This is a genomic window from Pseudomonas sp. DF11, from assembly GCF_058148565.1.
Genome location: NZ_JBYVYN010000001.1, coordinates 1266258 through 1322049, shown reverse-complemented (window position 1 = coordinate 1322049; position 55792 = coordinate 1266258). Strand labels below are relative to the sequence as shown.

At 60.8% G+C, this 55792-nt stretch carries 56 protein-coding genes, 1 tRNA gene and 1 pseudogene (1 of these 58 running past the window's edge); 36 read left to right on the top strand and 22 right to left on the bottom strand.

Annotation, left to right across the window (positions count from 1 at the left end; translation table 11 throughout):
• The 3 genes in view from glcE to AC30D9_RS05585 are tightly spaced (at most 57 nt apart) and all read right to left on the bottom strand, a layout consistent with a single transcriptional unit that may run on beyond the window.
• On the bottom strand, window positions 1–580 hold the 5' portion of the coding sequence (gene glcE / locus AC30D9_RS05595; protein WP_490143614.1) for a glycolate oxidase subunit GlcE. It extends 479 nt beyond the left edge of the window; only the first 580 of its 1059 coding nucleotides appear in the window; its start codon is at window positions 578–580; its stop codon lies beyond the left edge, outside the window.
• The gene (glcD, locus tag AC30D9_RS05590) at window positions 580–2079 is read right to left on the bottom strand and encodes a glycolate oxidase subunit GlcD (protein WP_490143613.1); all 1500 of its coding nucleotides are present in this window, start codon (window positions 2077–2079) and stop codon (window positions 580–582) included. Before glcD ends, glcE begins: the two co-directional genes overlap by 1 nt.
• 57 nt (window positions 2080–2136) lie before the next feature.
• A complete protein-coding gene (locus AC30D9_RS05585; protein WP_490143612.1) occupies window positions 2137–3066 on the bottom strand; it encodes an alpha/beta fold hydrolase in 930 nt (309 codons plus the stop codon).
• A gap of 370 nt (window positions 3067–3436) precedes the next feature.
• Here AC30D9_RS05585 and AC30D9_RS05580 point away from each other — a divergent pair, with 370 nt between their 5' ends.
• The gene (locus AC30D9_RS05580) at window positions 3437–4675 is read left to right on the top strand and encodes a M20/M25/M40 family metallo-hydrolase (protein ID WP_490143611.1); all 1239 of its coding nucleotides are present in this window, start codon (window positions 3437–3439) and stop codon (window positions 4673–4675) included.
• 100 nt (window positions 4676–4775) lie between these two features.
• On the opposite strand, the gene AC30D9_RS05575 is transcribed toward AC30D9_RS05580, so the two are convergent.
• The 3 genes from AC30D9_RS05575 to AC30D9_RS05565 form a co-directional block, all read right to left on the bottom strand.
• Window positions 4776–5117, bottom strand: coding sequence for a DUF6124 family protein (locus AC30D9_RS05575; protein WP_490143610.1), 342 nt, complete (start codon window positions 5115–5117; stop codon window positions 4776–4778).
• A 514-nt stretch (window positions 5118–5631) separates the two neighbouring features.
• The gene (locus tag AC30D9_RS05570) at window positions 5632–6957 is read right to left on the bottom strand and encodes a substrate-binding domain-containing protein (RefSeq protein ID WP_490143739.1); all 1326 of its coding nucleotides are present in this window, start codon (window positions 6955–6957) and stop codon (window positions 5632–5634) included.
• A gap of 101 nt (window positions 6958–7058) precedes the next feature.
• The gene (locus tag AC30D9_RS05565) at window positions 7059–7952 is read right to left on the bottom strand and encodes a LysR family transcriptional regulator (RefSeq protein WP_490143609.1); all 894 of its coding nucleotides are present in this window, start codon (window positions 7950–7952) and stop codon (window positions 7059–7061) included.
• 114 nt (window positions 7953–8066) lie between these two features.
• Here AC30D9_RS05565 and AC30D9_RS05560 point away from each other — a divergent pair, with 114 nt between their 5' ends.
• Window positions 8067–9080 (top strand): polysaccharide deacetylase family protein, encoded by a 1014-nt coding sequence (locus tag AC30D9_RS05560; RefSeq protein ID WP_134925044.1) that lies wholly within the window; start codon window positions 8067–8069, stop codon window positions 9078–9080.
• A 66-nt stretch (window positions 9081–9146) separates the two neighbouring features.
• Entirely contained in the window at window positions 9147–9698 is a 552-nt protein-coding gene (locus AC30D9_RS05555) for an ester cyclase (protein ID WP_490143608.1), read from the top strand.
• Window positions 9699–9737: 39 nt separating this feature from the next.
• Here AC30D9_RS05555 and xthA read toward each other — a convergent pair whose 3' ends face one another.
• The gene (gene xthA / locus AC30D9_RS05550; RefSeq protein ID WP_109754667.1) at window positions 9738–10550 is read right to left on the bottom strand and encodes an exodeoxyribonuclease III; all 813 of its coding nucleotides are present in this window, start codon (window positions 10548–10550) and stop codon (window positions 9738–9740) included.
• A 177-nt stretch (window positions 10551–10727) separates the two neighbouring features.
• Between xthA and AC30D9_RS05545 the strand changes: the two genes are divergently transcribed.
• From AC30D9_RS05545 to AC30D9_RS05515, 7 genes are all read left to right on the top strand, one after another.
• A complete protein-coding gene (locus AC30D9_RS05545; protein ID WP_109754668.1) occupies window positions 10728–11372 on the top strand; it encodes a GNAT family N-acetyltransferase in 645 nt (214 codons plus the stop codon).
• 65 nt (window positions 11373–11437) lie between these two features.
• A complete protein-coding gene (locus AC30D9_RS05540; protein ID WP_209022163.1) occupies window positions 11438–13165 on the top strand; it encodes an autotransporter assembly complex protein TamA in 1728 nt (575 codons plus the stop codon).
• Window positions 13162–16836: a translocation/assembly module TamB domain-containing protein gene (locus tag AC30D9_RS05535; RefSeq protein WP_490143607.1), complete on the top strand. Its 3675-nt coding sequence runs from the start codon at window positions 13162–13164 to the stop codon at window positions 16834–16836. The genes AC30D9_RS05540 and AC30D9_RS05535 overlap by 4 nt, the downstream gene beginning before the upstream one ends.
• A gap of 233 nt (window positions 16837–17069) precedes the next feature.
• Window positions 17070–17543, top strand: a complete 474-nt coding sequence (locus AC30D9_RS05530; RefSeq protein ID WP_134925039.1) for a MarR family winged helix-turn-helix transcriptional regulator — start codon at window positions 17070–17072, stop codon at window positions 17541–17543.
• Window positions 17540–19009 (top strand): efflux transporter outer membrane subunit, encoded by a 1470-nt coding sequence (locus AC30D9_RS05525; RefSeq protein WP_490143606.1) that lies wholly within the window; start codon window positions 17540–17542, stop codon window positions 19007–19009. Before AC30D9_RS05530 ends, AC30D9_RS05525 begins: the two co-directional genes overlap by 4 nt.
• A 15-nt stretch (window positions 19010–19024) precedes the next feature.
• Window positions 19025–20221, top strand: coding sequence for an HlyD/EmrA/EmrK family protein (locus AC30D9_RS05520; protein WP_134925037.1), 1197 nt, complete (start codon window positions 19025–19027; stop codon window positions 20219–20221).
• A 196-nt stretch (window positions 20222–20417) separates the two neighbouring features.
• The gene (locus AC30D9_RS05515) at window positions 20418–21947 is read left to right on the top strand and encodes a DHA2 family efflux MFS transporter permease subunit (RefSeq protein ID WP_490143605.1); all 1530 of its coding nucleotides are present in this window, start codon (window positions 20418–20420) and stop codon (window positions 21945–21947) included.
• Window positions 21948–22105: 158 nt separating this feature from the next.
• On the opposite strand, the gene AC30D9_RS05510 is transcribed toward AC30D9_RS05515, so the two are convergent.
• Both AC30D9_RS05510 and AC30D9_RS05505 read right to left on the bottom strand, forming a co-directional pair.
• A complete protein-coding gene (locus AC30D9_RS05510) occupies window positions 22106–22855 on the bottom strand; it encodes a UDP-2,3-diacylglucosamine diphosphatase (protein WP_109754676.1) in 750 nt (249 codons plus the stop codon).
• Entirely contained in the window at window positions 22852–23355 is a 504-nt protein-coding gene (locus AC30D9_RS05505; protein WP_490143738.1) for a peptidylprolyl isomerase, read from the bottom strand. Before AC30D9_RS05505 ends, AC30D9_RS05510 begins: the two co-directional genes overlap by 4 nt.
• Window positions 23356–23604: 249 nt before the next feature.
• Between AC30D9_RS05505 and AC30D9_RS05500 the strand changes: the two genes are divergently transcribed.
• The 3 genes from AC30D9_RS05500 to AC30D9_RS05490 all read left to right on the top strand — a co-directional run bounded on the left by AC30D9_RS05500 (window position 23605) and on the right by AC30D9_RS05490 (window position 27355).
• Complete coding sequence (locus AC30D9_RS05500) at window positions 23605–25302, top strand: glutamine--tRNA ligase/YqeY domain fusion protein (RefSeq protein ID WP_490143604.1); 1698 nt, start codon at window positions 23605–23607, stop codon at window positions 25300–25302.
• A 21-nt stretch (window positions 25303–25323) separates the two neighbouring features.
• Window positions 25324–26706, top strand: coding sequence for a cysteine--tRNA ligase (gene cysS, locus AC30D9_RS05495; protein WP_134925032.1), 1383 nt, complete (start codon window positions 25324–25326; stop codon window positions 26704–26706).
• Between the two features lie 193 nt (window positions 26707–26899).
• A complete protein-coding gene (locus AC30D9_RS05490) occupies window positions 26900–27355 on the top strand; it encodes a DUF2214 family protein (protein ID WP_134925031.1) in 456 nt (151 codons plus the stop codon).
• Window positions 27356–27539: 184 nt separating this feature from the next.
• Here the strand turns inward: AC30D9_RS05490 and csrA are convergent, their stop codons facing one another.
• Complete coding sequence (csrA, locus tag AC30D9_RS05485) at window positions 27540–27734, bottom strand: carbon storage regulator CsrA (protein WP_003179932.1); 195 nt, start codon at window positions 27732–27734, stop codon at window positions 27540–27542.
• A 247-nt stretch (window positions 27735–27981) separates the two neighbouring features.
• Between csrA and AC30D9_RS05480 the strand changes: the two genes are divergently transcribed.
• Window positions 27982–28347 (top strand): SPOR domain-containing protein, encoded by a 366-nt coding sequence (locus tag AC30D9_RS05480; RefSeq protein WP_134925030.1) that lies wholly within the window; start codon window positions 27982–27984, stop codon window positions 28345–28347.
• A 155-nt stretch (window positions 28348–28502) separates the two neighbouring features.
• Here AC30D9_RS05480 and AC30D9_RS05475 read toward each other — a convergent pair whose 3' ends face one another.
• Both AC30D9_RS05475 and AC30D9_RS05470 read right to left on the bottom strand, forming a co-directional pair.
• Window positions 28503–29192: an endonuclease gene (locus AC30D9_RS05475; RefSeq protein WP_134925029.1), complete on the bottom strand. Its 690-nt coding sequence runs from the start codon at window positions 29190–29192 to the stop codon at window positions 28503–28505.
• Window positions 29193–29197: 5 nt separating this feature from the next.
• Window positions 29198–29446 carry a DUF1654 domain-containing protein gene (locus tag AC30D9_RS05470; protein ID WP_030142119.1) on the bottom strand — a complete coding sequence of 83 codons (249 nt, stop codon included), beginning with the start codon at window positions 29444–29446 and terminating at the stop codon, window positions 29198–29200.
• Window positions 29447–29871: 425 nt separating this feature from the next.
• On the opposite strand from AC30D9_RS05470, the gene AC30D9_RS05465 reads away from it, so the two are divergent.
• The 7 genes from AC30D9_RS05465 to AC30D9_RS05435 are packed head-to-tail and all read left to right on the top strand — an operon-like array spanning window position 29872 to window position 36834.
• Window positions 29872–30831, top strand: a complete 960-nt coding sequence (locus AC30D9_RS05465) for a sugar ABC transporter substrate-binding protein (RefSeq protein WP_134925027.1) — start codon at window positions 29872–29874, stop codon at window positions 30829–30831.
• Window positions 30832–30886: 55 nt separating this feature from the next.
• The gene (locus AC30D9_RS05460) at window positions 30887–32440 is read left to right on the top strand and encodes a sugar ABC transporter ATP-binding protein (protein WP_490143603.1); all 1554 of its coding nucleotides are present in this window, start codon (window positions 30887–30889) and stop codon (window positions 32438–32440) included.
• Entirely contained in the window at window positions 32437–33414 is a 978-nt protein-coding gene (locus AC30D9_RS05455; protein ID WP_490143602.1) for an ABC transporter permease, read from the top strand. Before AC30D9_RS05460 ends, AC30D9_RS05455 begins: the two co-directional genes overlap by 4 nt.
• A gap of 3 nt (window positions 33415–33417) precedes the next feature.
• Window positions 33418–34437 carry a LacI family DNA-binding transcriptional regulator gene (locus AC30D9_RS05450; protein WP_134925024.1) on the top strand — a complete coding sequence of 340 codons (1020 nt, stop codon included), beginning with the start codon at window positions 33418–33420 and terminating at the stop codon, window positions 34435–34437.
• A gap of 23 nt (window positions 34438–34460) precedes the next feature.
• Window positions 34461–35375 carry a ribokinase gene (gene rbsK, locus AC30D9_RS05445; RefSeq protein WP_490143601.1) on the top strand — a complete coding sequence of 305 codons (915 nt, stop codon included), beginning with the start codon at window positions 34461–34463 and terminating at the stop codon, window positions 35373–35375.
• Window positions 35372–35776: a D-ribose pyranase gene (gene rbsD, locus AC30D9_RS05440; RefSeq protein WP_307571740.1), complete on the top strand. Its 405-nt coding sequence runs from the start codon at window positions 35372–35374 to the stop codon at window positions 35774–35776. Before rbsK ends, rbsD begins: the two co-directional genes overlap by 4 nt.
• Window positions 35777–35805: 29 nt before the next feature.
• A complete protein-coding gene (locus tag AC30D9_RS05435; protein ID WP_134925021.1) occupies window positions 35806–36834 on the top strand; it encodes a nucleoside hydrolase in 1029 nt (342 codons plus the stop codon).
• Between the two features lie 48 nt (window positions 36835–36882).
• Here AC30D9_RS05435 and AC30D9_RS05430 read toward each other — a convergent pair whose 3' ends face one another.
• Window positions 36883–37080: a hypothetical protein gene (locus tag AC30D9_RS05430; protein WP_134925020.1), complete on the bottom strand. Its 198-nt coding sequence runs from the start codon at window positions 37078–37080 to the stop codon at window positions 36883–36885.
• Between the two features lie 130 nt (window positions 37081–37210).
• Between AC30D9_RS05430 and AC30D9_RS05425 the strand changes: the two genes are divergently transcribed.
• Together AC30D9_RS05425 and AC30D9_RS05420 are read left to right on the top strand one after the other, a co-directional pair.
• A complete protein-coding gene (locus AC30D9_RS05425; RefSeq protein ID WP_490143600.1) occupies window positions 37211–37516 on the top strand; it encodes a hypothetical protein in 306 nt (101 codons plus the stop codon).
• Between the two features lie 164 nt (window positions 37517–37680).
• Window positions 37681–37992, top strand: coding sequence for an I78 family peptidase inhibitor (locus tag AC30D9_RS05420; RefSeq protein ID WP_307571742.1), 312 nt, complete (start codon window positions 37681–37683; stop codon window positions 37990–37992).
• Window positions 37993–38060: 68 nt separating this feature from the next.
• Here AC30D9_RS05420 and AC30D9_RS05415 read toward each other — a convergent pair whose 3' ends face one another.
• Both AC30D9_RS05415 and AC30D9_RS05410 read right to left on the bottom strand, forming a co-directional pair.
• The gene (locus tag AC30D9_RS05415) at window positions 38061–38273 is read right to left on the bottom strand and encodes a cold-shock protein (protein WP_003179963.1); all 213 of its coding nucleotides are present in this window, start codon (window positions 38271–38273) and stop codon (window positions 38061–38063) included.
• Between the two features lie 288 nt (window positions 38274–38561).
• Window positions 38562–38864: a hypothetical protein gene (locus AC30D9_RS05410; protein ID WP_129394684.1), complete on the bottom strand. Its 303-nt coding sequence runs from the start codon at window positions 38862–38864 to the stop codon at window positions 38562–38564.
• 375 nt (window positions 38865–39239) lie between these two features.
• On the opposite strand from AC30D9_RS05410, the gene thrS reads away from it, so the two are divergent.
• The 10 genes from thrS to AC30D9_RS05360 all read left to right on the top strand — a co-directional run bounded on the left by thrS (window position 39240) and on the right by AC30D9_RS05360 (window position 47193).
• Window positions 39240–41162 (top strand): threonine--tRNA ligase, encoded by a 1923-nt coding sequence (gene thrS, locus AC30D9_RS05405; RefSeq protein WP_109754696.1) that lies wholly within the window; start codon window positions 39240–39242, stop codon window positions 41160–41162.
• Window positions 41162–41713 carry a translation initiation factor IF-3 gene (infC, locus tag AC30D9_RS05400; protein ID WP_169432615.1) on the top strand — a complete coding sequence of 184 codons (552 nt, stop codon included), beginning with the start codon at window positions 41162–41164 and terminating at the stop codon, window positions 41711–41713. The genes thrS and infC overlap by 1 nt, the downstream gene beginning before the upstream one ends.
• Window positions 41714–41773: 60 nt before the next feature.
• Window positions 41774–41968: a 50S ribosomal protein L35 gene (rpmI, locus tag AC30D9_RS05395; protein WP_002553160.1), complete on the top strand. Its 195-nt coding sequence runs from the start codon at window positions 41774–41776 to the stop codon at window positions 41966–41968.
• 30 nt (window positions 41969–41998) lie between these two features.
• Window positions 41999–42355, top strand: coding sequence for a 50S ribosomal protein L20 (gene rplT / locus AC30D9_RS05390; RefSeq protein ID WP_002553161.1), 357 nt, complete (start codon window positions 41999–42001; stop codon window positions 42353–42355).
• A gap of 109 nt (window positions 42356–42464) precedes the next feature.
• Entirely contained in the window at window positions 42465–43481 is a 1017-nt protein-coding gene (gene pheS, locus AC30D9_RS05385; protein WP_490143599.1) for a phenylalanine--tRNA ligase subunit alpha, read from the top strand.
• Between the two features lie 35 nt (window positions 43482–43516).
• Window positions 43517–45895: a phenylalanine--tRNA ligase subunit beta gene (pheT, locus tag AC30D9_RS05380; protein ID WP_307571745.1), complete on the top strand. Its 2379-nt coding sequence runs from the start codon at window positions 43517–43519 to the stop codon at window positions 45893–45895.
• A 3-nt stretch (window positions 45896–45898) separates the two neighbouring features.
• Window positions 45899–46201: an integration host factor subunit alpha gene (gene ihfA / locus AC30D9_RS05375; RefSeq protein WP_002553164.1), complete on the top strand. Its 303-nt coding sequence runs from the start codon at window positions 45899–45901 to the stop codon at window positions 46199–46201.
• Window positions 46182–46538, top strand: coding sequence for a MerR family transcriptional regulator (locus AC30D9_RS05370; RefSeq protein WP_003179985.1), 357 nt, complete (start codon window positions 46182–46184; stop codon window positions 46536–46538). The genes ihfA and AC30D9_RS05370 overlap by 20 nt, the downstream gene beginning before the upstream one ends.
• Window positions 46539–46629: 91 nt before the next feature.
• Window positions 46630–46706: transfer RNA gene (locus tag AC30D9_RS05365), tRNA-Pro, on the top strand.
• Window positions 46707–46953: 247 nt separating this feature from the next.
• Window positions 46954–47193, top strand: a complete 240-nt coding sequence (locus AC30D9_RS05360; protein WP_109754712.1) for a YceK/YidQ family lipoprotein — start codon at window positions 46954–46956, stop codon at window positions 47191–47193.
• Between the two features lie 32 nt (window positions 47194–47225).
• On the opposite strand, the gene AC30D9_RS05355 is transcribed toward AC30D9_RS05360, so the two are convergent.
• From AC30D9_RS05355 to AC30D9_RS05340, 4 genes are all read right to left on the bottom strand, one after another.
• Complete coding sequence (locus AC30D9_RS05355) at window positions 47226–49244, bottom strand: DKNYY domain-containing protein (RefSeq protein WP_490143598.1); 2019 nt, start codon at window positions 49242–49244, stop codon at window positions 47226–47228.
• Between the two features lie 103 nt (window positions 49245–49347).
• A complete protein-coding gene (locus tag AC30D9_RS05350) occupies window positions 49348–49434 on the bottom strand; it encodes a small membrane protein YohP (RefSeq protein ID WP_442087941.1) in 87 nt (28 codons plus the stop codon).
• 81 nt (window positions 49435–49515) lie between these two features.
• Window positions 49516–49779, bottom strand: a complete 264-nt coding sequence (locus tag AC30D9_RS05345) for a hypothetical protein (RefSeq protein ID WP_134925000.1) — start codon at window positions 49777–49779, stop codon at window positions 49516–49518.
• A 321-nt stretch (window positions 49780–50100) separates the two neighbouring features.
• Complete coding sequence (locus tag AC30D9_RS05340; RefSeq protein WP_134924999.1) at window positions 50101–50721, bottom strand: TetR/AcrR family transcriptional regulator; 621 nt, start codon at window positions 50719–50721, stop codon at window positions 50101–50103.
• A gap of 163 nt (window positions 50722–50884) precedes the next feature.
• Here AC30D9_RS05340 and AC30D9_RS05335 point away from each other — a divergent pair, with 163 nt between their 5' ends.
• Complete coding sequence (locus tag AC30D9_RS05335) at window positions 50885–51325, top strand: hotdog fold domain-containing protein (RefSeq protein ID WP_490143597.1); 441 nt, start codon at window positions 50885–50887, stop codon at window positions 51323–51325.
• Window positions 51326–51431: 106 nt separating this feature from the next.
• Window positions 51432–51842, top strand: coding sequence for a PhnD/SsuA/transferrin family substrate-binding protein (locus AC30D9_RS05330; RefSeq protein ID WP_490143737.1), 411 nt, complete (start codon window positions 51432–51434; stop codon window positions 51840–51842).
• 36 nt (window positions 51843–51878) lie between these two features.
• On the opposite strand, the gene AC30D9_RS05325 is transcribed toward AC30D9_RS05330, so the two are convergent.
• The gene (locus AC30D9_RS05325) at window positions 51879–52646 is read right to left on the bottom strand and encodes a methyl-accepting chemotaxis protein (protein ID WP_432421869.1); all 768 of its coding nucleotides are present in this window, start codon (window positions 52644–52646) and stop codon (window positions 51879–51881) included.
• A gap of 93 nt (window positions 52647–52739) precedes the next feature.
• Window positions 52740–53822 (bottom strand): annotated as a pseudogene (locus AC30D9_RS05320) (HAMP domain-containing protein); the annotation flags it as partial.
• Between the two features lie 293 nt (window positions 53823–54115).
• Here AC30D9_RS05320 and AC30D9_RS05315 point away from each other — a divergent pair.
• Window positions 54116–55159: a GlxA family transcriptional regulator gene (locus AC30D9_RS05315; RefSeq protein WP_307571759.1), complete on the top strand. Its 1044-nt coding sequence runs from the start codon at window positions 54116–54118 to the stop codon at window positions 55157–55159.
• Window positions 55160–55247: 88 nt separating this feature from the next.
• Here the strand turns inward: AC30D9_RS05315 and AC30D9_RS05310 are convergent, their stop codons facing one another.
• Window positions 55248–55649, bottom strand: coding sequence for a hypothetical protein (locus tag AC30D9_RS05310; RefSeq protein ID WP_307571760.1), 402 nt, complete (start codon window positions 55647–55649; stop codon window positions 55248–55250).
• Between the last annotated feature and the right edge of the window lie 143 nt (window positions 55650–55792).

Sequence of the window (55792 nt, the reverse complement as noted above, 5' to 3'; positions counted from 1 at the left end):
TCGCCAACGCCTCGGTGCTGTCCAGTTCCAGGCGAATGCTCAGGCTGTGACGGGGCTTGGGCAGGACCTTCAAGGAGACTTCGGTGATGACCCCCAGGCAGCCGAAACTGCCGGCCAACAGACGCGAGAGGTCGTAGCCGGCGACGTTCTTCATCACCTCGCCGCCAAAACGTAGCAAGGTGCCGTGGCCGCTGATCAGGCGCGTGCCCAGGACGAAATCGCGCACCGAACCGGCCCATGGTCGACGTGGCCCTGACAGCCCGGCAGCGACCATGCCGCCGACCGTGGCGTCGTCGCCGAACGCCGGCGGTTCGCAGGGCAGCCGCTGTCCGGCGGCGTCGAGGGCGGCGAGCAGTTCCCGCAATGGGGTGCCGGCACGGGCGGTGACCACCAACTCGGTCGGGTCGTAGTGGACGATGCCTCGATGCACGCGGGTATCCAGCACTTCGCCGGCCACTTCGCGGCCCAGGAAGGCCTTGCTGTTCGAACCCTGGATGCGCAGTGGCGTGGTATTGGCCCGTGCGCGATTGACCTGTTCGAGCAGCAGGTCGCTGGCGTCCTGGTCGGTTTCGCGGCTCATCAGAAACGCTCCAGTTCAGGAAATGGCAACTGCCCGCCATGGATATGCATGGCACCGAACTCGGCGCAGCGGTGCAGGGTGGGAATGTTCTTGCCGGGGTTGAGCAGGCCTTGGGGATCGAATGCCGCTTTTACCGCATGGAACAGCTTCAGTTCGTCGCTGTTGAACTGCGTGCACATCTGATTGATTTTTTCCCGGCCGACGCCGTGCTCGCCGGTGATGCTGCCGCCCACCTGGACACACAGCTCGAGGATTTTCCCGCCCAGGGTTTCGGCGCGCTCCAGTTCGCCGGGCTGGTTGGCATCGAACAGGATCAGTGGGTGCATGTTGCCGTCACCGGCATGAAAGACATTGGCTACCCGCAGGCCATGCTCGGCGCCGAGACTGGCGATGCGCTGCAGTACCTCGGGCAAGGCCCGACGCGGGATGGTGCCGTCCATGCAGTAATAGTCCGGCGCCAGGCGACCGACCGCCGGGAAGGCGTTCTTGCGCCCGGCCCAGAACCGCAGCCGCTCGGCCTCGTCCCGCGCCTGGCGGACCTCGGTGGCGCCGGCCTGTTGCAGCACCTGGCGGACTTGTTCGCAATCGTCATGGACATCGGCCTCGACCCCGTCCAGTTCGCACAGCAGGATCGCTTCGGCGTCCACCGGGTAACCGGCGTGGATGAAGTCCTCGGCGGCGCGGATCGCCAGGTTGTCCATCATTTCCAGGCCGCCGGGGATGATGCCGGCGGCGATGATGTCGGCCACTGCCCGACCGGCCTTGTCCACCGAATCGAAACTGGCCAGCAGCACCTTGGCGACCTGGGGCCGGGGCAACAGCTTGACCGTCACTTCAGTGATTACCCCAAGCAAGCCTTCGGAGCCGGTGAACAGTGCCAGCAGGTCCAGGCCCGGTGAATCCAGGGCTTCGCTGCCCAGGGTCAGGCGTTCGCCTTCGATGGTGAGGATCTCCAACTGCAACAGGTTGTGCACCGTCAGGCCGTACTTGAGGCAGTGCACGCCACCGGCGTTTTCCGCGACATTGCCACCGATGGAACAGGCGATCTGCGACGAAGGATCCGGCGCGTAGTACAGCCCGAACGGCGCCGCCGCCTGGGAGATCGCCAGGTTGCGTACACCCGGCTGAAGCCTTGCGGTGCGGGCGTCGGGGTCGATGTGCAGGATCTGGTTGAACCGCGCCATCACCAGCAACACGCCGCTTGCTAGGGGCAGGGCGCCGCCGGACAGACCGGTCCCGGCGCCCCGGGCGACCACCGGGACGTTCTGCCCATGGCAGAGCTTGAGCAGCGCTTGCACCTGCCCGACGCGCCGGGGCAACACCACCAGCATCGGCGTGGTGCGATAGGCCGACAAGCCGTCGCATTCGTAGGGCTTGAGGTCTTCCTCTCGGTGCAGGACGTCCAGGTCTGGAATCTGCGCCTGCAGGGCTTGAAGCAGGGCTTGCTTGTCCACCTTCGGCAAGGGACCGTCGAGGTGTTCGTCGTAGAGGATGTTCATGAAAATAGATACCTCTGAGTCAACTCGCTCCCACATGGGGCTTTTTTTACACCGCCGTCATTGCCCCAAACCCTTGAGAAAATCCCGGTACAGCGCCGCGGTTTTCCCCGGTCGTTCGACCATGGGCATATGACCGATGCCGTCCCAGATCTCCACCCGCAGGTCGGCGATACCCTTGCTCCACACCGGCACGCTGCTCACGTCGATCAGCCGGTCCTTGCGGCCCCAGAGCAGCAAGGATGGCGCGCGGATGTCGGCCAGGCGCGGCTCCATCGGCGGGCTGGCGCGAAAGTCGACGAAGATCTCCGCCAGTTCATCGCGGCGCTGTTCGTAACGTTCGGCCAACGCCGCCAGCACCACGCTGGGTACCCAGGGCGGGGAGGCCATGGTCATGGCGTAGAATGGCGCGAAATCATCCCGCGAGTCGACGAGGAACGGGTTATGCCCGGCGGCCAGGTGGCGTTCCATGTCGCTGGCCTGGGGAGCGGTGACGCCGGCCGGATCGATCAGCGCCAGGGTCAGTACGCGCTCGGGCGAAGTGGCCGCCAGCCAGGCGGCGAGATAACCGCCCATGGAGTTGCCGATCACATGGACCTTGTCCAGGCCGCAGGCGTCGAGCAACTCGATCACCCGTCGGGCCTGGGTCGGGATGTCATAGCCGCCGCCGGCCTTGAAGCCGGTTTCGCCATGGCCGGCCAGGTCGGGTACCACCACCCGGTAGTCGCCGACAAAATGCCGGGCAAAGCGCAGCCATAGATTCTTGTCGGCGCTGTAGCCATGCAGCATCAGGATGCTGCCGGACGCTTCATATGGCCCGCCTTGCCAGGTCGACACGGTCATCTCACTGATGGGGACGGTGATCTTGTGCAACCGGTAGAGGCGTGCCTCCAGCGCCGTGCCCATGTCGTACAGCACATGACCGATGCCTGGATACGTCAACCAGCTCCAGGCGATGAACACGGCAAGGACTACCCACAACACCAGCATGTTTCGCCCTCCATGGGTCAGGACAGAATGTGTTAAGTGAAGCTGAAACCCGGGCATATCGCGATGACAGGGCCGCTTTTGCTTTGCTACCAGCCATGACAGCCGCCTGATGAGTCATATATAGCCAAAATCCGCGGCAGGGCGGGGCATTTGAAGGAGAATAAATACCCCGTCATTCAGGGATGTCTATTGGGTGTTGCCCTGATAGGCGCCGGGCAATCCCGCCGACCTGGGAAGCTCGCGGTGCAGAGGCCTCCATGCAAGCCATTACGGCCACGGGGCTGAGATGGCCACTTGCTGCCTAGAGCCTTGGTTCGTTGTCGGGTAGGGTGCCTGTGGCACTCTTTCGATACGGAACAAGGATGAAATCATGACGATGACCGCTCTTCGCACTCGCCTGGCCGTCAGTCTCGGCCTGAGCCTGGCCCTTGGCGCCTTCGCCCCCATGGCTGTTGCGCAGCCCCACCAGCAGATCCTGACCGACGCCGAACAATACAAGGGCGAAGCCCTGAAACTGTTGGAGCGGCTGGTGAATATCGACTCCGGCTCCGGGTATGTACCGGGGTTGACCCAGGTCGGTGACATTGCCATCGACGAATTGAAGAAGCTGGGCGCCACCATCGAGAAGGTGCCGAATTCGGACGGTACCCAGCACATCCTGGCGACCCTCAAGGGCACCGGCAAGGCGAAGATCCTGTTGATGGCCCACATGGACACGGTGTTCAAGGAAGGCTCGGCCGCCGAGCGTCCGTTCCACATCAAGGACGGTCGCGCCTATGGGCCGGGGGTGATGGACGACAAGGGCGGCATCGTCGCCGGCATCTACGCGTTGAAGATCCTCAAGAACCTCGATTTCAAGAATTACGCGCAGATCACCTTCCTGCTGGATGCCAGCGAAGAAACCGGCTCGGACGTGGCTACCGACCTGATCAAGAAAACCGCCAAGGCCCACGACGTGACCCTCAACCTGGAACCGGGTCGCCCGGCTGATGGCCTGGTGGTGTGGCGCAAGGGCAGTGCCACGGCGCTGGTGGAGGTCAAGGGCAAGGCGTCCCACGCCGGTGTCGCGCCGGAACAGGGGCGTAATGCGGCGATGGAAGCCGCGCATCAGATCCTGCAACTGGGCAAGCTCGGCGACGCGGAAAAGAAAACCACCATCAACTTCACCGTGCTCCAGGCTGGCGACCGGACCAACGTGATCCCCGACCGGGCCAGCGCCAAGGCCGACGTGCGGGCGGCGGTGCCGGAGGAGTTCGACCGCATCGAGAAAGACCTGGCGCGGGTGTCGCAGGACAAACTGATCGCCGACACCGAAGTCACCACCAGCCTCAAGCGCGGCCTGCCGCCGATGCCACAGACGGCGGAGTCGGATCGATTGATGGCCATGGCCCAAGGGATCTATGGCGAACTGGGGCGCAAACTGACTGAAGAAGGCAGCGGCGGCGCGGCGGATGCCAGCCTGTCGGCCGGGGTGGGTACGCCGACGCTGGATGGTTTTGGCATCGTTGGCGGCAACATCCATACGCCGGAGGAGTACGCGGAAGTCGAGAGCGTGGTGCCGCGGATTTACCTGTTGTCGCGGATGATCATGGAGTTGGCGGGGCGCTAATAGTCAACCTGGCACAAACCGTCGGGGCAAAGGCAAACCTGTTGTGGGAGCAAGCTTTGCTCCCACAGGCCTCTAGTGTGCTCCAGAGGCGGTGAGTCGGTTAGCGCGGGTCGACGTTATCCAGCGCCCGGTTCGCCAGCAATCCGCTCAGTTCGATCAACTGCTGGATGCCCAGGGCAATGTGGCGCCTCGGGCCTTCCAGGTCGAAGGCCAGATTGCTGACCATGGCATTGGCCGAGGCCAGGTTTTCGCTGAGATTGGCGAGCAGGGATTCGGTGTCGACGCCGTTGACGACCGTGAAGAGTTGGCTTGGATCAGGCTCGGGTTTGTCGGGTTTGGGCTTGAGGTAGTAGTCGAGGGCGCGGTCAGCGGCTTCGTCGAATTCTTTTGAGTTGTGGGTCGTTGGATCGGTGTCCGGCGGGTTGGGTGTTGCTTTGAACATAGTTGAAGCTCCGATGCATTTGAAAAGGAGCCATCACCTGCTCGCTACCAAACGAATTGGGTGGTGGCCATACGAAGGTTGGTAGACCGGGCATCGGAGCCGGCGCCTCCGAAGAGACCCTGCGCATGGCCACCAAAAAGCGAAGTGCATGACTGCACTTGCAGGGGGTGACGCTATGCACCGACAACCCGGGCTACCAAACCCGATCGCTGATTCGTCAGCGACCGGAAAACGATAGAGCCGGGCCTCCAGGCGCACAAGCCGGCGGATTCTGGCGTAGTTGTAGGCAATGGCGCAAGGCGACTTGGCTTGCTCCTACATCGAAGTTAGCGGGATAAACAACAAGCTATTGTGGCGAGGGGATTTATCCCCGCTGGGCTGCGAAGCAGCCCTAAAATCTGACAGTGAGGTATCTCAGATAGATTGCGTAGCGCCTTTGGGGGCTGCTTCGCAGCTCAACGGAGATAAATCCCCTCGCCACAAAAAGCGGGTTCGTCTTTTGATGGCGGCGTTGCTAGTAAACCCAAACCTCCACCCGCCGATTCCTGATCCGCCCTTCATCTTCGTTATTGGCCGCCACCGGCATCAGCGCGCCGAAGCCGCGTACTTCGCGCAAGGTCACGCCGTACTTGACCAGTTCACGTCGCACCGCCATGGCCCGCAGTTTGGACAAGAGATCCGCCCGCGCCGGGTCGTCCTTGGCGTCACCGAAACCCACCAGCGTCACGCGCCGTTCGGTCTTGCCGTGCTTCTGGATGTAGTCGAGCACTCGGCCCAGGTCTTGATGGGCCTTGTTGTCGAGGTTGGCGCTGCCTTCTTCGAAGCGAAAATTCACGCTCAGGCGTTGGGCATGGCGGCTCAGGGCCTGGTAACCCTCGGGCATCAGTGCATTGGGGGTGACGGCCATGGCCTGGACGGTCTGGGCGATGAACCCATTGGCCGCGACGATGGCCTGGCCCTGGTCGCTTTGGGTGAACTCGACCAGCGCCGTGGCCCACGGGTTGGTTTCCCGGGGCGGCAGGTAGAAGAACAGCCGGCGGGACAAGGGATAGTCTTCGGTGGCGATCAGGTGGTTCAACGGCAACATGGGTTGCGAGTCGCCGTCGACAATCGCCAGCGCCTTGGCCTGGCGTATGTAGGGCAAACCGATGAAACCGATGCCTTGCGGGTCCTGGCTGACCGCGTCGGACAACTGTTCACTGGATTCGAAGCGCCGCGCTGAAGGATCCAGCCGTTTTCCCTGGCGGCTGAGCACCAGTTCCTTGAAGGTATCGTAGGTGCCGGATTGTTCATCGCGGGCATACAGATGAATCGCCCCGCCAGTACCGCCCACTGCCTCCCAGGTTTTCGCCTCGCCACTGAATATTCGCGCCAGTTGCACGATATCGAGCTGACGTAGCGGGTTCTGGGGATGAAGGATGATCGCCAGGCCATCGATGGCGATGACTTGCTCGGCGGCAGGACTTTTCAGATCGCCGAGGGACGCGAGTTCCTTCAGCTCGTTGTCCTTGATCGGGCGGGACGAGGCGGCCAGGTCGGCGCTGGCCTGCTTGAGGGCAGCGAACCCGGTGCTGGAGCCGTGGGCGGCAATGTCGATCTCGACCCGCCGGCCATCGGTGGTCTGGCCGACGATCCGCTGTTCGTTGTCCCGACCGGTGATTTCGCTGCTGACCCTGCGCAGTCCCTGTTCCTCCATCAAACCCCTGACCAGCGCCGGCCCCAGGGCCGCACCGATGGTATTGGAGCCCTGGAGGCGCAGGGCCGGGCCGGACGCAGGAAGGGGCAGGCCAGGCGCGGGCTCACGTTCGGCGCAGAACGCCAACGGCAGCCACAACGCCATTATCCAGACCACGCACAGCCGCATGCCGCCACCTTCAGATCCCAGGGAAGTGCCGGGAGAATAAGTCAGGCAGATGACTGAACGATGACAGGGTGGTTGCGCTAGGCCTCGCTCGCCGCCACCCCGGCCACCAGGCATTCGATCAAGGCGCGCACGCGCCGGGGCTGGACGCGGGCGGTCGGGTAGACGATCTGCAGCAGCGTGTTGCCGGCGGTGAAGTCCGGGAGCAATTCCACCAGCCGTCCGCTCTTGAGATCATCGCGTACGTCCCAGATCGACTTGAGGCTGATGCCATGTCCCTCCAGGCACCATTGCCGCACCAGCCCGCCGTCGTTGGCGATTCGCCGGCCCTGGACCATCACCCGATGCACCTCGCCGTCCCGGCTGAATGTCCATTCCCGCGCGGTGTTGATCCCCAGGCGCATCACCAGGCATTCGTGCCGGGTCAGTTCGCTGGGATGCGTTGGCGTGCCGTGCCGCGCCAGGTAAGCGGGGGCGGCACAGACCACGCGACGATTCTCTCCCAACGGCCTGGCCCGCAGTGAGCTATCGGCCAGGGCACCGTAGCGAATGGCGAAATCGAACCCCTGGCTGACCAGGTCCACGTAGCCATCGCCCAGGTTCAGATCGAGGCTGACGTCGGGATGCTCGTCGAGAAAGCGCGACAGGATCGGCTCGATGTACTGGCGGCCCAGGTCTTGCGGGGCACTCAGGCGAATCGGCCCGCTGAGGGTCTGGGTGCCGGTGCGGATGCTGCTGTGCAACTCGCCGGCCTCGGCCAGCAAGCGCCGGGCGCCTTCGACCAGAAGCCTGCCTTCGTCGGTCAGGCTGATCGCCCGCGTGGTGCGATTGAGCAGGCTGGCACCGTAATAGGTTTCCAGGAGGGCGAGCCGCTCCGAGACCGAGGCCGGGGACAACCCTGCCTCTCGACCGGCAGCAGACAAGCCACCTTTTTCAACGATCAGCAGAAAGAGCTCGAGGTTCTTCAGGAACATTATTCGGTAGTTCCGAAATATATTTTCGTAAGTTGATCAATTATCAGGAAAACGCGCAAAGCATACCTTAGCGCCTCAGACGATCACACCGCAGCGTTTTCCAGGAGTTCTGCCATGGCCATCCCCGAAGCAGCCGATGTCACTCACAATCCCGAACGCAGGACTTTCCTGGCCCAGGCAAGTGCTGGCGCGGCGCTGTTGGCCGTAGGCGATCTGCTGACGACGGGCTCGGCGCAGGCTGGCGTCTCGACAAAAGCCGCCGGCGTTTCCAAGGGGGGCTTCTGGCCGGGCGACACGCGCTTGGTCATTTCGATTTCCATGCAATTCGAAGCGGGCGGACAGCCGCCCAAAGGCACTGACAGTCCTTTTCCCGCAGTCGACTTCCCGGACAGCGTGCCGACCGATCCGGCAACCAATACCTGGTTTGCCTACGGTTATCGGGAAGGCATCCCACGCTTGCTGAATTTGTGGGACCGCCATGGCGTCAAGGTCACCTCCCACATGATCGGCGAAGCGGTGCGGCGCCACCCGGCCCTGGCGCGGGAGATCGTCGCTCGCGGTCACGAGGCGGCCGGGCACGGGCCGCGCTGGAGTTCGCAATTTGCAATGAGTCGGGACGATGAACGCACGTTCCTGCGCCAGGCCGCGCAGATGGTCCAGGAGGTCACCGGGCAGCCAGTCACCGGCTACAACTGCAACTGGCTGCGCCGGGGACCCAATACCCTGGGGTTGTTGCAAGAGTTGGGCTACCTCTATCACATCGATGACGTCAGCCGCGATGAACCCTTCATCGAAGCGGTCAACGGCAAGGATTTCGTCGTGGTCCCCTACACGTTGCGCAACAACGACATCGTGCTGATCGAAGGCCGGCATTACTCGCCCCAGGCTTTCCTGGAGCAAGTGAAGCTCGATTTCGACCAGCTCTACGAAGAAGCCGGCACGCGGCGACGAATGATGTCCATCAGTGCCCACGACCGCATCAGCGGCACGCCACAAATGGTGCGGGTCTGGGATGAGTTCCTGCGTTATGCCAAAAGCCATCCGGGCGTGGCGTTCATGCGCAAGGACGACATTGCCCGCTACACCCTTGCCAGCCCGCTGTCCTTGCGGGAGTCCGAAACCCTCTGAAACCTGTTCCATAACCCCGGGCCGCACGGTGTTGTCCGGCCCTTGATCGACCCGAAGGAATCCACTATGTCGTTCTCATCCCTTGCCATGCCCGGCGGCCTGCGCCTGGCCGGTTTTTTCCTGGGCCTGGGCCTGTCGCTGGGGGCTTCGGCCGCCACCGATGCGCTCGTGCAACCTCAAAGCCTGATTGTCGACCGCAGCCTGTCCGAGCAGCAGGCGACATCGATGATTTTGGCGGCGCGGCGCTATGACACGTTCTGGCACACCGGCGACGAAGCGTTGGCTCGCGAAGCCTTGGCGCCGAGTTTCATCGACAAGACCCCTCCGACCGGGCGTAAGCAGGGCCCGGAAGGCCCGTTGCTGGCGTCGCGGGCTTTCCGCACTGCCGTGCCGGATCTCAGCTGCGTCGTGGAGCAGATGCTGGTGGTGGGGGATCGGGTGGTGGTGCACCTGCGCTTTCGCGGGCATTTCACCGGGACCTTCGACCAGCTCAAGGGCCAGGGCCAACCGGTGGAGTTCATTGCGACGGATATCTACCAGGTCGACCAGGGCAAGATCGTCGCCAACTGGCACATCGAGGACAACCTGACCCTGTTCAAGCAACTGGGTACGCTGTGACAGGACGGCTCGCCATTGCGGCGAGCCGTTTCTTGCCGGTCAGCTCAACTGCAGCCAGATCGGCGCGTGGTCCGACGGTTTTTCCATGCCCCGCAGCTCATAGTCCACCCCGGCGTCCTTGACCCGTGGCAGCAGGCCGTGGGAGGTGAGGATCAGGTCGATGCGCAGGCCGCGCTTGGGCTCGTCTTCAAAGCCGCGGCTGCGGTAGTCGAACCAGCTGAAGCGGTCGGTGACGTCCGGGTTGAGGTGGCGGAAGCTGTCCACCAGGCCCCAGTTCTTCAGGCGGGCCATCCATTCGCGTTCTTCCGGCAGGAAGCTGCACTTGCCGGTCTTCAGCCAGCGCTTCATGTTGTCCGGGCCGATGCCGATGTCGCAGTCTTCCGGGGAAATGTTCACGTCACCCATCACCACCAGCGGCTGATCGTTGCTGAAGCGGCTTTCCAGCAGTTGCTGCAAATCGCTGTAGAAACGCTCCTTGGCCGGGAATTTGGTCGGGTGGTCGCGGCTTTCACCTTGTGGGAAATAGCCGTTCATGATGGTCACCGGCACGCCGTTGGCATCGGCGAAGGTGCCCCAGATGAAGCGCCGCTGGGCGTCCTCGTCGTCGCCCTCGAAGCCTTTGTACAAACTCAGCGGCGCCTGGCGGGAGAGCAGGGCGACGCCGTAGTGGCCTTTTTGTCCATGGTAATGCACGTGGTAACCCAGGGCCTGGATTTCGGCCAGGGGGAATTGTTCGTCGTGAACCTTGGTTTCCTGCAGCCCGATCACGTCCGGCTGGTGCTTCTCGATCAGCGCCGCCAGCTGATGGGGACGGGCGCGCAGCCCGTTGATGTTGAAGGAGACGATCTTCATGGTCGGCTGTCCTGGCAAAACTGCGATGCTAGCTGACATGTGGGAAGGGAGCCAGCGTGGCAGTAGGACAAATGCGCTGCTAATGTCCTGTGGGTGTAGGAACGATCGCAACCCAATCGGGTTCGTACTCAATAAGAGCTGGGCCTCACCGAGCCTCGCCCCAGGAGATCCAACGTCATGCCTGAAACCGCCATCGCCGACGTCCATATGCTCGACAGTGGTTATTCCCGCGAGGCCCGTTCGTTGCTGTACCAGGCCTATCGCCATGAACCGACCTTCAGCTACCTGTTCGAATCCGAGCGGCCCGGTTATGAACAGCGGGTCCGGGCCACGGTGCGTGAGCTGGTCAAGCAGCATTTTCTCCAGGACCTGCCGGCCATCGGCTTGCTGGTCAACGACCGCCTGATCGGCATTGCCCTGATCGCCCCGCCGCAGCGACGCCTGGGCATCACCGAAAGTTGGGCCTGGCGTCTGCGCATGGTCTTGAGCACCGGTTTTCGCTGCACCCGGCGCTACCTGGAATACCACGCGGCGGTGTTGGCCTGCCTGCCTTCGGATGCGGTACATGTGTTGCCGCTGCTGGGGGTGCACCCACAGTTCCAGGGCAAGCATTTCGGCGAACAGTTGCTCGAAGCGGTCCACAACTGGTGTGCGGTGGACGAGCATTCCCAAGGCGTGGTGCTGGACACCGGCAACCCGCGTTACCTTGAGTTCTATAAACGCCAGGGTTACGAGGAAATCGGCGAGGTTGCGGTAGGACCGATCCGCGAGCATGTGTTCTTTCACGCCAACCCGCAGGTCCTGCAAAGCGCAACGGCATAGTCGGCCGAACTTTTGCGAAATGTCCGGCTCTATCAGGCACCTACGCTCGTGATAGCATCCGCGCCATGAACCTCCCAGGAAGAATGACCGGTGGCGCGCTCTTGCTGTCCCTCAGCTGCGCGGCACTGGCAAACAGTGAGTTGGAAGTACGAGTCCAGCCGTCCAACGATGAACTCAAGGCCAACGTAGAAGGTTACATCGGTGGCTTGGGAGATCGTGACGAGGAGGCCTTGCTGCGCTTCAGTCGCGGCGCCGAGGAGCAGGCGCGCAAGGCCGCCCAGGCGCTGGGCTACTACCAGCCGCAGATCGACAGTGAGGTCAAGGGCGGCAAGGACCCACGCCTGGTGCTGACCATCGATCCGGGCGAGCCGGTGCACCTGCGTAACGTCACCGTGCGCATCGATGGCCCGGCGGCGTCGCTCAAGGCTTTTCGTGTGCCCGGCAACGCCGCGCTGAAACCCGGCGCGGTGCTCAACCATGGTCGCTATGAAGATGCCAAGCGAGTGATCCAGAACCAGGCCTCGCGCTATGGCTTTTTCAGCGGACGCTTTACCCGGCAGAAACTCCTGGTGGACCCCCAGGCAGGCATCGCCGACATCGAACTGGTCTACGACAGCGGCCCGCGCTATGCCTTGGGCCCGGTGCGCTTCGAGGGCGACACGCCGTTCGACGAAGACCTGCTGCAGCGCATGGTGCCGTTCAAGGCCGGCACGGCGTACGACTCCGAACTTATCGCAGAGCTCAACCAGGCGCTGCAATCGAGCGGCTATTTCGAAGGCGTGCGCGTGGATGCCGCGCCCACCGCCGCCACCGATAACGTGATCCCGGTAGCGGTCAAGCTCGACACGCGCAAGCCGCGGACCATGGGCCTGGGCCTGGGGTTTTCCACCGACGTCGGTCCCCGGGCGAAAGCCAACTGGACGCGCCACTGGGTCAACCCTCAGGGCCATAGCTATGGCTGGGAGGCGGAAGTGTCGGCGCCCCGGCAGAACGTCGGCCTGTGGTACGACGTGCCGCTGGACCCGCCGCTGACCGACAAGATGCGCTACGCCGGCGGTTATCAATATGAAGAACTGGCCGGCACCGACAGCCTCAGCAAACTGCTCACCGTGGGCCCGGAATGGCACAGCAAGTTGCCCAGCGGCTGGCAGCGGGTGGTGTCGCTCAAATGGCAGCGCGAGGAGTACCGCCTAGGCGACGATGCGGGCCTGAGCACGCTGCTGATGCCGGGCGTGAGCTATTCCTACCTGCGCAGCGACAACCGCATCGATCCGCACAACGGCTACCGCTTGCAGTTCGACACCAAGGTCGCCAAGGAGGGCCTTGGTTCGGACAACAACCTTTTATATGGCACCGCCATGGTCAAGGGCCTGACCACCGTGTTCGACAAGCATCGGCTGCTGGCTCGGGCGCAGATCGGCGGCAGCGCTACCAATGGCTACAAATCCATCCCGCCGTCCTTGCGCTTTTTCGCCGGTGGCGACCAGAGCGTGCGCGGTTATGACTACCAGAGCCTGTCGCCGGAAAACTCCGAGGGCGATCGTATTGGCGGTCGCTACATGGTCGCCGGCAGCCTCGAATATCAGTATTCAATCGCGGAAAAATGGCGAGTGGCGACGTTCGTCGACCAGGGCAACTCGTTTAACAGCCTTGAACTGCCGAGCCTCAAGACTGGCGTGGGGGTCGGTGTGCGTTGGGTGTCGCCGGTGGGCCCGATCCGCCTCGACCTGGCCCATGCGATGGACGACGACGGCGGTATCCGATTGCACTTTTCCATGGGGCCTGAGTTGTGAAGCGTGGTGTGAAAATAACGCTGCTGGCGGTCGCCGGGGCGTTGCTGGCACTGGTGCTGGCCTTGAGCGTTGTGTTGGGCACGGCATTCGGCAGCCGTTGGGCCCTCGGCCTGGTGCCGGGGCTGAGCGTGGAGAATTTCCAGGGTCGGCTGGGTGGGCAATGGAGCGCCGATCACCTGTTGTGGCAGCAGGACGCCAGTCGGGTAGAGGTGGATCGGCTGATATTCGCCTGGTCGCCACTGTGCCTGGCACGCATGACCCTGTGCATCGAACAGCTCAAGGCCGACCAGGTCGCCTTGCAATTGCCAGCCTCCGCCGATGAACCGAGCAGTGGCCCGATCAGCTTGCCGGACCTGGACTTGCCGCTCGCTATCGAACTGGGCGATGTGCAGGTCGGCAGCCTGTCGTTCAACGGCAGCGAGCAGCTCAAGGGCCTGCAATTGGTTGCCCATTGGACCGCCGAGGGCCTGCAGATCGATTCGGTGCAATTGCAGCGCGACGAGTTGAGCCTGAAACTGTCCGGCTTGCTGAAGCCGGGCGGCGACTGGCCGTTGAACGCCGAGGGGCGGTTGACCTTGCCGGCGCCGGGCGCCACGCCCTGGGCCCTGGACCTGAAAGTCGACGGCAACCTGCTCAAGACCCTCAATCTCCAGGCCGACAGCAGCGGTTACCTGCAAGGCCGCTTGGTCGGTGAGCTGCAGCCCTTGGCGGACAACCTGCCGGCCAAGGTGCGCATCACCGCCGACGGCTTCAAGGCCAGCGCCGATCTGCCAGACACTTTGTCGCTCAACCAGTTGGAATTGACTGGCGAAGGCGACCTGAAAAACGGCTATCGACTGCTTGGCAAGGCGACATTGCCCGCCGAGAAAGGGCCGGTGGCGTTGTTGCTGCAAGGCAACGTGGACGCCAATGGCGCACAGATCGCCGGCCTGGATCTTGATGCCGGCGATCAGCGAAGCCTGAAACTCAGCGGGCAATTGGACTGGCGCGAAGGCCTGCGCGCCGAGGCGAAAATCGCCTGGCTGGATTTCCCCTGGCATCGCCTCTATCCGCTGATTGACGAGCCGCAGGTGACATTGCGCAGCTTCGATGGCGAAATCTCCTACACCGATGGCAAATACCTGGGCAACTTCCAGGCCGCGCTGGACGGACCCGCCGGGGCCTTCAGCCTGGACAGCCCGTTCAGCGGCGACCTGACGCAAATCCATTTGCCGCAACTCAAGCTCGCGGCGGGGCAGGGCAAGGCCGAAGGGCATCTGAGCCTGCAATTTGCCGATGGCATTACCTGGGACACGGCGCTGCAACTGTCGGCCGTCAACCCGGCGTACTGGCTGGGCGAACTGCCTGGGACCCTGGCCGGGCCGTTGCGCAGCAAAGGGGCGATGAAGAACGACCAACTCGAACTTGACGCAGACCTGGATCTCAAAGGCAAGTTGCGCGGCCAACCGGCGCTGTTCCAGGCCAAGGCCAGCGGCGCCGGCGAGCGGTGGAACCTCAGCGCCCTGGACATCCGCCTGGGGGACAACCGCATCAACGGCACCGGCAGCCTGCAAGAGAAACTCACTGGCCAGATCGATATCAAGCTCTCGCGCCTGGCCCAACTGTGGCCGCAATTGCGCGGCCAAGTCGTCGGCCGTGTCGATGTGGCCGGCACGCTCAAGGCGCCCCAAGGCAAGCTCGGCCTGCAAGGCACGCAACTGGCGTTGCAGGACAATCGCCTGCAAAGCCTGAACCTCGATGCGACGCTCGACAGCGCCCAGCGCGGCAAGCTCGATCTCAAGGCCAGCGGCATCCGCGTCGGCGAGACTTCGCTGGGCGTGCTGACCGTCAGCGGGCAGGGCGACATCAAGCAACAAAAGCTCAACCTGGACCTGCAAGGGCCACAGCTCGACACCACCCTGGCGCTCGATGGCACGCTCGACCAGGGCAATTGGCGCGGACGCCTGGCCAGCGGCGACGTGCAGGCTGGCGGTCAAGCCTGGCGCCTGCAAGCCCCGGCGAAACTGGAGCGCCTGGCCGATGGCACCCTCAACGTCGGTGCTCTTTGCTGGCGTTCTGGCGAGGCCAGCCTGTGCGGTGAAGACCAGCGGCTGATGCCGGAACCGAAGCTGCGTTATCACCTCAAGCAATTCCCCATCGAAAGCCTGGCCCAGTGGATGCCCAAGGATTTTGCCTGGCAGGGCCGGCTCAACGCGGACCTGCAACTGGACTTGCCGGCCAGCGGCCCGAATGGCCGGGTCCTGGTGGACGCCAGCGGCGGTACTTTAAGGATCCGCGACAAGGAGCAATGGCTGGACTTTCCATACCAGACCCTGACGCTCAACAGTCGCCTGACCCCCAAGCGCATCGACACCGACCTGAATTTTGTCGGCGCCAGGCTCGGCGAACTGATGCTCCAGGCGCAGATCAATCCGCTACCGGCCAGCAAGCCCTTGAGCGGTTCATTCCGCCTGACTGGCCTGGACCTGTCGGTGGCCCGGCCGTTCGTGCCGATGGTGGAAACCCTCACCGGGCATCTGAGCGGCAGCGGGACGCTGTCCGGTGGTTTGCTCGCGCCCCAGGTCAACGGCAACCTGCTGCTCAGCGACGGCGAAGTGTCTGGCCCGGAACTGCCGGTCAGCCTTGAAGCTTTACAGGTACGGGCGATGATTGCCGGCGAAACGATACGGCTCGACGGCGACTGGAAAAGTGGCAAGAGCGGGCAGGGCCGCTTGAACGGCACTGTCGGTTGGGGCGACGCCCTGACCATGAACCTGGCCCTCAAGGGCTCGCAACTGCCGGTCACCGTCGAGCCCTATGCGGTGCTCGACGTGGCGCCGGACCTCAATATCACGATGCACGGCGAGCAGCTCTCCATTGCCGGCAAGGTGCTGGTGCCCAAAGGCGAGATCACCATCCGCGAACTGCCGCCGTCCACCGTCAAGGTTTCCGATGACACGGTGATCGTCGGCCGCCAGACCGAGGAGGGCAAGGCGCCGCTGGCCATGGCGATGGACATTGATGTGATCGTCGGCCAGGACAAACTCGCATTCTCGGGTTTCGGCCTGACGGCCAATGTGCAAGGCCAGGTTCACATCGGCGACAACATGGATACCCGCGGCGAGCTCTGGCTCAACGACGGTCGTTATCGCGCCTACGGGCAACGGCTGACGGTGCGCCGGGCGCGGCTGCTGTTCGCCGGGCCCATTGACCAACCCTACCTGGACATCGAAGCGATCCGCCAGACCGACGACGTGATCGCCGGCATCCGCTTGAGCGGCAGCGCCGAGCAACCGACCACGCAAATCTTCTCGGAACCGGCCATGAGCCAGGAGCAGGCGTTGTCCTACCTGGTGCTTGGCCGACCGCTGAGCACCACCGGCGAAGACAACAATATGCTCGCCCAGGCGGCGTTGGGCCTGGGCTTGATGGGCAGTTCGGGTGTGACCACCAGCTTGGCCAACAACCTGGGGATCGAGGATTTCCAGCTCGACACCCAGGGCAGCGGCAACACCACCAGCGTGGTTGCCAGCGGCAACCTGTCGGAAAAACTCAGCCTGCGCTACGGCGTCGGCGTGTTCGAACCGGCCAACACCATCGCCCTGCGCTACAAGCTCAGCAAGAAGGTCTACCTCGAAGCCGCCAGCGGCGTCGCCAGTTCGCTGGACATCTTCTACAAGCGCGATTTCTAAACCCTCCCTGAATCCTCCATGTCCAATGTGGGAGCGAGCCTGCTCGCGATAGCGCAGTGACATTCAGCATCTTCGTTGACTGACACACCGCTATTCGCGAGCAGGCTCGCTCCCACATTTTTATCTGCGTTTGTCTGTTAGTGCATAGCAACCTAACTATTCGATTGACATTCGCTGCCTAAGCAGTAATATCTCGACATACATTCACTGCCTAGGCAGCAAACGGTGGTCAGATGAAGCACTTCACCCCAGATAATTTCCACAATTGCCATCTCGGCATGCTGCTCGGCCGCACTGCGCTGCTCAAGGACCGGATCATCGACACCCACATGGAACCCGTCGGCATCACCGCCGCGCAGTTCAAGGTATTGATCATCATGGCCCAGTACGGCATCGAGACGCCGGCCGAGCTGTGTCGCTACCTGTCCCTGGACAGCGGCTCGATGACGCGGATGCTCGATCGCCTGGAGCAGAAAGGTTTCCTGGCCCGCGAACGCTCCGCCCAGGATCGCCGGCAAGTGCGCCTGGTGCTGACCGAAGCCGGCCAGGCCCTCGCCGATCGCCTGCCGTTTATCGGTGCCGAGGCCATGAACCAGTTGGCCAGCGCCATCAGCCCCGAGGAGCTGCAAACCCTCGAACGGATCCTCAAGAAAATTCTGCTCGCCGCCGGTGACCCCATTACCGTGTCGCGAATGGGGGAAAAATGAAGCGTAAAACCTTGCGTACCCGATTAAGCCTGGTGGTCTTGGCCATGAGCCTGGCCGGTTGTGCCAGCTACAGCGGCTTGAAGACCGAAGGCGTCAGCCTGGAGGCCCAGAGCCTCAAGGCCGGGCAGTCCCTGAACGGTGTCACGCTGTCACCGGCCGCGTGGCCGAAAAGCGATTGGTGGACAAGCCTTGGCGACCCGCAACTCGATGGCTTGATCCGGGAAGCCTTGCGCGATAGCCCGGACATGCAGATCGCCAGCGCCCGGGTGCATCAGGCCAGTGCCGCCGCCTATGCCGCCAACGCGGCGCGCATGCCGACCCTGGATGCCAGCGGCGGTGCCAGCCGTTCGCGCCTGTCCCGTGACCAGGACCCGCAAGGGCAGGGCGGGGCGTACAGCACCCTGCGCACGCTGGGTGTGGATTTCAATTACACCTTCGACCTTTGGGGCGGCCAGCGTGCTGCCTGGGAAGCCGCCCTGGGCCAGGCTCGCGCCGCCGAGATCGATCGCCAGGCCGCGCAACTGACCTTGGCCGCCGACGTGGCCCGGGCCTACAGCGACCTGGGCCAGGCCCACATCATTTATGACCTGGCCGCCGAGGACCTCAAGCGCACCCGGCAGATGCTCGATCTGGGCAAGCGACGTCTCACTGCCGGGATCGACAGCGAATATCAGTTCCAGCAGACCGAAAGCCTGGAAGCCAGCGCCGACGCCACCCGGATCGATGCGGAGAAACGCCTGCAAAGCGCCAAGATCGCCCTGGCGGTCTTGCTCGGCAAGGGCCCGGACCGCGGCAATGAAATCGCCCGGCCCAATGTGCTGCAAGCCAGCGCCGTCGCCTTGCCGTCGAACCTGCCGGCCGAGTTGCTCGGGCGGCGTCCGGACTTGGTCGCGGCACGTTGGCGGGTCGAGGCGGCGAGCAAGGACATCGAGGCCGGCAAGACCAACTTCTATCCCAATCTCAACCTGAGTGCGGCGGCCGGGACACGCTCGCTGCTGGGCGATGCGATGTTCGGCTCGGCCAGCCGCTTCTTCAATGTGGCGCCGACGGTGTCGTTGCCGATCTTCGATGGCGGCCGCTTGCGGGCCGACCTGGATGCCCGGGACGCCGATTACGACCTGGCGGTGGCGCAATACAACAAGAGCCTGGTCACGGCCCTTGGCGATGTCAGCGACACCATCAACCAGTTGCGCGATATCGCCCGGCAAATCGGTGCCCAGCAGCATGCCACCGATATCGCCCAGAGCTCCTACGACACGGTGGTCCAGCGCTACGGCTCGGGTATCGGTAATTACCTGGACGTGCTGAGCATCGAGCAGCAATTGCTCCAGGCCCAGCGCCAACTGGCGAACCTGAATGCCGAGCAGATCGATTTGTCGATTCAACTGATGCAGGCCCTGGGCGGTGGTTTCGAGGCCCAGACCCTGGCGGCGGCCACCCCGGCCTCTGCTACGCCGAATAACTGATTCGAGGTACTTGTCATGGCTACTGCCGAAACGACTCAATCCGAACATGCGCAAGACAGCAACCCACGCAAGCGCAAGGTCATGCTGGTGACGCTGACGCTGCTGGTCATTCTCTCGGGCCTGGGCGTCTGGGCCTGGCACGAACTGTATGGTCGCTGGAGCGAAAGCACCGACGATGCCTATGTGAACGGCAACGTGGTGGAAATCACACCGCAAGTCACCGGCACCGTGGTGAGCATTGGTGCCGATGACGGTGACCTGGTGCGTGAAGGCCAGGTGCTTGTGCAGTTTGACCCGAACGATGCCGAAGTCGGGCTGCAAAGTGCCCAGGCCAACCTGGCCCGGACCGTGCGCCAGGTGCGTGGCTTGTACAGCAACGTCGATGGCATGCGGGCGCAGGTCAATGCGCAAGAGGCCGAAGTGCAGAAGGCCCAGGAAAACTACAGTCGACGCAAGAACCTGGCGGCCGGCGGGGCGATTTCCCAGGAAGAACTGTCTCACGCCCGGGATGACCTGACCTCGGCACAGAACGCCTTGGCCAATGCCCGGCAACAGCTCAAGACCACCAGCGCCCTGGTGGACGATACCGTGGTGTCGTCCCATCCCGACGTACAGTCCGCCGCCGCGCAATTGCGCCAGGCCTTCCTGGCCAACGCCCGCAGCACCTTGATTGCACCGGTCACCGGTTATGTCGCCAAACGCACCGTGCAACTGGGCCAACGGGTGCAGCCAGGCACGGCGTTGATGGCGGTGATCCCGCTGGATCAGCTGTGGATCGATGCCAACTTCAAGGAAACCCAACTGCGCGACATGCGCATCGGCCAGCCGGTGGACATCGAGGCCGACCTGTACGGCAGCGATGTGAAGTACAGCGGCACCATCGACAGCCTCGGCGCCGGCACCGGCAGTGCGTTTGCCTTGCTACCGGCGCAGAACGCCACGGGTAACTGGATCAAGATTGTCCAGCGGGTGCCAGTGCGTATTCACGTCAATCCCCAGGAGCTGGCCGAGCATCCGCTGCGGATCGGCCTGTCGACCCAGGTCAGCGTCAATCTGCGCGACCAGAGCGGCCCGGTACTGGCCCAGCAGCCACCGCAGAAAGCCTCGTTCAGTACTCAGGTCTACGACCGGCAACTGGCCGACGCCGACGCGATGATCTCGCGGCTGATTCACGAAAACAGCGCGGTTGCGAGCAAGACTGCCCAGCGCTGAGGATCAACGGATTGTCAGTCACTGCTTGAACCTGTGGGAGCGAGCCTGCTCGCGATAGCGGCGGATCAGCCAATGTTGATGGCGACTGACACGCCGCCATCGCGAGCAGGCTCGCTCCCACAGTTTTTGTCCCTCATCCCACTGGGACTTTTCCGCGAACTTTGTCATATCCGTTTCGCTTCATAGGATTTTCGCAATGAGCAATAACGCGTCTTTCACGCCGCCCAGCCTGTTGCTCAGCACCATCGGGCTGTCGCTGGCGACGTTCATGCAAGTGCTCGACACCACCATTGCCAACGTCGCCTTGCCGACCATTTCCGGCAACCTGGGCGTCAGTTCGGAGCAGGGCACCTGGGTCATCACCTCGTTCGCGGTGAGCAACGCCATCGCCTTGCCGCTCACTGGCTGGTTGAGCCGGCGGTTTGGCGAGGTGAAGCTGTTTTTGTGGGCGACGATGCTGTTCGTGCTCGCTTCGTTCTTGTGTGGCATTTCCACTTCGATGCCAGAACTGATTGGTTTTCGCGTACTCCAGGGGCTGGTCGCCGGGCCGTTGTACCCGATGACCCAGACCTTGCTGATCGCGGTGTATCCGCCGGCCAGGCGCGGCATGGCCCTGGCCTTGCTGGCGATGGTCACGGTGGTGGCGCCGATTGCCGGGCCGATCCTCGGTGGCTGGATCACCGACAGCTACAGCTGGCCGTGGATCTTCTTCATCAATGTGCCCATCGGGGTCTTCGCGGCGATGGTGGTGCAACAGCAGCTCAAGGCGCGGCCGGTGGTCACCAGCCATCAACCGATGGACTATGTGGGGCTGATCACGCTGATCATCGGGGTTGGCGCGCTGCAGGTGATCCTCGACAAAGGCAACGACCTGGACTGGTTCGAATCGAACTTCATCATCATCGGCGCGCTGATTTCGATCATTGCCCTGGCGGTGTTCGTGATCTGGGAAATGACCGACCGCCACCCGGTGGTCAATCTCCGCCTGTTCGCCTATCGCAACTTTCGCATCGGCACCATTGTGCTGGTGGGGGGCTACGCCGGGTTCTTTGGCATCAACCTGATCCTGCCGCAGTGGTTGCAGACCCAGATGGGCTACACCGCAACCTGGGCCGGGCTGGCGGTGGCGCCCATCGGTATCCTGCCAGTGCTGATGTCGCCCTTTGTCGGTAAATACGCCCACCGATTCGACCTGCGTGTGTTGGCCGGGCTGGCGTTCCTGGCCATCGGCCTGAGTTGCTTCATGCGCGCCGGGTTCACCAATGAGGTGGATTTCCAGCACATCGCGATGGTGCAGTTGTTCATGGGCATTGGCGTGGCGCTGTTCTTCATGCCGACCCTGAGCATCCTGATGTCGGACCTGCCGCCGCACCAGATTGCCGACGGTGCCGGGCTGGCGACGTTCCTGCGGACCCTGGGCGGCAGCTTCGCCGCGTCCCTGACCACCTGGATCTGGATCCGTCGGGCCGACCAGCACCATGCCTACCTGAGCGAACACATCAGCACCTACGAGCCGACCACCCGCGAGGCACTCAACCAGCTCGGCGGCGCGAGTGCCCCGGCCTATGCCCAGCTCGACCAGATCCTCACCAGCCAGGCATACATGCTCTCCACCGTGGATTACTTCACGCTGCTGGGGTGGGGGTTCATGGGCTTGATCGTGCTGGTGTGGCTGGCGAAGCCGCCGTTCGCGGCGAAGGCGGGGCCTGCGTCGGCGGGGCATTGATTCAGAAGTGAAATGCAATCCAATGTGGGAGCGGGGCTGTGGGAGCAAGGCTTGCCCGCGATGCGGGCGACACGGTTCAACTGCAAGACCGTGTCATCGTTCATCGCGAGCAAGCTTTGCTCCCACAGGCCTACTCCCACAGGGGACATCTGCGCGCTTCAGTTGCCTGGCAACGCCAACTGCGCATTACCAAAACCAAACGGCGCCAACGCAAACCCTTGCTCATCCACCTGCAACGCCCAGCCTTGCTTGTCCCAATCCCCCAGCACGATGCGTCTCGCTGCGTGTTCGCCCAGTTGCAGCTTATGGATGGCGGGGCGATGGGTGTGGCCGTGGATCAAGGTTCTCACGCCGTATTGCTGCATGATCCGCGGGATCTCTTCGGGCGTGACGTCGACGATGTCATTGGCTTTCATGCGTGTCTGCGTGCGGCTTTCGCTGCGCAGTTTGCGCGCCAGTTTCTGACGACTGCCCAGCGGCAGGTGACGCAGGATGAACAGCGTGACCGGGTTGCGCAGCCAGCGCCGCAGCTTCATATAGCCTTCGTCGCGGGTGCAGAGGCTGTCGCCGTGCATCAGCAGCACCGGCTCGCCGTTGAACTGCACGACACTCGGGTCCTTGAGCAGGGTACAGCCGGCCGCTTTGCAGAAGGCCTGCCCCAGCATGAAGTCGCGATTGCCGTGCATCAGGAAGATGGCCGTGCCGCTGTCGCTCAATTCGCGCAGGGCCTGGCAGATGGAACGCTGGAACGGCGTCATGGCATCGTCGCCGATCCAGGCTTCGAAAAAATCGCCCAGGATGTACAACGCTTGCGCCGAGCGGGCGCGTGTGGCGAGTAAATCCAGAAACGCCCGGGTAATGTCCGGGCGCTCCTCTTCCAGATGCAAGTCTGAAATCAGCAGTATCACTCAATGATCTCGGCTTTCTCGATGATCACGTCTTCTGCCGGGACGTCCTGGTGGCCGGCCTTGGACGTGGTGGCGACGCCCTTGATCTTGTCGACCACGTCGGTGCCTTCGATCACTTCACCGAACACCGCATAACCCCAACCCTGTACGGTTTTGGCGCTGTGGTTCAGGAAGCTGTTGTCGGCCACGTTGATGAAGAACTGCGCGGAGGCCGAATGCGGCTCCATGGTACGGGCCATGGCAACGCTGTACTTTTTGTTCGGCAGGCCGTTGTCGGCTTCGTTCTGGATGCTTGGGCGCTTGTCTTTCTTTTCTTTCATGCCTGGCTCGAAACCGCCGCCCTGGATCATGAAGTTGCCGATGACGCGGTGGAACACGGTGTTTTCGTAGTGGCCGGCCTTGACGTAATCAACAAAGTTGGCAACGGTCAGCGGTGCCTTTTCGGCGTTCAGTTGCAGGACAATGTCGCCGTGGTTGGTGGTCAGTTTGACTTGGGTCATGATCGCTACTCTTTCAAGGAATTCGTGGGTTTCGGGGCTTAACTGCCCGCAACCGGTCTGGCTGCAATCGGCCAGGTTGGGCAGTTTAGCGTGCCAGGCACGAATTTCGAGGCTGTTTTTCATCTGGTCGTCGATTAAATTCAATCGTTTACCGACCTGGCCTGTCAGGTGCTTGACAGCATCGGCTATGATACGGGCTTTGATTTATCAGGCCGCACCCGGCCGCGCACTTGTACGTTCAAGGATCCTATGAGCAAGCCCACTGTCGACCCTACCTCGAATTCCAAGACCGGCCCGGCCGTGCCGGTCAACTTCCTGCGCCCGATCATCCAGGCGGACCTGGACTCGGGTAAGCACACACAGATCGTCACTCGCTTCCCGCCAGAGCCCAACGGCTACCTGCACATCGGCCATGCCAAGTCGATCTGCGTGAACTTCGGCCTGGCCCAGGAGTTCGGCGGTGTCACGCACCTGCGGTTCGACGACACCAACCCGGCCAAGGAAGACCAGGAATACATCGACGCGATCGAAAGCGACGTCAAGTGGCTGGGTTTCGAATGGTCCGGTGAGGTGCGCTATGCCTCGCAATATTTCGACCAACTGCACGATTGGGCGGTGGAGCTGATCAAGGCCGGCAACGCCTACGTCTGCGACCTGACCCCCGAGCAGGCCAAGGAATACCGCGGCAGCCTGACCGAGCCGGGCAAGAACAGCCCGTTCCGTGACCGCAGCGTGGAAGAGAACCTGGACCTGTTCGCTCGCATGCGCGCCGGTGAGTTCCCGGACGGCGCACGGGTGCTGCGCGCCAAGATCGACATGGCCTCGCCGAACATGAACCTGCGCGACCCGATCATGTACCGCATCCGTCATGCCCATCACCACCAGACCGGCGACAAATGGTGCATCTACCCCAACTATGACTTCACCCATGGTCAGTCGGATGCCATCGAAGGCATCACCCACTCGATCTGCACCCTGGAGTTCGAAAGCCACCGGCCGTTGTACGAATGGTTCCTCGAGCACCTGCCGGTGCCGGCCAAGCCGCGCCAGTACGAGTTCAGCCGCCTGAACCTGAACTACACCATCACCAGCAAGCGCAAGCTCAAGCAACTGGTGGACGAGAAGCACGTCAACGGCTGGGACGACCCGCGCATGTCGACGCTGTCGGGCTTCCGTCGTCGCGGCTACACGCCAAAATCGATCCGCAACTTCTGCGAGATGGTCGGCACCAACCGCTCCGACGGCGTGGTGGATTTCGGCATGCTGGAATTCAGCATCCGTGACGACCTGGATCACAGTGCCCCGCGCGCCATGTGCGTGCTGCGTCCGCTGAAAGTCGTGATCACCAATTACCCGGAAGGCCAGGTCGAGAACCTCGAGCTGGCACGTCACCCGAAAGAAGACATGGGCGTGCGCGTCCTGCCGTTCGCCCGGGAGATCTACATCGACCGTGAAGACTTCATGGAAGAGCCGCCAAAAGGCTACAAGCGCCTGGAGCCTGCCGGCGAAGTGCGCCTGCGCGGCAGCTATGTGATCCGCGCCGACGAAGCGATCAAGGATGCCGAGGGTAACATCGTCGAGCTGCGTTGCTCGTACGACCCCGACACCCTGGGCAAGAACCCGGAAGGTCGCAAGGTCAAGGGCGTGATCCACTGGGTGCCGGCCGCCGCCAGCGTCGAGTGCGAAGTGCGCCTGTACGATCGTCTGTTCCGTTCGCCGAACCCGGAGAAGGCCGAAGACAGCGCCAGCTTCCTGGACAACATCAACCCTGACTCCCTGCAAGTACTCACTGGTTGTCGTGCCGAGCCTTCGTTGGGCAACGCACAGCCGGAAGACCGTTTCCAGTTCGAGCGCGAAGGCTACTTCTGCGCGGATATCAAGGACTCGAAACCCGGTGCTCCGGTATTCAACCGTACCGTGACCTTGCGCGATTCCTGGGGTCAGTGATCAAGTCTTAAGGGAAACCCTGTGCTTACGATCTACAACACGCTCACCAAGAGCAAAGAAGTCTTCAAGCCACTGGATGGCAACAAGGTCCGCATGTACGTCTGCGGCATGACCGTGTACGACTACTGCCATATTGGCCATGGTCGCAGCATGGTCGCGTTCGACCTGGTGACCCGCTGGTTGCGATTCAGCGGTTATGACCTGACCTACGTGCGCAACATCACCGACATCGAAGACAAGATCATCAACCGTGCCCGGGAAAACGGCGAGCCTTACGATGCGCTGACCGAGCGCATGATCGAGGCCATGCACGAGGATGAGGCGCGCCTCAATATCCTCAAGCCGGACCTGGAACCCCGTGCCACGGACCACATTCCTGGCATGCTGAAGATGATCCAGACCTTGATCGACAAGGGCTATGCCTACGCACCGGGCAATGGCGACGTGTACTACCGCGTCGCCAAGTTCATGGGCTACGGCAAACTGTCGCGCAAGAAGATCGAAGACCTGCGCATCGGCGCGCGCATCGAAGTCGATGAGTCTAAACAGGATCCGCTGGACTTCGTGCTGTGGAAGGCTGCCAAGCCGGGTGAGCCGAGCTGGGAGTCGCCGTGGGGCGCCGGGCGTCCAGGCTGGCACATCGAATGCTCGGTGATGTCCACCTGCTGCCTGGGCGAGACCTTCGACATTCATGGTGGCGGCAGCGACCTGGAATTCCCGCACCACGAAAACGAAATCGCCCAGAGCGAAGCGGCCACCGGCAAGACCTACGCCAACGCGTGGATGCATTGCGGCATGATCCGGATCAACGGCGAGAAGATGTCCAAGTCCTTGAACAACTTCTTCACCATCCGCGACGTGCTGGAAAAGTACCACCCGGAAGTCATTCGTTACTTGCTGGTGTCGAGCCACTATCGCAGCGCCATCAACTACTCGGAAGATAACCTCAAGGACGCCAAGGGCGCCCTGGAGCGTTTCTACCACGCGTTGAAAGGCTTGCCGAATGTGCCGGCGGCCGGCGGCGAAGCGTTCGTTGCACGCTTTACCGAGGTGATGAACGACGACTTCGGCACGCCGGAAGCCTGCGCGGTGCTGTTCGAAATGGTGCGTGAGATCAACCGCCTGCGTGAGAGCGATCTCAATGCAGCGGCCGGTCTGGCGGCGCGCCTGAAAGAACTGGCCAGCGTGCTGGGTGTGTTGCAGCTCGAAGCCGATGACTTCCTGCAGGCCGGCGCCGAAGGCCGCGTGGACGCCGCCGAGGTCGAGGCATTGATCCAGGCGCGCCTGACTGCCCGGGCCAACAAGGACTGGGCCGAATCCGACCGTATCCGCGACCAGCTCACCGCCATGGGCGTGGTGCTGGAAGATGGGAAGGGCGGGACGACCTGGCGATTGGCGGACTGAAGTCTTACGCAATACCACTGTGGGAGCGAGCCTGCTCGCGATAGCGGAGTGTCAGGCAACATTTTTGTCGACTGATACACCGCCATCGCGAGCAGGCTCGCTCCCACAGTTTTTTGCATGCCAACCCTGGCAATCATGGTTTTATGAGCTAGTACTGTCAGGTCGATTCGACGTTCTCTGACAGGGCTCTTCCATGCTGACTCATTGGTCTTTGGCGGCCATTCATCTTCTGGCGTTCGCCCTCGGGTTCTGGGCGGTACTGACGCGCGGCACGGCGCTGCGGCGCCTGGCGGGCGGTGTGGATGCGGTTCGCAATGTGTTGATTGCGGATAACGTCTGGGGTGTGTCGGCGCTGGTGTTGTTGGTGACCGGTGGAATGCGTGCTTTCGGCGGGTACGAAAAAGGCACGGATTATTACCTGCACCAGCCGCTGTTTCACCTGAAAATGACCTTGCTCCTGCTGATCCTGTTGCTTGAGATCGCGCCGATGATCGCCCTGATCAAATGGCGGATGGCTCGGGGCAAAGGGGCGGCGATCGACTCTTCGAAAGCCGGTCGGTTGGCACGGATCAGCCATATCGAAGCCTTGCTGCTGATCTTGATGGTGGTCGCTGCCACTGGAATGGCGCGCGGCGTGAGCCTGGGCTGACGGACCGCGAACGCCCGCTTCGTCATCATTAAAACGAAACGTCTGACAGTCATGCCAAGAGCCATGCCATTAGTATCGATTCACGGGCGGGATGAAAGGAGGCGAGGGTAAGGCGCGGTCGATCGGAATCTTTAGCCAGCCATTGCGACGATGCAAACGGGCTGGCTGCGGACTGCTGCAATGTTCAGGGGGTTTGCGGCTTGTCGGGGGCGGTGAGGCCGGCCTGAATGCGCTGATAAATCTCTTCGCGATGCACCGCAACGTTTTTCGGGGCGTTGATGCCGATCCGGACTTGTTGGCCGCTAACGCCCAGAATGGTGATCGTAATGTCGTCACCAATGTTTATGCTTTCACCGACTTTGCGGGTGAGTATCAGCATGGTGTTCTCCTTGATTGCTTTATAGGGCACCTGATTCAGACAGTGCAGATGTCGGTACTGCTTATAGATTAGTGCTAAGTGTCACAATGTGGGTGCCTCTTTCTGACGTGCAGATGCAGCATTAATTCCCAGGGTGCGACTATACAGAGACGCCGGGCAGGATTCTCGTGTTTTGAGCACTGTTTGCGGCGATCTTGATGGGCACGGGTGCTAAAATCCATGCCTCATGTCTTCCGGGGGAAACGTTGTGCGCAAATTGGCTTGGGTAATCGCGGTGTTGGTGTTGGCAGGGTGCGGTGAAGGGCGTGAAGTCGAGGCACCAAAGCCGAAGCCCGTCGCGACCTCTGCACCGGCCGCCGCCGCTGCGCCGCAGTGGGCCGTCGAGGTTCGCGGCGAGACGCCTCAGGCAGTCAGCGACCTGACCGGTTGGCTCATCGAACACAGCTTCATGTCGAACGTGGTGCGGGAAAACGGCAAGGAGCGCGTCCTGGTCGGTCCTTTCAGCTCCAAGGCCGAGGCCGAGGCCAAGCAGGAGCAAGTCACTGCCGCCCTGGTCCGGGCGAAAAAGCGCAACATCGAGACGCTGGTGGTGGATTACCCGACGGCCCAGTAATCGGCGGAACAAAAAAGCCAATCAAACCACAAAACCTGTGGGAGCGAGCTTGCTCGCGATAGCGGTGGATCAGCCAGCATTGACGTTGACTGACATGCCCCTATCGCGAGCAAGCTCGCTCCCACAGTCGATTGGCGCTGTTCGAAAAGGTGAGGTCAACCACAGGCCTTCAAATCCACCGGCCCCACGAACTCATTCCCACGCCCCATGACGCAGGCCACGCTCTGGTTGCGCTGACGCTCCCAGCTTTCGACCGGGTAGGTCTTGTCCCAGGCTTCGTACAGGCGCCGATCCTGTTTCGAGAGGCGCAGGCCATATTGCTTGCTCATGTAGAAATAGGTCCGGGCGATCATCCCCCGGATAGACGGGCGGGGCATGACCTTCTTGGCCTTGAAATCCACCTGGGTCAGGCATGAGCCGTACTGGCCTTTCTGCACCGGCAGCCAGCCAAAACTGAAATTGCTGCGATCGCCATTCACTTCCCCGATGCTCGGCACCAGGTTGTGCAGGTCGGCCTCGGCCCGTTGATAGACCGGGTCATAGCGGGTGCAATTCTTGCGACCGCCTTGTTGCCAGCATTGACGCTGATGGCCGATCTGCCACGCCGGGACAATATGTTCCCACTCGATGCGGGCGGCGCGGCTGGCGTTCTTGCGTGGCACGTAACCGCAGGCGGCCAGGTTCACGCGATTGCCGGTGTATTTGCAGCCACAGTAGAACTCGGTGGATTGCGGTGCGTAGAGTTTCCAGGCGACCTTCTTGGCTTCGTTGAAGGTGCGCGGCGCACCGGCCTGTGCGCCCATGGCGATGAACACAAGCAAAAAAGCTAAACAGCGAACACTCATCAGGCTCAATCTTCCTTCGGCACAACCCAGAAAACCTGCACGCCACCATCGTCGCGATAGGCGAGGGTCACGTTGTCGTTCTCGTCGATTTCTTCCAGGAGGCGCTCCCACTCATCCACCGGTTCGTCGGGGAGACGGAAGATCAGCGCGGCCTTGGCTTTTTGCGCGGTGGGGGAATTGATGATTTTCGAGACCCGCAGGCCGAGTCGCGTATAGGAATCTAAGGGGGTAGTTGCAGCGGAGGGCGTGGCCACAGGATTATCCTTATTAAGCTGTACGTGTATACAGTATTTAACTGTAGGTATTTACGCAACTGCTTAAAATTCAAGAAGATCGTCTGACAGCGCTTTTTTCGTTTTGGTGTAGGAAGAAAGGAGTTTTTTATTGGGCGGTGTAAACGGCTGGGCCAACGGCCCTGGCTTGTGACTGATTTGTCCCGGCGCTAGAGGAAGTGCCCCCGGCGGGCGATGTCGTTCGTAGGAGTCTCATCCATGGAGTTGGCGGAGGGTGGCAGTTCAGGGGTAATGGTCAATACGACGGCCTGACTCTTCGGCATTGCGGATGCAACCGTAGCGTTGACAAATCCACGAAGCCTTACCATAGTTCATTTCACGCAAACGTTTGCGCGGCGTTCCGTGCATTGATTTGCTCAAAATAATCATAAGATCGGAGTGAACCCATGAAGTTGCCATTCGCTGGACGCCTTCTCGCTGTTGCCATGCTCGCGGCCGCATCCGCTGCGCTGCCTCTCTCCTCGGCATTCGCCCAGACCGCTGAAAAACCCAAGGTCGCCCTGGTCATGAAGTCCCTGGCCAACGAGTTCTTCCTGACCATGGAAGATGGCGCCAAGGCTTATCAGAAGGAACACTCCGCCGATTTCGACCTGATCTCCAACGGGATCAAGGATGAAACCGACACCGCCAACCAGATCCGTATCGTCGAGCAAATGATCGTGTCCAAGGTCGATGCCCTGATCATTGCGCCTGCGGACTCCAAGGCCATGGTACCGGTGATCAAGAAGGCCGTCGACGCTGGTATCACGGTGATCAACATCGATAACCAGCTCGATCCGGCCGTGGTCAAGAGCAAGAACATCAACGTGCCGTTCGTGGGCCCGGACAACCGCAAGGGCGCTCGCCTGGTGGGTGAGTACCTGGCCAAGCAGCTCAAGGCCGGCGACGAGGTCGGCATCATCGAAGGTGTGTCCACCACGACCAACGCCCAGGCGCGCACCGCCGGCTTCAAGGATGCGATGGAGGCGGCGCAGATCAAGGTCGTCTCCCTGCAATCCGGCGACTGGGAAATCAACAAGGGCAACCAGGTTGCCGCCTCGATGCTCAGTGAATACCCGAACATCAAGGCACTGCTGGCCGGTAACGACAGCATGGCGGTCGGCGCGGTATCGGCCGTGCGCGCGGCGGGCAAGGCAGGCAAGGTGCAAGTGGTCGGCTACGACAACATCAATGCCATCAAGCCGATGCTCAAGGACGGTCGTGTCCTGGCGACTGCCGACCAGTTCGCCGCCAAGCAGGCCGTGTTCGGCATCGAAACAGCGCTGAAGATCCTCAAGGGCGAAAAAGTCGACAGCGGTACCAACGGCGTTATCGAAACTCCGGTCGAGCTGGTGACCAAGCCGTAACCCTGGCGACACAACGGTGCTCGCCCATCCGGGCGAGCGCATTGGAGAGTTTGTTATGTCCGTTCGCGACCCGAACGCTGTCCTGCGCGTCAGCGGTATCGGCAAGACCTATGCCCAGCCAGTACTGACCGATATCAACCTGACGTTGATGCGCGGGGAGGTGCTGGCGCTGACCGGCGAAAATGGCGCTGGTAAAAGCACCTTGTCCAAGATCATCGGCGGGCTGGTGACGCCAACGACCGGGCAGATGCAATTCCAGGGTCAGGATTATCGTCCCGGCAGCCGTACCCAGGCCGAAGAGCTGGGCGTGCGCATGGTGATGCAGGAACTCAACCTGCTGCCGACCCTTTCCGTGGCCGAAAATCTGTTTCTCGACAACCTGCCCAACCACGGCGGCTGGATCAGCCGCAAGCAATTGCGCAAGGCGGCCATCGAGGCCATGGCCCAGGTGGGGCTCGATGCCATCGATCCCGATACGCTGGTCGGCGAGCTGGGGATCGGCCATCAACAGATGGTCGAGATCGCCCGCAATCTGATCGGTGATTGCCATGTGCTGATTCTCGATGAGCCGACCGCCATGTTGACGGCCAGGGAAGTCGAGATGCTCTTTGAGCAGATCACTCGCTTGCAGGCTCGCGGCGTGTCGATCATCTACATTTCCCATCGCCTCGAAGAGCTGGCGCGGGTCGCCCAGCGCATTGCAGTGCTGCGTGATGGCAACCTGGTCTGCGTCGAGCCGATGATCAACTACGACAGCGAACAACTGGTGACCCTGATGGTTGGCCGGGAACTGGGCGAGCATATCGACCTGGGCCCGCGCCAGATCGGCGCGCCGGCGCTGACCGTTAAAGGTCTGACGCGTGCAGACAAGGTCCGCGACGTGTCCTTCGAAGTGCGCAGTGGCGAGATCTTCGGCATCTCCGGCCTGATCGGGGCAGGGCGGACTGAACTGTTGCGGCTGATCTTCGGTGCCGATACGGCCGACAGCGGCACGGTAGCGCTGGGTTCGCCGGCCCAGGTCGTGAGCATTCGCTCCCCGGCCGATGCGGTGGCCCATGGCATTGCGTTGATCACCGAAGACCGCAAGGGTGAAGGCCTGCTGCTGACCCAATCGATCGCCGCCAACATTGCCCTGGGCAACATGCCGGAGATTTCCAGCGCTGGCCTGGTCAATGGCAGCGCTGAACTGGCCTTGGCGCAGCGACAGGTCGATGCCATGCGTATCCGCAGTTCCAGCCCGACCCAACTGGTGTCCGAGCTTTCGGGCGGCAACCAGCAGAAAGTCGTGATCGGTCGCTGGCTCGAGCGCGACTGCGCGGTCATGCTGTTCGACGAGCCGACCCGGGGCATCGACGTCGGCGCCAAATTCGACATTTATGCGCTGCTCGGCGAGCTGACTCGCCAGGGCAAGGCGTTGGTCGTGGTGTCCAGTGATCTGCGGGAACTGATGTTGATCTGTGACCGGATCGGCGTGTTGTCCGCCGGGCGCCTGATCGACACCTTCGAGCGCGACAGCTGGACCCAGGATGACTTGCTTGCCGCCGCATTCGCCGGCTACCAGAAACGTGATGCGTTGCTCAACGAAGCAGCGCCTAGGGATCTTTCATGAAAACCGCATCTGCCGTCGGAAAATCGAGTGGCAATTTCTATGGCCTCGGTACCTACCTGGGCCTGGCCGGCGCGTTGTTGGCCATGGTGGCGCTGTTCTCGATCCTGAGCAGCCATTTCCTGTCCTATGACACCTTCAGCACCCTGGCCAACCAGATTCCGGACCTCATGGTCTTGGCGGTCGGCATGACCTTCATCCTGATCATCGGCGGCATCGATCTGTCAGTGGGCTCGGTGCTGGCGCTGGCGGCGTCGACGGTCAGCGTGGCCGTACTCGGCTGGGGCTGGAGTGTCTGGCCATCGGCGTTGCTCGGCATGGCCGTGGCGGCGCTGGCGGGGACGGTCACCGGTTCGATTACCGTGGCGTGGCGGATTCCATCGTTCATCGTCTCTCTTGGCGTGCTGGAGATGGCCCGTGGCCTGGCGTACCAGATGACTGGCTCGCGCACCGCCTACATCGGCGATTCCTTCGCCTGGTTGTCCAACCCTATCGCCTTTGGCATTTCACCTTCGTTCATCATCGCCTTGTTGATGATCTTCATTGCCCAGGCGGTGCTGACCCGGACGGTGTTCGGTCGCTACCTGATCGGCATCGGCACCAATGAAGAGGCCGTGCGCCTGGCTGGTATCAATCCAAGGCCCTACAAGATCCTGGTGTTCAGCCTGATGGGCTTGCTGGCCGGTGTGGCCGCGCTGTTCCAGATCTCCCGCCTGGAGGCGGCGGATCCGAACGCCGGCTCGGGGCTCGAACTGCAGGTCATCGCTGCCGTGGTGATCGGCGGCACCAGCCTGATGGGTGGGCGTGGTTCGGTCATCAGCACCTTCTTTGGCGTGCTGATCATCTCCGTGCTGGCGGCGGGCCTGGCGCAGATCGGCGCCACCGAACCGACCAAGCGCATCATTACCGGTGCGGTGATCGTGGTGGCGGTCGTGCTCGATACCTATCGCAGCCAGCGCGCCAGTCGGCGGGGCTGAACCATGGCGACGATCAAGGATGTAGCAGCGCTCGCAGGGATTTCCTACACGACCGTGTCTCATGTAGTGAACAAAACGCGGCCGGTCAGCGAAGAGGTGCGGCTCAAGGTCGAGGCGGCCATCGCGCACCTGGATTACGTGCCCAGCGCCGTGGCCCGTTCGCTCAAGGCCAAGACCACGGCGACTATCGGCCTGCTGGTGCCCAACAGCCTCAACCCGTACTTCGCCGAATTGGCCCGGGGCATCGAGGATTACTGTGAGCGCAATGGCTATTGCGTGATCCTGTGCAACTCCGACGACAACCCGGACAAGCAACGCAGCTACCTGCGGGTACTGCTGGAAAAGCGTATCGACGGCTTGATCGTCGCGTCCGCTGGCGGCGATGTCGGCCTGGCCGAGGGGCTGGCCAACGTGCGCACGCCCATGGTGATCGTCGACCGCGGGCTCGATGGCGTCGACGCCGACCTGGTGCGCATTGATCATGAATACGGCGCCTATCTGGCGACCCGGCACCTGTTGGAGCTGGGGCACCACGATATCGCCTTCATTGGCGGCCCGGCCGACACCAGCGTGGCGCAGATGCGTCTGGCCGGTTACTGCCGGGCGCTGAAAGAGGCTGGGATCGAGCTGCCCGCCGAGCGCATGCTCGAGAGCGATTTCACCAGTACCGGCGGCTACCGCGCCGCCGCGCAACTGCTGGAACAGCTGCCGCCGAGCGCGATCTTTGCGGCCAACGACATGATCGGCATTGGTGTGCTGCGCGCCGCCGCCGAGCGTAATGTGCGCGTGCCCAGCGAACTGTCGGTCATCGGTTTCGATGACATTCAGATGAGCCGTTATGTCTACCCGGCATTGACCACGGTAGGGCAGTCGATCCTGCAACTCGGCGAGATGGCGGCCGAAGTGCTGCTGCGACGAATTGCGACGCCAGGCCTTGCCACCGACCAGCGGATCGTGACCCCGAGTATTGTCTTGCGAGAGTCGACTGCGCCGCTGTCCGGCACATTCGCCCAATACCGCTGAACCGAATTGATGAGTAGTGATGTATGCCAGCAAAAGTAGTGGTAATAGGTAGCCTGAACATGGACCTGGTAACTCGGGCGCCGCGTCTGCCGCGTGGTGGTGAAACATTGATCGGTGAGTCGTTCTCCACCATCCCGGGCGGCAAGGGTGCCAACCAGGCATTGTCCGCCGCGCGCTTGGGCGCGCAGGTGTCGATGGTTGGTTGCGTGGGCAGCGATGCCTATGGCGAGCAATTGCGTGGCGGGCTGTCGGCCGAGGGGATCGACTGCCAGGCGGTCAGCGTGGTGGAGGGTTCCAGCGGCGTGGCGCTGATCGTCGTCGACGACAGCAGCCAGAACGCGATCGTTATCGTCGCCGGTGCCAACGGTGCGCTCACCCCTGAAGTCTTGGGCGGTGTCGATCAAGTGCTGCAAAGCGCCGATGTCATCATTTGCCAGCTCGAAGTGCCGGATGCCACTGTTGGCCATGCCCTCAAGCGCGGGCGTGAGTTGGGCAAGGTCGTCATCCTCAATCCGGCGCCGGCCTCCCATACATTGCCGGCCGATTGGTACGCCTGCGTCGATTACCTGATTCCCAATGAAAGCGAAGCCGCGGTCTTGAGCGGGCTGGCGGTGGATTCCCTGGAAACCGCCGAAGCCGCCGCAGCGCATCTGATTGCCGCCGGGGCTGGCAAGGTGATCGTGACCCTGGGCGCCCAGGGCCTGATGTTCGCCAACGGCACGAGCTTCGAACACTTCCCAGCCCCGCGGGTCAAGGCGGTGGACACCACGGCCGCCGGCGACACCTTTGTCGGCGGCTTCGCGGCAGCCTTGGCCAGTGGCAAGAGCGAGGTCGACGCGATTCGTTTCGGCCAGGTTGCCGCGGCGCTGTCGGTCACCCGCGCCGGTGCGCAGCCCTCAATACCCACGTTGCTGGAAGTACAGGCCTTCAAATCATGAAAAAGACACCGTTGTTGAACGTGGCACTGTCGCGACTGATCGCCTCTCTCGGCCATGGCGACAAAGTGGTCATCGGTGATGCCGGGCTGCCGGTACCGCCCCAGGTCGAACTGATCGACCTGGCCTTGACCCACGGCATTCCTGATTTCGTCAGCACCTTGAAGGTGGTGCTCAGCGAAATGCAGGTAGAGCGCCACGTGCTGGCAGAGGAAATTTTCGACAAGCAACCGTCCGCCCTGACGACGCTGGAGGTGCTGCATGCCGAGGGTGCGTTGGGCGAGCGGGAGCTGGTCAGTCATGAGCAGTTCAAGACCATCAGCCGACAAGCTCGGGCGATCATTCGCACAGGCGAGTGTTCTCCATATTGCAACATCGTGCTGATCGCTGGAGTCACGTTCTAACCCTGTCAACCCTGCACAAGGAGTGCGCCATGCACCGCTATGCTCAGAAAATGCATCAACTGTTCCGGAGTCTGCTGCTTTTGTCATTGATCACTGCTACAAGCGCCCAGGCGGCGGAAAAGATCGACCTGATCATCGACACCGACCCGGGGGCCGATGACGTGGTGGCGTTGCTGTTCGCCCTGGCGTCCCCTGAAGAACTGCATATCCGTGCGCTGACCACCGTCGCCGGCAATGTTCGCCTGGACAAGACCTCCCGCAATGCTCGCCTGGCGCGGGAGTGGGCGGGGCGCGAAGACGTGCCGGTATATGCCGGGGCGCCGAAACCGCTGATGCGCACGCCGATCTACGCGGAAAACATCCATGGCAAGGAAGGCCTGTCGGGTGTCACTGTGCATGAGCCGAAGAAGGGATTGGCCGAGGGCAATGCCGTCAACTACCTGATCGACACCCTCAAGGCCGCCAAGCCCCACAGCATCACCATTGCCATGCTCGGCCCGCAGACCAACCTGGCCCTGGCGCTGATCCAGGAGCCGGACATTGTCCAGGGCATCAAGGAAGTGGTGATCATGGGCGGTGCGCACTTCAACGGTGGCAATATCACGCCTGTGGCAGAATTCAACCTGTTCGCCGACCCACAGGCGGCGGAGATCGTCGCGAAAAGCGGCTTGAAGCTGACCTATCTGCCCCTGGACGTGACCCACAAGGTCCTCACTAGCGAAGCGCGCCTGAAGCAGATCGCCGCAGTGAACAACAACGCCAGCAAACTGGTGGGCGACATCCTCAACGAGTACGTCAAGGGCGACATGGAGCATTACGGCATGACCGGTGGGCCGGTGCACGACGCGACGGTGATTGCCTATCTGCTCAAGCCGCAGTTGTTTACCGGCCGTTCGGTCAACCTCGTGGTGGACAGTCGTGAAGGCCCGACTTTCGGACAGACCATCGTCGACTGGTACGACGGCTTGAAGGCGCCCAAGAATGCCTTCTGGGTGGAGAACGGTGATGCCCAGGGCTTCTTCGATCTGCTGACCGAGCGTCTGGCACGTCTCAAGTAACCCGACTCGTGGCGGCCCCGCAGGCCATCGTCTGCGGGTGCCCGAATTTCACTCAACCGTTTCGGCGACGTTCGGGTATCGCTCGAACGCCTGCTGGATGAATTTCTGCGCGGCCTCCGTTCCCAGCTCCTTGACCAGCAGGTCGATACCAATAATTGCCAGCTCTTCCGCGGTACTGGGGCTGTAGGAGCTATGTCCCTCTGACCATTTGGCATTGATGGTGACTTCGATACTGACGGTGCTCATGGTGGGGCTCGCGAGTTGGGAGGTCTGTAGGCTGAGTTAACCATTTTTGCAGTGGGTTTGGCACTGCGACTTAGGCATCGGGTAAGGGCTGTGCGACACTTGTTTTTTGATTTCTGGAAGGAGCCCTGCCGTGCAGATCGATTTGAACGCGCCTGACGGGTTGACCCTTGAGTCTGTTCGTCAGTTGCTGGCTTCTGCCAGTGATGACGAGCACACCCAATTGCGCGTGACCAAGGGGGGGGTCGCCTATTTGTCTTCAGGTGTGGTGGGGGGCGCCGACATCGATGGCTTGCTGTTTCGGCTTGAGACGTGGGCCAAAGGTTCCGGCTATGTCGGGCGGGTCGCGGCCAGCGACGAGGTCTGGGTCATGCAGATCTACAATGCGCTGAAAGACAACTGGCCAAATCCACCCTTCGATTACATTGACGTTTACTGAGCGCCGTTCATATTCAGTCACGATTCATGTCTGACCAGGGTGAGCGGGGTCAGGCAAACTGCCGGTTTTCCGGATGAGGGGAGGCTGATGGCCATGGTCTTGAAACCAAGTACCGTTTGGGCTGTCGCACGCTCTCTGTTTATTTATTGAAAAAAGGAGGCTTCATGCCTTGGAAGCTCGCGTCATTGAGTACTTTGCTGGCCGCCGTGGTCTTGAGTGGTTGCAGCAGCACCTCTGAATCGACCCCCGACCCCGTGGCCGAGACCGGTCACAGCCGCTGCGAAGCAAAGGCGGCCGAGTTCGCCATCGGCAAGCAGGCCTCGCCGCAATTGCTGGAGCAGGCCCGTACCCGCGCCGGCGCGCAGAATGCGCGGATCCTCAAGCCCAATGACATGGTTACGCTTGAGTACCGCTCCGATCGCCTGAACCTCAATACCGACGCCAACCTGGTGGTCAACCGGGTCAACTGCGGCTGATTGGCGGCTTTCAATCGCCCATAAAAAACCCCGTCACATGGACGGGGTTTTTTTAGTGCGCCGAGAAATTACTCAGGGCGAACTTGTGCAGCTTGCATACCCTTTTGGCCTTTCTCAGCCACGAAGGAAACGGTCTGGCCTTCTTTCAGGCTTTTGAAACCGTCGCTTTCGATAGCTTTGAAGTGTACGAACAGGTCGTCACCGCCACCTTGAGGAGTGATGAAGCCGAAGCCTTTTTCATCGTTGAACCATTTAACGGTGCCGGTTTGGCGATTAGACATGGTGTATCTCCAAGAAACATATATTTTCAGTGTACTGTGCTGCTCAGGCCAACTGGGCACACCCGGGTATCATAGTCGAAATGTTCGATTTGGGAGCCCCCCGGAGGCGCTGTTTGCCAATCAGTCGTGTTTTCTTTACCGCCTGAACTGGCTGAAAGCCCCGGTTTTAAAGGCTTTCAGCGCAAAATAAAGACGATAAAAAAAGCTGTAAAACCTGCATAAATAGTACGAAAAAGCGCTTTTTGGGGCCGTTTATCGGCCTTGGGCTGGATCAAAAGCTGCGGTTGTTCACTTTTTCGCCGGCGTGTTGGCCTTGCATTTGGCGATCTGGCCAAGGGCTTTCTGCTGCAATTCTGGGGTGGCCTTGTTGTCCATCAGCGCCTGGATATCACTCGCCGGGTAGGACTTGATGGCGTCGGCGCCACAGGCGCAGTGGGATTTCGCCGCCGCCGCACCAATCTGTGGGGTAGCCGCCTGCGTGCACTGGGCCATGTATTTGTCCCGCTCGCCCTTCGGCCAGTCGGCGTGGGCACTCAACGGCAGCAACAGAACAATGGGGGCGACTACGGCGAACAGGGTATTGAGACGCATGCGAGGATGCTCCTTGTGGGTCAATGTGCTGTTATTCGAGGGCGTTAGGGCCGATCTAGTTCAGCACTCTGGCATAAAAGCGGACGATTTGCCTTCCTGTGACAGCCTTGTGCATCGATGACCGTTCATCTGTGCTAGCATGCCGGGCTCGGGTATTTTCAGGCTCCGGACGGCAACCCGCCCCGGCAGCGGCAAATATTCGAATAACCCTGATTTGAATCCCAGTCACTCTGGTTCGGTTTTCCCGGTTGGCCGCAAGGCTCCTGCCGCTGTAAGGCAGGCGTTCGTCATTGAATGGCCTGGACTGGATCTTGTACTGGCTCATCCCAACCCACGTGACCTTTGGTAGGGGTCACCACTAGGAGAGGAGGCGCCATGCCAACTATTACTCTTCCCGACGGCAGTCAACGTTCATTCGACCACCCGGTTTCCGTAGCCGAGGTCGCCGCATCCATCGGCGCGGGCCTGGCCAAGGCCACCCTGGCCGGCAAGGTCAACGGCAAGCTGGTCGACGCCAGTGACGTCATCGACAGCGACGCCACGCTGCAAATCATCACGCCAAAGGATGAAGAGGGGCTGGAGATCATTCGCCACTCTTGCGCGCACCTGGTCGGCCATGCGGTCAAGCAGTTGTACCCGAGCGCGAAGATGGTCATCGGGCCAGTCATCGATGAAGGCTTCTATTACGACATCGCCTTCGAGCGGCCTTTCACGCCGGACGACATGGCCGCCATCGAACAGCGCATGCAGCAACTGATCGAGAAAGATTACGACGTCATCAAGAAAGTCACCCCGCGCGCCGAAGTCATCGAAGTGTTCAAGGCCCGTGGCGAGGATTACAAGCTGCGTCTGGTGGAAGACATGCCGGACGAGCAGGCCATGGGCCTGTACTATCACGAAGAATACGTCGACATGTGCCGTGGTCCGCACGTGCCGAACACGCGCTTCCTGAAATCCTTCAAGCTGACCAAGCTGTCCGGCGCCTACTGGCGTGGCGATGCGAAGAACGAGCAGTTGCAGCGCGTCTATGGCACCGCCTGGGCGGACAAGAAGCAACTGGCGGCTTACATCCAGCGTATTGAAGAAGCCGAGAAGCGCGATCACCGCAAGATCGGCAAGCGCCTGGGCCTGTTCCATACCCAGGAAGAGTCCCCAGGCATGGTGTTCTGGCACCCGAACGGCTGGACGATGTACCAGGTGCTCGAGCAGTACATGCGCCAGGTCCAGCGTGAAAACGGCTACCTGGAGATCAAGACACCGCAAGTGGTGGACCGCAGCCTGTGGGAGAAATCCGGGCACTGGGCCAACTACGCCGACAACATGTTCACCACCCAGTCGGAAAACCGCGACTACGCCATCAAGCCGATGAACTGCCCTTGCCACGTGCAGGTGTTCAACCAGGGCCTGAAGAGCTACCGCGAGCTGCCGATGCGCCTGGCCGAGTTCGGTGCCTGCCACCGCAACGAGCCGTCGGGTGCGCTGCACGGCATCATGCGTGTGCGTGCGTTCACCCAGGACGATGCGCACATCTTCTGCACCGAAGAGCAGATGCAGGCCGAATCCGCCGCTTTCATCAAGCTGACCATGGATGTCTACCGGGACTTCGGCTTCACCGAAGTCGAGATGAAGCTGTCCACTCGTCCGGAAAAACGCGTTGGTTCCGATGAACTGTGGGATCGCGCCGAAGCAGCCCTGGCCGCCGCCCTCGATAGCGCGGGCCTTGCGTATGACCTGCAACCGGGCGAGGGGGCTTTCTACGGTCCGAAGATCGAGTTCTCGCTGAAAGATTGCCTTGGTCGCGTGTGGCAGTGTGGTACCCTGCAGCTCGATTTTAACCTGCCGATCCGTCTGGGCGCCGAATACGTGTCCGAAGACAACAGCCGCAAGCACCCGGTCATGCTTCACCGCGCGATCCTCGGTTCGTTCGAGCGCTTCGTCGGGATTCTGATCGAACACTACGAGGGCGCGTTCCCCGCGTGGTTGGCGCCGACCCAGGCAGTGATCATGAATATCACTGATAAACAGGCAGATTTTGCCGCCGAAGTCGAAAAAACTCTCAACCAAAGCGGGTTTCGTGCCAAGTCCGACTTGAGAAATGAAAAGATCGGCTTTAAAATCCGCGAGCATACTTTGCTCAAGGTTCCCTTTCTCTTGGTTATTGGAGATCGGGAGGTCGAGATGCAGACTGTCGCTGTGCGTACTCGTGAAGGTGCTGACCTGGGCTCGATGCCCGTCGCCGAATTCGCTGAGTTTCTCGCGCAAGCGGTTTCCCGGCGTGGTCGCCCAGATTTGGAGTAATTATTATTAAGCGTGAAATGAGACAAGATAAACGAGCTGCACCGAAAGCCCCGATCAACGAGAATATCTCGGCACGCGAGGTTCGGTTAATTGGCGCTGACGGCGAGCAGATTGGCATCGTCTCGATTGATGAAGCGCTTCGTATTGCTGAAGAAGCCAAGCTTGATCTGGTAGAAATTTCCGCAGACGCAGTCCCGCCGGTTTGCCGGGTGATGGACTACGGCAAGTCTATCTTCGAAAAGAAGAAGCAGATTGCCGCGGCGAAGAAAAACCAGAAGCAGATTCAGGTAAAAGAAATCAAGTTTCGTCCAGGGACGGAGGAAGGGGATTACCAGGTAAAACTGCGCAACCTGGTACGTTTCCTGAGTGACGGGGACAGGGCCAAGGTATCCTTGCGATTCCGCGGCCGTGAGATGGCCCACCAGGAGCTGGGGATGGAACTCCTCAAGCGGGTTGAACAAGACCTGCTCGAGTACGGTTCGGTCGAACAGCATCCTAAGATGGAAGGACGCCAGCTGATCATGGTCATCGCCCCGAAAAAGAAGAAGTAATCACCAGGGCACGGCAGGCCTTGCGATTATGTTTATCAACTGAATGCGGAGTATCCGAACATGCCAAAGATGAAGACCAAAAGTGGTGCTGCTAAGCGGTTTCTGAAAACTGCTAACGGTATCAAGCACAAGCACGCTTTCAAGAGCCACATCCTGACCAAAATGTCGACCAAGCGTAAGCGTCAACTGCGCGGTAGCAGCTTGCTGCATCCGTCTGACGTGGCAAAAGTCGAGCGCATGCTGCGCCTTCGTTAATTTTTGGATCAAGAATAGAGGAAGTAACTCATGGCTCGTGTAAAGCGTGGCGTCATTGCCCGTAAGCGTCACAAAAAAATTCTGAAACTTGCTAAAGGCTACTACGGCGCGCGTTCCCGCGTATTCCGTGTTGCCAAGCAAGCGGTAATCAAGGCAGGCCAATACGCCTACCGTGACCGTCGTCAGAAAAAACGTCAGTTCCGCGCTCTGTGGATCGCTCGTATCAATGCTGGTGCTCGTGTTAACGGTCTGTCCTACAGCCGTTTCATCGCTGGCCTGAAAAAAGCGTCCATCGAGATCGACCGTAAGGTTCTGGCTGATCTGGCAGTGAACGAAAAAGCGGCGTTTGCTGCGATTGTCGAGAAAGCTAAAGCCACCTTGGCTTAAGTACCCCCGGCAGTCACCGGGGCCCGCATCTGTGGGCCCAGGTGTCAAACGTCATAAATAGGGGAAGAGCCTTAAAGCTCTTCCCCTATTTCGTATCTGGAGTCTGTACATGGAAAACCTGGACGCGCTGGTCGCTCAAGCACTAGAGGCTGTGCAAAGCGCTGAAGATATCAATGCCCTGGAGCAAATCCGGGTTCTGTACCTTGGCAAGAAGGGCGAATTGACCCAGGTGATGAAGACCCTGGGGAACCTGCCGGCCGAAGAGCGTCCGCAGGTCGGTGCGCTGATCAACGTTGCCAAGGAGCGTGTCACAGAGGTCCTCAATGCGCGCAAGGCGTTGTTCGAGGAGGCGGACCTGGCCGCCAAGCTCGCCGCCGAGTCCATCGACGTGACCCTGCCTGGCCGTGGCCAGACTTCCGGTGGCCTGCATCCGGTGACCCGGACCCTGGAACGCATCGAGCAGTTCTTCACCCACATCGGCTACGGCATTGCCGAAGGCCCTGAGGTCGAAGACGACTACCACAACTTCGAAGCGCTCAACATCCCAGGCCATCACCCGGCCCGGTCGATGCATGACACCTTCTATTTCAATGCGAACATGCTGTTGCGCACCCATACCTCGCCGGTACAGGTCCGCACCATGGAATCGCAGCAGCCGCCGATCCGCATCGTCTGCCCAGGCCGTGTGTATCGCAGCGACTCCGATATCACCCACTCGCCGATGTTCCACCAGGTCGAAGGCCTGCTGATCGATCGCGACATCAATTTCGCCGACCTGAAAGGCACTATCGAAGAGTTCCTGCGGGTGTTCTTCGAAAAAGAACTGGCCGTGCGTTTCCGTCCTTCGTACTTTCCGTTCACCGAGCCATCGGCTGAAGTCGACATGGAATGCGTGATGTGCAGCGGTAAAGGCTGCCGCGTCTGCAAACAGACTGGCTGGCTGGAAGTCATGGGCTGCGGCATGGTTCACCCGAACGTGCTGCGCATGTCCGGGATCGATCCGGAAGAGTTCTCGGGCTTTGCTTTCGGCATGGGCGCCGAGCGCCTGGCCATGCTGCGTTACGGTGTGAATGACTTGCGCCTGTTCTTCGACAACGACTTGCGATTCCTTGCGCAATTTCGCTAGGCCGCAGCCGGTAACGAATCTATTAGGAGAGCAGGATGAAATTCAGTGAACAATGGCTGCGCGGCTGGGTAAGCCCGCAGGTAAGTCGGGACGAGCTGGTTGCTCGCCTGTCGATGGCCGGCCTCGAGGTCGATAGCGTGACCCCCGCCGCCGGCGAGTTCAGCGGTGTGGTAGTGGGCGAGGTGCTGGGCACCGAGCAGCACCCGGACGCTGACAAACTGCGGGTTTGCCAGGTCAGCAATGGCGCGGAAACCTTCCAGGTCGTCTGCGGTGCGCCCAATGTGCGCCCGGGCCTGAAGATCCCATTCGCCATGATCGGCGCCGAACTGCCGGGCGACTTCAAGATCAAGAAAGCCAAGCTGCGTGGCGTCGAGTCCAATGGCATGTTGTGCTCCCAGGCTGAACTGCAGATTGGCGAAGGCAACGATGGCCTCATGGAGCTTCCGGCTGACGCGCCGGTAGGCCAGGATATTCGTGAATACCTGGGCCTGGACGACGCCAGCATCGAGGTCGACCTGACGCCGAACCGTGGCGACTGCCTGTCCCTGGCCGGCCTGGCCCGTGAAGTTGGCGCGCTGTATGCCGCTCCGGTGACGCGCCCTGTGGTGGCGAGCGTGCCGGCTGTGCACGATGAAGTGCGTTCGGTTGAAGTACTGGCGCCAGCGGCGTGCCCGCGTTACCTGGGCCGTGTGATCCGTAACGTCGACCTGTCCAAGCCGACGCCGCTGTGGATGGTCGAGCGCCTGCGTCGCGCCGACGTGCGCAGCATCGACGCTGCCGTCGACATCACCAACTATGTGATGCTGGAGCTGGGTCAACCGCTGCATGCGTTCGATCTCGCCGAAATCAACGGTGGCATCCGCGTACGCATGGCCGAAGAAGGCGAGAAGCTGGTGTTGCTCGATGGTCAGGAAGTGACCCTGCGCAGTGACACCCTGGTGATTGCCGATCATTCCCGCGCCCTGGCGATTGCCGGCGTGATGGGCGGCGAGCACAGTGGTGTGTCCGCCACGACCCGCGACGTATTCCTGGAAAGCGCGTTCTTCGACCAGATTGCTGTCGCTGGCAAGGCTCGCTCCTATGGCCTGCACACTGACGCCTCACACCGTTACGAGCGCGGCGTGGACTGGCAACTGGCCCGTGAAGCCATGGAGCGCGCCACTGGCCTGCTGCTGGAGATCACCGGTGGCGAAGCCGGCCCGATCATCGAGACTGTCAGCGAACAGCACCTGCCCAAGATTGCACCGGTCACCCTGCGTGCCCAACGCATCACCCAAATGCTGGGCATGGAGATGGACCCGGCTGAAGTCGAGCGCCTGCTCAGTGCCCTGGGCCTGAACATCAGCGCTGATGGGGCAGGGCAGTGGCGCGTCGAAGTGCCAAGCCATCGCTTCGATATCAGCCTGGAAGTCGACCTGATCGAAGAACTGGCTCGCCTGTACGGGTACAACCGCCTGCCGGTTCGCTACCCGCAAGCGCGCCTGGCCCCACAGGCCAAGGCTGAAGCCCGTAGCAACCTGCCGGAATTGCGCCGTTTGCTGGTGGCCCGTGGATATCAGGAAGCGATCACCTACAGCTTCATCGATCCACGCCAGTTCGAGCTGTTCAACCCCGGTGTCGAGCCGCTGTTGCTGGCCAACCCGATCTCCAACGACATGGCCGCCATGCGCTCGTCCCTGTGGCCAGGTCTGGTCAAGTCGCTGCAGCACAACTTGAACCGCCAGCAGGATCGCGTGCGGCTGTTCGAAAGCGGCCTGCGCTTCGTTGGTCAGTTGGAAGGTTTGAAACAAGAGCCGATGCTGGCCGGTGTTGTTTGCGGCAGCCGTTTGCCGGAAGGCTGGGCGCAAGGTCGTGATGTCGTCGATTTCTTCGACGTCAAGGCCGACGTCGAAGCGGTGCTGGGTTTTGCCGGTGCACTCGACGCGTTCACATTCGTACCGGGCAAGCATCCGGCGCTGCACCCGGGGCAGACCGCACGCATCGAGCGCGAAGGGCGTGAAGTCGGTTATGTAGGGGCGATTCACCCTGAACTGTCGAAAACCCTGGGGCTTGATCGTCCGGTGTTCGTCTTCGAGCTGGTCCTCGCCGAAGTGGCGCAGGGGAAAATGCCGAAATTCCAGGAGTTATCACGCTTTCCTGAAGTGCGACGTGACCTTGCATTGCTGGCCGATCGCGACGTTGCATCCAGTGCCGTACTGGACGTAATCCGTGAAAATGCAGGCGAATGGCTCACGGACCTCAGGCTATTTGACGTGTATCAGGGTAAAGGCATTGATCCGCATAGAAAAAGCCTTGCAGTCGGCTTGACCTGGCAGCATCCATCGCGCACTCTTAATGACGATGAGGTGAATACCGCAACGCAGAACATCCTCACCTCGCTCGAAAACAGGTTGAACGCCACGTTAAGGAAGTGACGTATGGGGGCTCTGACGAAAGCTGAGATGGCGGAACGTCTGTATGAGGAGTTGGGCCTGAATAAACGGGAGGCCAAAGAATTGGTCGAACTGTTTTTCGAAGAAATCAGGCACGCTCTGGAAGACAACGAGCAGGTCAAATTGTCCGGTTTCGGCAATTTCGATCTTCGGGACAAACGCCAGCGGCCTGGCCGCAATCCGAAAACGGGAGAAGAAATCCCGATCACGGCTCGCCGTGTGGTCACCTTTCGTCCAGGGCAGAAGTTGAAGGCCCGAGTTGAGGCTTATGCTGGAACCAAGTCATAACGACGAACTACCCGTCATCCCGGGCAAACGCTACTTCACCATTGGTGAAGTCAGCGAGCTGTGTGCGGTAAAACCACACGTGCTGCGCTATTGGGAGCAGGAGTTTCCTCAACTCAACCCGGTCAAGCGCCGCGGAAACCGCCGGTACTATCAGCGCCAAGACGTGCTGATGATCCGGCAGATCCGCGCGCTGCTCTATGATCAGGGGTTCACCATCGGCGGCGCGCGCTTGCGCCTCTCCGGTGATGAGGCCAAGGACGACACAACCCAGTACAAACAGATGATCCGCCAGATGATCGCCGAGCTCGAAGATGTGCTGGTGGTGCTCAAGAAATAAAATTTCTGCTTTTAAATACTTCCAGTTTTCAAAAGCTTGCGATATATTCCTGAGCGTTCCGCTGAGAAGCGAAACAAGATTCACGCCTAGTCGGGGCGTAGCGCAGTCCGGTAGCGCACTAGCATGGGGTGCTAGGGGTCGAGTGTTCGAATCACTCCGTCCCGACCATATTCACTGAGTAAAATCAGGCAGTTAAGCCGATCAGATAGATCGGCTTTTTTGTGCCTGCGCAAAACTACCCTGTCTTTGAACGCCATCATTCGCAAGCCAAACCAGCGCTTGCGGGAAAGGACTGTTTGTCCGCTGAAAGGGCTCACTGGCATTCCAGTTGATCTGCGGTGACATTGGCAGATTGCTGATCCGCTGCCCGTCATGCTCCGGGCCGCTCTTCGCAAAGAAGTAATAAGGACATTACGTGCTACAAAAACTGATTCTGCTGATTTTGATCACCAGCTTAAGCGGCTGCATGGCCACCGCCATGCGGATGGATTACGACAAGCACCGATGCCCCTACATCGGCCTGCGCTTTGACTGGTGGCTGGTGGGCACGTCCAAAGGAAAGCTGATCCCTTTTTTGCTTATCGACGCACCGTTCTCATTGGTGGTCGATACAGTATTCTTCCCCTTCGAGTATCAATACAGCTGCAACTTCTAAGGACGGCGATTCATACAGGACACGGCGGGGGATTATGGCTGTGACGCGGTTTGAAGCGATTCCCGATAATGCGCTTCGTCGACTTCGGTCAGGCTCGCATAACCGTCGTAATGGTAGATTCGATGCTGGTCACGGGCATAGCGCTCAGTCAGAAATTCGAAGGTCGCCAGATTGATCCGCTTGGCACTCAACGGGCGTCGGTGGCAGAACAACTTGCGCGTGCCCAGTTGCAGGAAATCGGGATGCGGCACGCGGACTTCATCAGGATCGAATGCCACGTCCAGCGGCTTGCCTTCCGAGAGGATCAAGGTGGGGCTGACGGCATAGGTGCCGAGAATGCGAGTATCGGAAGGGTGTAGCCGTTTTTTCGCTTCGCCGTAGTAATACACCGCGTCCTGGTCCTTGGCCCAACCATGCCCACAGGACTCGAAAGTAGCCGCGTGTGCCTTACGAATCGGTTCGGGGGGATGATAGAAAATCCGGTGACAGAACACCGTTTTACCGTCCGTCAGGTAGGGCGAACCGAGTGAGCGGAAGTGCTCTGCGGGTTCCTGGGAAAACCGTTCGGGCACTTCCGTTTGCGCGTTATGAAACGGGATCAGATACAAGCCTTGGGCATCGCCGCACAGGTGCGTGTCGAGCAATTTGAAACTTGCTGCGTCCAGTCCATGGACCACGCGTCCATGGAAATACACTTGGTCGCCTAGTTCGAAACCGAGACCGATGGCCTGTAGCGGCTGCGTTTCCGAGTGCGTTTGCGTGACTTCAGGCTGTGCCTGCAAACGGTGCCACCAATAACCTTCCAACTGCGGATGGGCTTCGAAGTAAGGAGCCCACGCCTCTTGCATGGCCGCATCGATGATACCGCCAGAGCCCAGTGGGCCGTGCTTGTCGCCTGCCAGCACGGGCGCGTAATCCTGCTCATTGCGATAGAGTTGGGTCACCACGAAGCTTTCTACATCGACATCAAGGCGTTTCTGGCGCCGGTAGACGTGCTGCTGATCGCGGTAGTAATCGAACCCCAAGTGGCGAAAGCTCGGGCCATGGGCGTCGCGCAAACGGGTCCCGGCAGCGTAGACGAACGCGTCGTCCACGGCAAAATAGTCATCCTCATATTCGCTGACGCTGACCACGCGGCCGCACTCATCGAACGCTGGTTGCCAGCACTTGAGCAGGCGGAAATCGCCAACGTAGCGGATGGTTTTGCCAGTCAGGTAATAGGCACGTTGCTTGTCCTTGGCGTAGCGTTCGTTCAGCACGGTGAAGGTCGTCAGGTCTGCATTGTCGATGCGGTAGAAATACTCGTAGGAAATGCTCGAACCTTGCTGTGCTTGCACAATGATCGACTGCCCGTCGGTGCCCCAGCGTTGGGCGAGCATCCGGAAGTCGTCCGGGTTGGCGATCGGCAGCGGCGTGCCGTCCTTTTGGTGCAGGGGCTTGAAGCCCCTGTAGACCTGATCGTCGATCACTCGATAGGAAGGATGATTGCAATAGCGCACCCGTGCCGTGGCACTGCCGATAAATTGTCCCTGTAGAAAGAGGTTCACACCGTCACTGAACAAGGCAGAAGCGGAGGTCGCCGAGGCTGGCGATGATGCCAACAGGGCAAGGCGGCTAGGGCTTGCTTGCGGGATTCGAGTGATCGCATAGTCGCCGAACCAATAGGCGACGGTATCGTCACGCCAGTACTGGTGGCCGAGGCTTTCCAGACCCTGGTCGAACCGGAACGGCAGGGCCTGAAGTGCATGGTAGCCGTGGCGCTCCCGGTAGGGCGCAAGCAGGTAGTAATCACGCAAGGCATCGCGCAAGACCCAAGGGTTGCGTCGATGCCGCCACACCGGCTGACCGGCCAGCAGGGGCGAGGGCGGATAGTGCCCAGCGCCGGCACATTGTGCTAACTCGCTGGGTCGTGCGCTTTGAGGGTTGAGCATGATGTACACATCAGGCACTTGCCCGTCGCCCAGCAGCACATCGTCCATGAATGCGAAGCCTTGGTGCCATTCAAGCTGCAGCAGCTCCCAGTCAGCAATAGCCGTGTCTATGTCTGTCATGTCATTGCGACCTGAACGTCTGATGGTGGTGACTACCCTGAGCATCAGATCGCAGGCTTCGCCAGCTCCTACTGAGCCAAGCCAATGGCCGCAACTGCCACGCTCAGAAAATGAACTTGAACAGCGCGATCACCACGATCAGGCCAATCAGGAAAATGATACCTACGGTACCGCCAAGGAATTTCAACATAAGAACGCTCTCATCGGATGGGCTTAATCGTCTAGACCGCTACCGATAACGCTCGTTTCGTTGAATATTCATTCGTGGTGATCAATGAACCGCGAAGGACCTTGGCACCGGCACATGCTCGAATTTTGAAATGGTCTTGATCCAGTAGCGGCGATAGTCCGTCTGGTCCGGTGCCAGCGGTTTGTGGCCCGACCATGGGTGCTTCGCCTTCAGGCTGGCGCGGTATGCCTCCCATTCTTTTTGCTCGGCCACTTCCCTGGCTTTGCTCCGGTCATCGAACCAACCCAGAACGTAAGCTTCGCCCTGGTCCGTGCCGTGCGCTATCAGCAAATAAATCTCTGTCATGACTGACCCTACCGTTCGGTCCTGCGCCCCAGTCGCGGGGTCTTATTCTGGGTATCGGCCGTTACTTGATGTTTTTGAGATTTATTGGTGATGTGGATCCGGGTGAGTTGTAGCCCAGCTGACTGATCATCGAGATGACGTGCCAGGCACGCTGGCAGGGATTGGGTCAGGCTCATTGAAGTGGCTCTATTCTTGGAATTGTGAGCGGGGGAATATCCCCTGGCACTTCGACTTCAAGTCCCGGTCGTGGGTGATGCTTGAGCGCAACGGCCAGAGTTGACTGGGAGCGCCAGCAACCGGGAGAAAACCGGCACGAACTTCTCAGCCGCCAGCGCCAACGGCACGCCAGGCGGCCTCGGCCAACTGCTGCCGGTAGAGTTCAGGGCTGCGTTTGACGCGGCCAGAGAGCCAGGCGCGGCAATAGCTTTCCGCCGAACCGATGATCAGTGATGGGATCAGCTCAAAAGGCAGTTCCTGCAAATCCTGCTGGTGGGCCGGGTCGCTGAACCATTTCTTGAGTTCGGCGTTCCTGGCCAGATTCGCCTCGGCAAGCCGCTCCTTGAAGCTGCTTTGCGCGACCGCAAAGCGTGCCTGGTACTGGAACCGCGCCCAATCGGGTTGGCTGACCACCCAGTCCACGTAGCTGTACACCAAGGCCTGGACCCATTCCTGGGTCGACGTGACGGTGCTGAGGTAGCTATCCCTGAGCCGCGCCTGATCATCCAGGGCGGTCATGTACAACGCCGCGACCAAGCCTTCCTTGTTATCGAAATGGTGATAGATCGCCCCCACGCTCATCTGGCTTTCGGCACGGATGATATCGATGGTGGTCGCTTCGATGCCTTGCTGGTTAAACAGCGCCAGGGCGCATCGGAGGATGTGCCGCTTGGACTCGGCACGACGCCCTGGGTAGCAGCGCTCGAGGAGATCGACAGGTTCCATTTTTCGGCCCAGGCAAAAAGGGGCCATGGTAATTGAAACGAGGGCTCGGGACGAGCGATTGACAGGTCAGGCATTTACAGAATAATGTTCTGTAACAGAGCAATATTCTGTGATTGAGTAATGTTCTGTCCATGACTCCAGCCCACCTGACCAGAGATCCCCCATGAGCCAGACTCTCAGCATGTACCAAAGCGTTGGCGCTTGCGCTTTCAGCAATATGGCCTGCCAGATGGCACCGTACTTCGGCACTATCAACCCGGAAATTTCTGTGTTGACCCCCGGTCGCGGTGAAGTGAAGGTGCCGTTTTGCAAGGAAATCACCAATCACCTGGCTTCCGTTCACGCGATCGCACTGTGCAACGCGGCAGAGCTCGCAGGCGGCATGATGACCGAGGTGTCCATCCCCAGCGGAGCGCGCTGGATTCCCAAAGGCATGACGGTCGAATACCTGGCCAAGGCCAAGACTTCCATTCATGCGATTGCTGATGGCAGCGAAATCGACTGGCAGACCCCGGGCGATAAGGTCGTCCCGGTTGATATCTTCGACGAGGGTGGCGTGAAGGTCTTCACGGCGCGTATCACCATGAACGTGAAAGTCGGCTAGGTCGCCCGCTCCATCATGCGTCGACCGTTTCTGCCAGATGCGCCATCAGCCACTGGCGGAAGCGGTTTACGCCGAGTGGATCAGCAAAGCGTAGCTGTTGATATTGATGTGCCGCCGAGGTTCGAGTGACCCTGGTTTTTTCTCGAAACTATCGGTCACGGGATCGCACAGGGAGAGCCTTCGAAGACTGAAAGCCTATGACGGTGATCTCGCCTCCATAGACAGCGTCACCTACGACTATCTTGCGAGGGATAACAGTGACGAGATCGAAGGCTTGAGGATCTTGGTGCGAAGTGTGCGCAGTCCTTGCCTGCCTTACATCACCTCGTTACGTCGAACAGCGGCCGACGCAGATTCAATCAGGAGCGCAATGAATGAAGCCTTGAGCCAGCTGCCTGAGGTTTCTCGTGACCTGGCGATCAAGCAAGTGCTGCCAGCCAGCGAGGCGGACTATGAGTGTCTTCTGGAATATGAGCGCAGTGCGCTCCATTGCGGCTTTTCGTTTGTAGCGTCGTGAGCGGCGAGCCGTCCCTGGCTCGCCACTTCGAGCAATCTAGAACTTGAAGCGCCCAACCAATCCCTTGAGCTGTCCGGAAATATCCGTCAAGCGCCCAGAACCGGTCTGCGCCGAGTGGGCGAATTCCTCGACCAACTGGGCGTCGGCATGGATCTGCGCGATGTGCCGGTTGATGTCTTCGGCCACCTGGTGCTGTTCCTCTGCCGCCGTGGCGATCTGAGTGTTCTGGTCGCGAATCGAATCCACCGAGTTGCGGATCTTGTCGAAACTGTCGCGGGCCTGTTGGATGCGTTCCACGCTGGTTTGCGACACCTGCAGGCTGCTTTGCATCTGCTGGGTGACTTCCTGGGTGCGCCGCGCGAGGTTGCCCAGCAGGCTGTCGATTTCGCCCGTGGAGTCGGCGGTACGGCGTGCCAGGGCGCGGACTTCGTCGGCTACCACGGCAAAGCCGCGACCTTGATCGCCGGCCCGCGCGGCCTCGATGGCGGCGTTGAGGGCCAGCAGGTTGGTCTGCTCGGCGATGGAACGAATGGTGTCGAGAATGGTGTTGATGTTCTTGCTGTCCTGTTCCAGCGCCTGCATGGTCTGCGTCGACTGCTGCAGGTCCTCGCTCAGTTTCAGCACGCTGCCGGTGGCTTCGCCGATGTGATGCTGGCCGTCGTGCACGTCACGGTAACCTTCGTCCGCGCTGGAGGCCGCCTGGCTGCACGAGCGGGCAACTTCGTTGGCAGTGGCGACCATTTCGTTGAACGCGGTGCTGACCAGCTCCACGGCCTGGCGCTGGCGCCCGGCAGCGTCGTTCATGTTCTGGGCCACGTGGCTGGTATCGGCCGCAGCCGTTTGCAGGTCGGAAGAGGCGCTGCCGATACGCTGCATCAGTTGCGCGATCATGCCCAGGAACTGGTTGAACCAGCCTGCCAGGGTGGCGGTTTCGTCCTTGCCTTGTACCGAGAGTTTGCGGGTGAGGTCGCCTTCACCTTCGGCGATTTCCTGCAGGCCATCGGCAACCCCGCGGATCGGCCGCACGATTACGCTGGCGAAACTGGCACCCACCACGGCGAAGACCACGGCCAGCGCGGCTGCGATGGCGGCGATCAGCCAAGTCAGGCTCGAGGCCTCGGCCATCACTTCATCGCGCTTGATCAGGCCGATGAAGCGCCAGCCCAACCCTTTGGAGCTGACCACGTTGGCCATGTAGGGCACACCATCGATCTCGATCTGGGTCACGCCATCGCTGCTTTTGGCCAGCTCGGCATAGTTGGGGCCCAGGTCGGCCAACGGCTTGAAGTTGTGCTTGGCATCGGCAGCATCGACCAGGACGTTGCCGTTGGCTTCGACCAGCATCAGGTAGCCGCTTTCGCCCAGCTTGATGTTCTTGACCAGTTCGGTCAGTTGCTTGAGCGAGACGTCCAGGCCGACAACACCCACCAGCTTGCCGGCGGCGTCGGAAACCGTATGCACGATGCCGATCAGTGACACATCATCTGGCGCCCAGTAATACGCGTCTGTGCGCACGGTGGTGCCCGGAGAGGCGATGGCGGCCTTGTACCATGGACGTACCCGTGGGTCGTAATTGGAGATTTTCGGGTCGTCCGGCCAGCTGGCATAGCCGCCGTCGGCCAGGCCTACGGAAAGATAGGCGGTGGTCGGATGGCTCTTGGCGAATCTGTCGAAGATCTCCAAAAGCTGCTTGTTGATCTCAGGGAGAGGAATTTGTGCGGCATCGGCGCCGGAGTAGTTTTTCAGGTCCTTGGCTGCGACGATCCGTGGATCCTTGGCGATGTATTCGACGTTCTGGCTGATGCCATCGAAGAACTGCTTCATGCCGTTGTCGATCTGACGGATTTCACGGCCGCTACTGTCCAGGAAGTTGGTTTTTGCGGCGTCGCGCAGGTTCAGCACGACAAGCACCGCCACCAGGATAACCGGAAGGCAGGCGATGGCCGCGAACGCCCATGTCAGCTTCTGTTTGATATTCATGACTTCTCCCGCGGAATATTTTAAGTGTTGGAGCGGCGGAAACAGCAGTGGTTGGCGTTGCGAGTCTCTGGAAGGGAAAAGCGCCCATGCCTACAACCCATGTATCGACCAAAGTCCTAGGCACTTGAGGCCGTCCGTTTTGGCGCGGGTCGATCAGTAGAGGGCGTCGGTGCGATTGCAGCCGGTTTGACTAGCCTGGAAGATAGCGTGGTTTGCTCTGTCTCTTTGCCTTGTGGTTAACGGCATCCATCTGCAGCAAACCCTCATCGTCTTTAAGGTATTAACGAGGCCCTATGCCAAGCGCATTCGAGAGCGTACTCAAAAACAAGAACATGGCTTATCGACCGCTCGGATCGGCACCTGCCAGCCAGTCGCCGATCCGCGTCGCGTTTGTATTGATGGACAACTTCTCGATGATGTCCTTCACCGGTGCGGTGGACGCGCTGGTGACCGCCAACCTGATGAGCGACATGCCCCTCTATGAAGTGCTGACGGTGGGGGTGTCAGGAGGACAAGTGACGAGCGACCTGGGCATTGTCATCTCGACCGACATCGAGCTGGCGCAGATGCCGGAAAACCAGGACGTGTTGATCGTCGCCGGCGGCTTTCGGGTGAAATTGCAAGGCCACCCCTTGCTGCGGCGCAAGCTGCGCGCCAATGCGGCGTCCGGGGCGATACTGGGAGGGCTGTGGAATGGCGTCTTCTTTGTGGCTGATGCCAATCTGCTGGACGGTTTCGAATGCGCTGTCCACCCGGAAAGCCGCGCCATGATGGCGGAGATGTTTCCTCACGTGAAGGTGTCCAACCGCGCCTACGTGGTTGATCGGGAGCGGGTCAGTTGCGCCGGCGCCAACAGCTCGCTGCGCATGATGCTCCAGTTGATTCGCCAGACGGGCGGGGCGGCACTGGTGGGGGCCATCGAGGAAATTCTTCGCTGTGATGAGTCGGGCGATGATGCGACAGACTTGCCGCCGGTCTTCATCGAGACCGACCCGACGCTGCCGGAAAGCCTCAAGCTGGCTTTGGAGCTGATGTGGCAAAACGTAGAAGAGCCCCTGACCATCGATGAGCTGGCAGCGTGCGTCAAGATTTCCAAGCGGCAGTTGGAGCGGCGATTCTGCAGTTTTCTCGGTGCCACCCCAACACGCTATTACCTGGAGCTGCGCTTGACACGTGCCCGTCAGCTTATCCAGCAAACCAATCGGTCCGTGACTGAAATCGCCGTGGCGACGGGCTTCGTCAGCTCCCCGCACTTCCAGCGTCGTTTCCGGGATTTCTTTGGTGTGCCGCCTGGCAGCTATCGTTCGAAATCGGAGCGCAAACAGGCGTTGCGATAGCGCCGCTGCCCGTTCAGGGATGATTTTTGGCGCGGGTGAGGGGTGCTGCGCCCCTCAGGAAGCAAACTCTCGCATCACGGACACAAAATCAGCCGTTGTCGTCGGTTTGTATTTCGGTGGACAGGTCTTCAGTTTGCGAAGCGGTCAAGGTCGAATTCTTGCAGAGCAACTTGCCCACTTCGTCGGCTATCGAGCCGCCGATGATTCGCCCTTGCATCTGGTCGAACTGGGCTTTTTCCAGCGCTGCGAGGCTGTTGTACATCCCCATATATCGTACATTTTGGTTGGCGCAGTCGAGTTCGAATTTTGTGTAGTTGGTAAAGTAGGCACCTGTTCTCTGTACGGTGGCCTGGATGGCTGAACCGGTGTTGACAGAGGAGACGATGGAGTACACGGCATCCGAATCATCGTAAAGGTATTTGATGTTCTGGACGTCTGCGGCAGCACTGCACGCAATCGAGATTAAAGCGAGGGATAGGACGATTTTCATGCTTTCTTCCATGAAATAAGCAGGTCAGGAAAGTTGGTGGCAAAGTGAAATCATTTTGCCTAAGGCCCATGCATTGAGTCAATTTCGTTCGTGCGATATTAAAAACCGCCCGTCAGAAACGAAGTCCTTTCGGGAACTTTATA

Coding starts and splice junctions, on each gene's coding strand:
- glcD (WP_490143613.1), bottom strand. CDS start 2,079: ATGAACATCCTCTACGACGAACACCTCGACGGTCCCTTGCCGAAGGTG.
- AC30D9_RS05585 (WP_490143612.1), bottom strand. CDS start 3,066: ATGCTGGTGTTGTGGGTAGTCCTTGCCGTGTTCATCGCCTGGAGCTGG.
- AC30D9_RS05580 (WP_490143611.1), top strand. CDS start 3,437: ATGACGATGACCGCTCTTCGCACTCGCCTGGCCGTCAGTCTCGGCCTG.
- AC30D9_RS05575 (WP_490143610.1), bottom strand. CDS start 5,117: ATGTTCAAAGCAACACCCAACCCGCCGGACACCGATCCAACGACCCAC.
- AC30D9_RS05570 (WP_490143739.1), bottom strand. CDS start 6,957: ATGGCGTTGTGGCTGCCGTTGGCGTTCTGCGCCGAACGTGAGCCCGCG.
- AC30D9_RS05565 (WP_490143609.1), bottom strand. CDS start 7,952: ATGTTCCTGAAGAACCTCGAGCTCTTTCTGCTGATCGTTGAAAAAGGT.
- AC30D9_RS05560 (WP_134925044.1), top strand. CDS start 8,067: ATGGCCATCCCCGAAGCAGCCGATGTCACTCACAATCCCGAACGCAGG.
- AC30D9_RS05555 (WP_490143608.1), top strand. CDS start 9,147: ATGTCGTTCTCATCCCTTGCCATGCCCGGCGGCCTGCGCCTGGCCGGT.
- xthA (WP_109754667.1), bottom strand. CDS start 10,550: ATGAAGATCGTCTCCTTCAACATCAACGGGCTGCGCGCCCGTCCCCAT.
- AC30D9_RS05545 (WP_109754668.1), top strand. CDS start 10,728: ATGCCTGAAACCGCCATCGCCGACGTCCATATGCTCGACAGTGGTTAT.
- AC30D9_RS05540 (WP_209022163.1), top strand. CDS start 11,438: ATGAACCTCCCAGGAAGAATGACCGGTGGCGCGCTCTTGCTGTCCCTC.
- AC30D9_RS05530 (WP_134925039.1), top strand. CDS start 17,070: ATGAAGCACTTCACCCCAGATAATTTCCACAATTGCCATCTCGGCATG.
- AC30D9_RS05525 (WP_490143606.1), top strand. CDS start 17,540: ATGAAGCGTAAAACCTTGCGTACCCGATTAAGCCTGGTGGTCTTGGCC.
- AC30D9_RS05520 (WP_134925037.1), top strand. CDS start 19,025: ATGGCTACTGCCGAAACGACTCAATCCGAACATGCGCAAGACAGCAAC.
- AC30D9_RS05515 (WP_490143605.1), top strand. CDS start 20,418: ATGAGCAATAACGCGTCTTTCACGCCGCCCAGCCTGTTGCTCAGCACC.
- AC30D9_RS05505 (WP_490143738.1), bottom strand. CDS start 23,355: ATGACCCAAGTCAAACTGACCACCAACCACGGCGACATTGTCCTGCAA.
- AC30D9_RS05500 (WP_490143604.1), top strand. CDS start 23,605: ATGAGCAAGCCCACTGTCGACCCTACCTCGAATTCCAAGACCGGCCCG.
- AC30D9_RS05490 (WP_134925031.1), top strand. CDS start 26,900: ATGCTGACTCATTGGTCTTTGGCGGCCATTCATCTTCTGGCGTTCGCC.
- csrA (WP_003179932.1), bottom strand. CDS start 27,734: ATGCTGATACTCACCCGCAAAGTCGGTGAAAGCATAAACATTGGTGAC.
- AC30D9_RS05475 (WP_134925029.1), bottom strand. CDS start 29,192: ATGAGTGTTCGCTGTTTAGCTTTTTTGCTTGTGTTCATCGCCATGGGC.
- AC30D9_RS05465 (WP_134925027.1), top strand. CDS start 29,872: ATGAAGTTGCCATTCGCTGGACGCCTTCTCGCTGTTGCCATGCTCGCG.
- AC30D9_RS05460 (WP_490143603.1), top strand. CDS start 30,887: ATGTCCGTTCGCGACCCGAACGCTGTCCTGCGCGTCAGCGGTATCGGC.
- AC30D9_RS05455 (WP_490143602.1), top strand. CDS start 32,437: ATGAAAACCGCATCTGCCGTCGGAAAATCGAGTGGCAATTTCTATGGC.
- AC30D9_RS05450 (WP_134925024.1), top strand. CDS start 33,418: ATGGCGACGATCAAGGATGTAGCAGCGCTCGCAGGGATTTCCTACACG.
- rbsK (WP_490143601.1), top strand. CDS start 34,461: ATGCCAGCAAAAGTAGTGGTAATAGGTAGCCTGAACATGGACCTGGTA.
- rbsD (WP_307571740.1), top strand. CDS start 35,372: ATGAAAAAGACACCGTTGTTGAACGTGGCACTGTCGCGACTGATCGCC.
- AC30D9_RS05435 (WP_134925021.1), top strand. CDS start 35,806: ATGCACCGCTATGCTCAGAAAATGCATCAACTGTTCCGGAGTCTGCTG.
- AC30D9_RS05430 (WP_134925020.1), bottom strand. CDS start 37,080: ATGAGCACCGTCAGTATCGAAGTCACCATCAATGCCAAATGGTCAGAG.
- AC30D9_RS05420 (WP_307571742.1), top strand. CDS start 37,681: ATGCCTTGGAAGCTCGCGTCATTGAGTACTTTGCTGGCCGCCGTGGTC.
- AC30D9_RS05415 (WP_003179963.1), bottom strand. CDS start 38,273: ATGTCTAATCGCCAAACCGGCACCGTTAAATGGTTCAACGATGAAAAA.
- AC30D9_RS05410 (WP_129394684.1), bottom strand. CDS start 38,864: ATGCGTCTCAATACCCTGTTCGCCGTAGTCGCCCCCATTGTTCTGTTG.
- thrS (WP_109754696.1), top strand. CDS start 39,240: ATGCCAACTATTACTCTTCCCGACGGCAGTCAACGTTCATTCGACCAC.
- rpmI (WP_002553160.1), top strand. CDS start 41,774: ATGCCAAAGATGAAGACCAAAAGTGGTGCTGCTAAGCGGTTTCTGAAA.
- rplT (WP_002553161.1), top strand. CDS start 41,999: ATGGCTCGTGTAAAGCGTGGCGTCATTGCCCGTAAGCGTCACAAAAAA.
- pheS (WP_490143599.1), top strand. CDS start 42,465: ATGGAAAACCTGGACGCGCTGGTCGCTCAAGCACTAGAGGCTGTGCAA.
- pheT (WP_307571745.1), top strand. CDS start 43,517: ATGAAATTCAGTGAACAATGGCTGCGCGGCTGGGTAAGCCCGCAGGTA.
- ihfA (WP_002553164.1), top strand. CDS start 45,899: ATGGGGGCTCTGACGAAAGCTGAGATGGCGGAACGTCTGTATGAGGAG.
- AC30D9_RS05370 (WP_003179985.1), top strand. CDS start 46,182: ATGCTGGAACCAAGTCATAACGACGAACTACCCGTCATCCCGGGCAAA.
- AC30D9_RS05355 (WP_490143598.1), bottom strand. CDS start 49,244: ATGACAGACATAGACACGGCTATTGCTGACTGGGAGCTGCTGCAGCTT.
- AC30D9_RS05350 (WP_442087941.1), bottom strand. CDS start 49,434: ATGTTGAAATTCCTTGGCGGTACCGTAGGTATCATTTTCCTGATTGGC.
- AC30D9_RS05345 (WP_134925000.1), bottom strand. CDS start 49,779: ATGACAGAGATTTATTTGCTGATAGCGCACGGCACGGACCAGGGCGAA.
- AC30D9_RS05340 (WP_134924999.1), bottom strand. CDS start 50,721: ATGGAACCTGTCGATCTCCTCGAGCGCTGCTACCCAGGGCGTCGTGCC.
- AC30D9_RS05335 (WP_490143597.1), top strand. CDS start 50,885: ATGAGCCAGACTCTCAGCATGTACCAAAGCGTTGGCGCTTGCGCTTTC.
- AC30D9_RS05330 (WP_490143737.1), top strand. CDS start 51,432: ATGTGCCGCCGAGGTTCGAGTGACCCTGGTTTTTTCTCGAAACTATCG.
- AC30D9_RS05325 (WP_432421869.1), bottom strand. CDS start 52,646: ATGAACGACGCTGCCGGGCGCCAGCGCCAGGCCGTGGAGCTGGTCAGC.
- AC30D9_RS05315 (WP_307571759.1), top strand. CDS start 54,116: ATGCCAAGCGCATTCGAGAGCGTACTCAAAAACAAGAACATGGCTTAT.
- AC30D9_RS05310 (WP_307571760.1), bottom strand. CDS start 55,649: ATGAAAATCGTCCTATCCCTCGCTTTAATCTCGATTGCGTGCAGTGCT.